Source organism: Streptomyces sp. NBC_01198 (genome assembly GCF_036010485.1).
Classification (GTDB): Bacteria; Actinomycetota; Actinomycetes; order Streptomycetales; family Streptomycetaceae; genus Actinacidiphila.
In genome coordinates this window covers 3,214,867-3,271,579 of the sequence record NZ_CP108568.1, presented here as the reverse complement: position 1 = coordinate 3,271,579, position 56,713 = coordinate 3,214,867, and the positions used below count along the sequence as shown (strand labels likewise).

The 56,713-nt window shown below is 71.7% G+C and carries 52 protein-coding genes, 1 tRNA gene and 1 pseudogene (1 of these 54 cut by a window edge); 38 read left to right on the top strand and 16 right to left on the bottom strand.

From position 1 onward, the window contains the following. Positions 1–516 precede the first annotated feature (516 nt). Genes OG702_RS14580 through nuoN form a run of 14 tightly spaced genes read left to right on the top strand, consistent with a single transcriptional unit; the run spans position 517 to position 16,559 of the window. Entirely contained in the window at positions 517–876 is a 360-nt protein-coding gene (locus OG702_RS14580) for an NADH-quinone oxidoreductase subunit A (protein WP_033177906.1), read from the top strand. 27 nt (positions 877–903) lie between these two features. After that, positions 904–1,458, top strand: a complete 555-nt coding sequence (locus OG702_RS14575) for a NuoB/complex I 20 kDa subunit family protein (protein WP_033177720.1) — start codon at positions 904–906, stop codon at positions 1,456–1,458. Then, positions 1,455–2,174, top strand: coding sequence for an NADH-quinone oxidoreductase subunit C (locus OG702_RS14570; RefSeq protein ID WP_327289304.1), 720 nt, complete (start codon positions 1,455–1,457; stop codon positions 2,172–2,174). The genes OG702_RS14575 and OG702_RS14570 overlap by 4 nt, the downstream gene beginning before the upstream one ends. Beyond that, on the top strand, positions 2,171–3,508 hold the full coding sequence (locus tag OG702_RS14565) for an NADH-quinone oxidoreductase subunit D (RefSeq protein ID WP_327289303.1): 1,338 nt from the start codon (positions 2,171–2,173) through the stop codon (positions 3,506–3,508). The genes OG702_RS14570 and OG702_RS14565 overlap by 4 nt, the downstream gene beginning before the upstream one ends. Continuing rightward, complete coding sequence (gene nuoE / locus OG702_RS14560) at positions 3,505–4,368, top strand: NADH-quinone oxidoreductase subunit NuoE (protein WP_327289302.1); 864 nt, start codon at positions 3,505–3,507, stop codon at positions 4,366–4,368. The genes OG702_RS14565 and nuoE overlap by 4 nt, the downstream gene beginning before the upstream one ends. Further along, positions 4,368–5,702 carry an NADH-quinone oxidoreductase subunit NuoF gene (nuoF, locus tag OG702_RS14555; protein ID WP_327289301.1) on the top strand — a complete coding sequence of 445 codons (1,335 nt, stop codon included), beginning with the start codon at positions 4,368–4,370 and terminating at the stop codon, positions 5,700–5,702. Before nuoE ends, nuoF begins: the two co-directional genes overlap by 1 nt. Then, the gene (locus OG702_RS14550; protein WP_327289300.1) at positions 5,699–8,179 is read left to right on the top strand and encodes an NADH-quinone oxidoreductase subunit G; all 2,481 of its coding nucleotides are present in this window, start codon (positions 5,699–5,701) and stop codon (positions 8,177–8,179) included. Before nuoF ends, OG702_RS14550 begins: the two co-directional genes overlap by 4 nt. Further along, positions 8,176–9,567 (top strand): NADH-quinone oxidoreductase subunit NuoH, encoded by a 1,392-nt coding sequence (nuoH, locus tag OG702_RS14545; RefSeq protein ID WP_327289299.1) that lies wholly within the window; start codon positions 8,176–8,178, stop codon positions 9,565–9,567. Before OG702_RS14550 ends, nuoH begins: the two co-directional genes overlap by 4 nt. Next, complete coding sequence (gene nuoI / locus OG702_RS14540; RefSeq protein ID WP_327289298.1) at positions 9,560–10,219, top strand: NADH-quinone oxidoreductase subunit NuoI; 660 nt, start codon at positions 9,560–9,562, stop codon at positions 10,217–10,219. The genes nuoH and nuoI overlap by 8 nt, the downstream gene beginning before the upstream one ends. Then, entirely contained in the window at positions 10,216–11,103 is an 888-nt protein-coding gene (locus tag OG702_RS14535) for an NADH-quinone oxidoreductase subunit J (protein ID WP_442814420.1), read from the top strand. Before nuoI ends, OG702_RS14535 begins: the two co-directional genes overlap by 4 nt. Continuing rightward, complete coding sequence (nuoK, locus tag OG702_RS14530) at positions 11,100–11,399, top strand: NADH-quinone oxidoreductase subunit NuoK (protein WP_033177728.1); 300 nt, start codon at positions 11,100–11,102, stop codon at positions 11,397–11,399. Before OG702_RS14535 ends, nuoK (OG702_RS14530) begins: the two co-directional genes overlap by 4 nt. Positions 11,400–11,413: 14 nt before the next feature. After that, positions 11,414–13,318, top strand: a complete 1,905-nt coding sequence (nuoL, locus tag OG702_RS14525; RefSeq protein ID WP_327289296.1) for an NADH-quinone oxidoreductase subunit L — start codon at positions 11,414–11,416, stop codon at positions 13,316–13,318. Between the two features lie 2 nt (positions 13,319–13,320). After that, positions 13,321–14,916, top strand: coding sequence for an NADH-quinone oxidoreductase subunit M (locus OG702_RS14520; RefSeq protein WP_327289295.1), 1,596 nt, complete (start codon positions 13,321–13,323; stop codon positions 14,914–14,916). Then, on the top strand, positions 14,913–16,559 hold the full coding sequence (nuoN, locus tag OG702_RS14515) for an NADH-quinone oxidoreductase subunit NuoN (RefSeq protein WP_327289294.1): 1,647 nt from the start codon (positions 14,913–14,915) through the stop codon (positions 16,557–16,559). Before OG702_RS14520 ends, nuoN begins: the two co-directional genes overlap by 4 nt. Positions 16,560–16,704: 145 nt before the next feature. Here nuoN and OG702_RS14510 read toward each other — a convergent pair whose 3' ends face one another. The 6 genes and pseudogenes from OG702_RS14510 to egtA all read right to left on the bottom strand — a co-directional run bounded on the left by OG702_RS14510 (position 16,705) and on the right by egtA (position 22,698). Further along, positions 16,705–17,175, bottom strand: coding sequence for a hypothetical protein (locus OG702_RS14510; RefSeq protein ID WP_327289293.1), 471 nt, complete (start codon positions 17,173–17,175; stop codon positions 16,705–16,707). Positions 17,176–17,298: 123 nt separating this feature from the next. Further along, the gene (locus OG702_RS14505) at positions 17,299–17,937 is read right to left on the bottom strand and encodes a flavin reductase family protein (protein WP_327289292.1); all 639 of its coding nucleotides are present in this window, start codon (positions 17,935–17,937) and stop codon (positions 17,299–17,301) included. Positions 17,938–18,103: 166 nt separating this feature from the next. Further along, positions 18,104–19,081 (bottom strand): L-histidine N(alpha)-methyltransferase, encoded by a 978-nt coding sequence (gene egtD / locus OG702_RS14500; RefSeq protein WP_327293230.1) that lies wholly within the window; start codon positions 19,079–19,081, stop codon positions 18,104–18,106. Positions 19,082–19,180: 99 nt separating this feature from the next. Next, positions 19,181–19,909, bottom strand: a pseudogene (egtC, locus tag OG702_RS14495) (ergothioneine biosynthesis protein EgtC); the annotation flags it as partial. Continuing rightward, positions 19,909–21,336, bottom strand: a complete 1,428-nt coding sequence (gene egtB, locus OG702_RS14490; RefSeq protein ID WP_442814418.1) for an ergothioneine biosynthesis protein EgtB — start codon at positions 21,334–21,336, stop codon at positions 19,909–19,911. The gene egtB and the pseudogene egtC, both read right to left, overlap by 1 nt. An 18-nt stretch (positions 21,337–21,354) precedes the next feature. After that, entirely contained in the window at positions 21,355–22,698 is a 1,344-nt protein-coding gene (gene egtA / locus OG702_RS14485) for an ergothioneine biosynthesis glutamate--cysteine ligase EgtA (protein ID WP_327289291.1), read from the bottom strand. Between the two features lie 513 nt (positions 22,699–23,211). Here egtA and OG702_RS14480 point away from each other — a divergent pair. The 5 genes from OG702_RS14480 to OG702_RS14460 all read left to right on the top strand — a co-directional run bounded on the left by OG702_RS14480 (position 23,212) and on the right by OG702_RS14460 (position 29,254). Then, a complete protein-coding gene (locus tag OG702_RS14480; RefSeq protein WP_327289290.1) occupies positions 23,212–24,234 on the top strand; it encodes a polyprenyl synthetase family protein in 1,023 nt (340 codons plus the stop codon). Positions 24,235–24,617: 383 nt separating this feature from the next. Beyond that, positions 24,618–25,844 carry a LolA family protein gene (locus tag OG702_RS14475; RefSeq protein ID WP_327289289.1) on the top strand — a complete coding sequence of 409 codons (1,227 nt, stop codon included), beginning with the start codon at positions 24,618–24,620 and terminating at the stop codon, positions 25,842–25,844. A gap of 110 nt (positions 25,845–25,954) precedes the next feature. Then, the gene (locus OG702_RS14470; RefSeq protein ID WP_327289288.1) at positions 25,955–26,929 is read left to right on the top strand and encodes an ABC transporter ATP-binding protein; all 975 of its coding nucleotides are present in this window, start codon (positions 25,955–25,957) and stop codon (positions 26,927–26,929) included. Beyond that, positions 26,916–27,878: an ABC transporter permease gene (locus OG702_RS14465; protein WP_327289287.1), complete on the top strand. Its 963-nt coding sequence runs from the start codon at positions 26,916–26,918 to the stop codon at positions 27,876–27,878. Before OG702_RS14470 ends, OG702_RS14465 begins: the two co-directional genes overlap by 14 nt. A 227-nt stretch (positions 27,879–28,105) precedes the next feature. Beyond that, on the top strand, positions 28,106–29,254 hold the full coding sequence (locus OG702_RS14460; RefSeq protein WP_327289283.1) for a lytic polysaccharide monooxygenase: 1,149 nt from the start codon (positions 28,106–28,108) through the stop codon (positions 29,252–29,254). An 86-nt stretch (positions 29,255–29,340) separates the two neighbouring features. Here OG702_RS14460 and OG702_RS14455 read toward each other — a convergent pair whose 3' ends face one another. The 3 genes from OG702_RS14455 to OG702_RS14445 all read right to left on the bottom strand — a co-directional run bounded on the left by OG702_RS14455 (position 29,341) and on the right by OG702_RS14445 (position 31,923). Then, positions 29,341–29,886: a GNAT family N-acetyltransferase gene (locus OG702_RS14455; RefSeq protein WP_327289282.1), complete on the bottom strand. Its 546-nt coding sequence runs from the start codon at positions 29,884–29,886 to the stop codon at positions 29,341–29,343. Positions 29,887–29,972: 86 nt separating this feature from the next. Beyond that, a complete protein-coding gene (rarD, locus tag OG702_RS14450; protein ID WP_327289281.1) occupies positions 29,973–30,935 on the bottom strand; it encodes an EamA family transporter RarD in 963 nt (320 codons plus the stop codon). Positions 30,936–31,053: 118 nt separating this feature from the next. Next, positions 31,054–31,923, bottom strand: a complete 870-nt coding sequence (locus OG702_RS14445; RefSeq protein ID WP_327289280.1) for an SDR family oxidoreductase — start codon at positions 31,921–31,923, stop codon at positions 31,054–31,056. A gap of 114 nt (positions 31,924–32,037) precedes the next feature. Between OG702_RS14445 and OG702_RS14440 the strand changes: the two genes are divergently transcribed. Continuing rightward, a complete protein-coding gene (locus tag OG702_RS14440; RefSeq protein ID WP_327289279.1) occupies positions 32,038–32,385 on the top strand; it encodes a winged helix-turn-helix transcriptional regulator in 348 nt (115 codons plus the stop codon). A 76-nt stretch (positions 32,386–32,461) separates the two neighbouring features. On the opposite strand, the gene OG702_RS14435 is transcribed toward OG702_RS14440, so the two are convergent. The 3 genes from OG702_RS14435 to OG702_RS14425 form a co-directional block, all read right to left on the bottom strand. Next, entirely contained in the window at positions 32,462–33,475 is a 1,014-nt protein-coding gene (locus tag OG702_RS14435; protein WP_327293228.1) for a 2-oxoacid:ferredoxin oxidoreductase subunit beta, read from the bottom strand. Between the two features lie 103 nt (positions 33,476–33,578). Further along, positions 33,579–35,546: a 2-oxoacid:acceptor oxidoreductase subunit alpha gene (locus tag OG702_RS14430; RefSeq protein ID WP_327289278.1), complete on the bottom strand. Its 1,968-nt coding sequence runs from the start codon at positions 35,544–35,546 to the stop codon at positions 33,579–33,581. A gap of 168 nt (positions 35,547–35,714) precedes the next feature. Continuing rightward, positions 35,715–36,374 (bottom strand): response regulator transcription factor, encoded by a 660-nt coding sequence (locus OG702_RS14425; protein ID WP_327293227.1) that lies wholly within the window; start codon positions 36,372–36,374, stop codon positions 35,715–35,717. Between the two features lie 158 nt (positions 36,375–36,532). On the opposite strand from OG702_RS14425, the gene OG702_RS14420 reads away from it, so the two are divergent. Next, positions 36,533–37,510, top strand: coding sequence for a quinone oxidoreductase family protein (locus OG702_RS14420; RefSeq protein WP_327289277.1), 978 nt, complete (start codon positions 36,533–36,535; stop codon positions 37,508–37,510). Between the two features lie 2 nt (positions 37,511–37,512). Here the strand turns inward: OG702_RS14420 and OG702_RS14415 are convergent, their stop codons facing one another. Both OG702_RS14415 and OG702_RS14410 read right to left on the bottom strand, forming a co-directional pair. After that, a complete protein-coding gene (locus tag OG702_RS14415) occupies positions 37,513–38,865 on the bottom strand; it encodes a sensor histidine kinase (RefSeq protein WP_442814416.1) in 1,353 nt (450 codons plus the stop codon). Between the two features lie 225 nt (positions 38,866–39,090). Beyond that, positions 39,091–40,311 (bottom strand): sensor histidine kinase, encoded by a 1,221-nt coding sequence (locus OG702_RS14410; protein ID WP_327289276.1) that lies wholly within the window; start codon positions 40,309–40,311, stop codon positions 39,091–39,093. A gap of 270 nt (positions 40,312–40,581) precedes the next feature. Here OG702_RS14410 and OG702_RS14405 point away from each other — a divergent pair, with 270 nt between their 5' ends. The 15 genes from OG702_RS14405 to OG702_RS14335 all read left to right on the top strand — a co-directional run bounded on the left by OG702_RS14405 (position 40,582) and on the right by OG702_RS14335 (position 54,147). Then, complete coding sequence (locus OG702_RS14405; protein WP_327289275.1) at positions 40,582–40,983, top strand: NADH-quinone oxidoreductase subunit A; 402 nt, start codon at positions 40,582–40,584, stop codon at positions 40,981–40,983. Then, positions 40,974–41,630: an NADH-quinone oxidoreductase subunit B gene (locus OG702_RS14400; protein WP_327289274.1), complete on the top strand. Its 657-nt coding sequence runs from the start codon at positions 40,974–40,976 to the stop codon at positions 41,628–41,630. Before OG702_RS14405 ends, OG702_RS14400 begins: the two co-directional genes overlap by 10 nt. Further along, positions 41,627–42,553, top strand: coding sequence for an NADH-quinone oxidoreductase subunit C (locus OG702_RS14395; protein ID WP_327289273.1), 927 nt, complete (start codon positions 41,627–41,629; stop codon positions 42,551–42,553). The genes OG702_RS14400 and OG702_RS14395 overlap by 4 nt, the downstream gene beginning before the upstream one ends. After that, positions 42,550–43,512, top strand: coding sequence for a complex I subunit 1/NuoH family protein (locus tag OG702_RS14390; RefSeq protein WP_327289272.1), 963 nt, complete (start codon positions 42,550–42,552; stop codon positions 43,510–43,512). The genes OG702_RS14395 and OG702_RS14390 overlap by 4 nt, the downstream gene beginning before the upstream one ends. A 2-nt stretch (positions 43,513–43,514) precedes the next feature. Further along, the gene (locus tag OG702_RS14385; protein WP_327289271.1) at positions 43,515–44,150 is read left to right on the top strand and encodes a NuoI/complex I 23 kDa subunit family protein; all 636 of its coding nucleotides are present in this window, start codon (positions 43,515–43,517) and stop codon (positions 44,148–44,150) included. Next, positions 44,147–44,773 (top strand): NADH-quinone oxidoreductase subunit J family protein, encoded by a 627-nt coding sequence (locus tag OG702_RS14380; RefSeq protein ID WP_327289270.1) that lies wholly within the window; start codon positions 44,147–44,149, stop codon positions 44,771–44,773. Before OG702_RS14385 ends, OG702_RS14380 begins: the two co-directional genes overlap by 4 nt. Further along, positions 44,773–45,162: an NADH-quinone oxidoreductase subunit NuoK gene (nuoK, locus tag OG702_RS14375; protein WP_327289269.1), complete on the top strand. Its 390-nt coding sequence runs from the start codon at positions 44,773–44,775 to the stop codon at positions 45,160–45,162. Before OG702_RS14380 ends, nuoK (OG702_RS14375) begins: the two co-directional genes overlap by 1 nt. Next, positions 45,159–47,147 (top strand): NADH-quinone oxidoreductase subunit 5 family protein, encoded by a 1,989-nt coding sequence (locus tag OG702_RS14370; RefSeq protein ID WP_327289268.1) that lies wholly within the window; start codon positions 45,159–45,161, stop codon positions 47,145–47,147. Before nuoK (OG702_RS14375) ends, OG702_RS14370 begins: the two co-directional genes overlap by 4 nt. Positions 47,148–47,168: 21 nt before the next feature. Further along, on the top strand, positions 47,169–48,719 hold the full coding sequence (locus OG702_RS14365) for a complex I subunit 4 family protein (RefSeq protein ID WP_442814709.1): 1,551 nt from the start codon (positions 47,169–47,171) through the stop codon (positions 48,717–48,719). Continuing rightward, positions 48,719–50,275, top strand: a complete 1,557-nt coding sequence (locus tag OG702_RS14360; RefSeq protein ID WP_327289266.1) for an NADH-quinone oxidoreductase subunit N — start codon at positions 48,719–48,721, stop codon at positions 50,273–50,275. The genes OG702_RS14365 and OG702_RS14360 overlap by 1 nt, the downstream gene beginning before the upstream one ends. Positions 50,276–50,435: 160 nt before the next feature. Continuing rightward, a complete protein-coding gene (gene htpX, locus OG702_RS14355) occupies positions 50,436–51,293 on the top strand; it encodes a zinc metalloprotease HtpX (protein ID WP_327289265.1) in 858 nt (285 codons plus the stop codon). After that, positions 51,293–51,694, top strand: a complete 402-nt coding sequence (locus tag OG702_RS14350; RefSeq protein ID WP_327289264.1) for a YccF domain-containing protein — start codon at positions 51,293–51,295, stop codon at positions 51,692–51,694. The genes htpX and OG702_RS14350 overlap by 1 nt, the downstream gene beginning before the upstream one ends. Before the next feature lie 192 nt (positions 51,695–51,886). After that, positions 51,887–52,774: a MarR family winged helix-turn-helix transcriptional regulator gene (locus OG702_RS14345; RefSeq protein WP_327289263.1), complete on the top strand. Its 888-nt coding sequence runs from the start codon at positions 51,887–51,889 to the stop codon at positions 52,772–52,774. A 110-nt stretch (positions 52,775–52,884) separates the two neighbouring features. Further along, on the top strand, positions 52,885–53,352 hold the full coding sequence (locus OG702_RS14340) for a peroxiredoxin (RefSeq protein ID WP_327289262.1): 468 nt from the start codon (positions 52,885–52,887) through the stop codon (positions 53,350–53,352). Positions 53,353–53,481: 129 nt separating this feature from the next. Next, entirely contained in the window at positions 53,482–54,147 is a 666-nt protein-coding gene (locus OG702_RS14335) for a hemerythrin domain-containing protein (RefSeq protein ID WP_327289261.1), read from the top strand. 121 nt (positions 54,148–54,268) lie between these two features. On the opposite strand, the gene OG702_RS14330 is transcribed toward OG702_RS14335, so the two are convergent. Further along, positions 54,269–54,757 carry a YajQ family cyclic di-GMP-binding protein gene (locus tag OG702_RS14330; RefSeq protein WP_327289260.1) on the bottom strand — a complete coding sequence of 163 codons (489 nt, stop codon included), beginning with the start codon at positions 54,755–54,757 and terminating at the stop codon, positions 54,269–54,271. Between the two features lie 213 nt (positions 54,758–54,970). On the opposite strand from OG702_RS14330, the gene OG702_RS14325 reads away from it, so the two are divergent. Continuing rightward, a tRNA-Tyr gene (locus tag OG702_RS14325) sits at positions 54,971–55,052 on the top strand. A 575-nt stretch (positions 55,053–55,627) separates the two neighbouring features. Here OG702_RS14325 and OG702_RS14320 read toward each other — a convergent pair. Beyond that, the gene (locus OG702_RS14320) at positions 55,628–55,759 is read right to left on the bottom strand and encodes a hypothetical protein (RefSeq protein ID WP_327289259.1); all 132 of its coding nucleotides are present in this window, start codon (positions 55,757–55,759) and stop codon (positions 55,628–55,630) included. A gap of 226 nt (positions 55,760–55,985) precedes the next feature. On the opposite strand from OG702_RS14320, the gene OG702_RS14315 reads away from it, so the two are divergent. Continuing rightward, positions 55,986–56,713: the 5' portion of a hypothetical protein gene (locus OG702_RS14315; protein ID WP_327289258.1), read on the top strand. 16 nt of this gene lie beyond the right edge of the window; the window shows 728 of its 744 coding nt (coding positions 1–728); it begins with the start codon at positions 55,986–55,988; its stop codon lies beyond the right edge, outside the window.

Here is a 56,713-nt window from a genome sequence, read left to right as displayed (position 1 = left end):
CCACAGTTGACGTGTTCACGGCTCAAATGCCCGTTTCATGATCGTGCGGATCGGGTGGTTTGAGGCCATTTCAGCGGGCCGGTCACCTATGCGCTCGTGCCCACATTCACGCGGCTGATTCCCGGGCGCCGAGGGGCTGTTGGCGGACCGGCCCGGCGCTATCACGCGGCCGTGTCCAACACCAATTTGCCCGCTGTCGCGGTCGCTTGATAATGAGCGCACGCCTCTGACCAGCAAGAATTAACACGGATGTGATGTGAAGTGATCGTTTGCCGATGATCCACCCCATGATCACCGCTCATCCGACTTCATGATCATTGGTCAGGTGGTGGAGATCACAAAGCTCTGCCCGTACCCCGTGTCGCAGATCACAGACCGGGAGGCATAGGATGCAGGCGACTTGGGCTTGTGAACTGCCTCACATGGACGCGATCTTCCTCGCGGAAGTGGCGCGGACCACACCACAGGTCACGGTCCGACATGTCAGTCACTGCCGACTGGAAGGAGCGGGGGACGGTGAACGCCTACGCGCCCATTTTCGTCCTGGGGGGCATCGCGGCCGGCTTCGCGATCTTCTCCGTTTTCATGGCCTCGATCATCGGGCCGAAACGGTACAACCGGGCCAAGTTGGAAGCGTACGAGTGCGGTATCGAGCCGACTCCGCAGCCGGCCGGCGGCGGACGCTTCCCGATCAAGTACTACCTGACGGCGATGCTGTTCATCGTCTTCGACATCGAGATCGTCTTCCTCTACCCCTGGGCCGTCACCTTCGACCGCCTGGGGATGTTCGGGCTCGTGGAGATGCTCCTCTTCGTGCTCACCGTCTTCGTCGCCTACGCGTACGTATGGCGGCGCGGCGGCCTGGAATGGGACTAGGGACCGAGGGGACCAGGGAGCCAACGCATGGGTATCGAAGAGAAACTGCCGAGCGGATTCCTGCTGACGACGGTGGAGACCGCGGCGGGCTGGGTACGTAAGGCGTCGGTCTTCCCGGCCACCTTCGGCCTGGCCTGCTGCGCCATCGAGATGATGACCACGGGTGCCGGGCGCTACGACATGGCCCGCTTCGGCATGGAGGTCTTCCGCGGCTCGCCGCGGCAGGCCGACCTGATGATCGTCGCGGGCCGGGTGAGCCAGAAGATGGCGCCGGTGCTGCGGCAGGTCTACGACCAGATGCCGAACCCCAAGTGGGTCATCTCGATGGGCGTCTGCGCGTCCAGCGGCGGGATGTTCAACAACTACGCGATCGTGCAGGGCGTCGACCACATCGTGCCGGTCGACATCTACCTGCCCGGCTGCCCGCCGCGCCCCGAGATGCTGCTCGACGCGATCCTCAAGCTGCACGAGAAGATCCAGGGCGGCAAGCTCGGCGTGAACCGCGAGGAGGCCGCCCGCGAGGCGGAGGAAGCCGCGCGCAAGGCGCTCCCCACGATCGAGATGAAGGGGCTGCTGCGATGAGCGACTCCACGGCCGGCGGCGTCCCGGCGCCGCGCGAGCAGGACCCCGGCGAGGTCATCGGCGTCCGCAAGGGCATGTTCGGCGCGAACAACGGCGGCGACACCTCCGGTTACGGCGGCCTGGTGCGTACCGTCCGGCTGCCCGGGGCCAGTTCACGGCCGTACGGCGGCCGGGACGGCGTCTTCGACGAGATCGCCGACGAGCTGGAGGGCGCCCTCGACGAGCAGGGCCTGCCGCCGGCCGAGGCGATCGAGAAGACCGTCGTGGACCGCGGCGAGCTGACCTTCCACATCGCCCGCGAGCACCTGGTGCGGGTCGCCCGCACGCTGCGCGACGACCCGGCGCTGCGCTTCGAGCTGTGCACCGGTGTCAGCGGGGTGCACTACCCCGACGACGAGGGCCGCGAGCTGCACGCCGTCTACCACCTGCGTTCGATCACCCACGGCCGGCTGATCCGGGTCGAGGTCGGCGTCCCCGACGCCGACCCGCACGTCCCGTCACTGGTGGGCGTCTACCCCACCAACGACTGGCACGAGCGGGAGACCTTCGACTTCTTCGGCATCGTCTTCGACGGCCACCCCGCGCTCACCCGCATCATGATGCCGGACGACTGGCCCGGCCACCCGCAGCGCAAGGACTACCCGCTCGGCGGCATCCCCGTCGAGTACAAGGGTGCCCAGATCCCGGCTCCCGACCAGCGGAGGTCGTACTCATGACGAACGGATACGCCTCCCCACAGCAGGCGGAGGAGCGCGAGACCACCGAGGGCCGGGTCTTCACCGTCACCGGCGGCGACTGGGACGAGCTCGCCGAGACCGTCGGCAAGTCCGACGACGAGCGGATCATCGTCAACATGGGTCCCCAGCACCCGTCCACCCACGGGGTGCTGCGGCTGATCCTGGAGATCGACGGCGAGACGGTCACCGAGGCGCGGTCCGGTATCGGCTACCTGCACACCGGTATCGAGAAGAACATGGAGTACCGCACCTGGGTGCAGGGCTCCACCTTCGTGACGCGGATGGACTACCTGACGCCGCTGTTCAACGAGACCGCGTACTGCATGGCCGTGGAGAAGCTGCTCGGCATCACCGACCAGGTGCCGGACCGGGCGACCATCATCCGGGTGCTGCTGATGGAGCTCAACCGGATCTCCTCGCACCTGGTGTGCATCGCCACCGGCGGCATGGAGCTGGGCGCCACCACGATCATGATCTACGGCTTCCGGGACCGCGAGATGATCCTGGACATCCTGGAGCTGATCACCGGCCTGCGGATGAACCACGCCTACGTCCGGGTCGGCGGCCTGGCGCAGGACCTGCCGCCCGGCGCGATCGACCAGGTGCGGGAGTTCGTCAAGACCTTCCGCAAGAACCTGCCCGAGTACGACAAGCTCGCCACCGGCAACCCGATCTTCAAGGGCCGGATGCAGGACGTCGGCTACCTGGACCTGACCGGCTGCATGGCGCTCGGCGCCACCGGCCCGATCCTGCGGGCCGCCGGCCTGCCGCACGACCTGCGCAAGTCCGACCCCTACTGCGGTTACGAGACCTACGAGTTCGACGTGCCGACCGCGGACACCTGCGACTCCTACGGGCGTTTCCTGGTCCGGCTGGCCGAGATGCACGAGAGCCTGCGGATCGTCGAGCAGTGCCTTGACCGGCTCGCGCCGGGCCCGGTCATGGTCGAGGACAAGAAGATCGCCTGGCCCGCGCAGCTCGCGCTCGGCCCGGACGGCATGGGCAACAGCCTGGACCACATCAAGAAGATCATGGGCACCTCGATGGAGGCCCTGATCCACCACTTCAAGCTGGTCACCGAGGGCTTCAGGGTGCCGCCGGGGCAGGCCTACTCGGCGGTGGAGTCCGCCAAGGGCGAGCTGGGCGTGCACGTCGTCAGCGACGGCGGCACCCGGCCCTACCGGGTGCACTTCCGCGACCCGTCGTTCACCAACCTGCAGTCCATGGCGGCGATGTGCGAGGGCGGCCAGGTCGCCGACGTCATCGTCGCGGTGGCGTCCATCGACCCCGTGATGGGAGGCGTCGACCGATGACCGACGTGTCACTGGGCATCCCGCAGATGCCCGCGCCCGACTACCCGGCCGACGTGCGCGCCCGGCTGGAGAGCGACGCCAGGGAGGTGATCGCCCGCTACCCCGGATCGCGCAGCGCCCTGCTTCCGCTGCTGCACCTGGTGCAGTCCGAGGAGGGCCACGTCACCCGGACCGGCATCCGCTTCTGCGCCGAGATGCTGGACCTGACCACCGCCGAGGTCACGGCGGTGTCGACCTTCTACACCATGTACCGCCGCAAGCCGAGCGGCGACTACCAGGTCGGGGTCTGCACCAACACGCTGTGCGCGGTGATGGGCGGCGACGCCATCTTCGACGAGCTCAAGCAGCACCTCGGGGTCGGCAACGACGAGACGACCGCGGACGGCAGGGTCACCCTCGAACACATCGAGTGCAACGCGGCCTGCGACTTCGCCCCGGTGGTGATGGTCAACTGGGAGTTCTTCGACAACCAGACCCCCGACTCCGCCCGGCAGCTGGTCGACGACCTCATCGCCGGCCGTGAGGTGCGCCCCACCCGGGGCGCGCCGCTGTGCACGTACAAGGAGACGGCCCGCATCCTGGCCGGCTTCCCCGACACCCGCGAGGGCGCCGTCGAGGCGAGCGGCGGCGCGGGTCCCGCGTCGCTGGCCGGCCTGCGGCTGCACCGCGGCGAGGCCCCGGCCCGGGTGGTCGGGCAGCGCGGCGAGTCGCCGGCCGAGGACACCGCCCCGCACTCCGACACCCCGTCGCCCGCCGAGCACGCCAGCTCGCACGACGCGCCCCAGCAGACCGCGGAGTCCGACCCGGCCCACCCGGCGGACCCGGTCGCGGACAACGCAGAACAGGAGGAGGGCGAGTGATGACCGTGGAACCGGCCGAGAAACTGCTCGCGCCCGTGCTCTCCGCCTTCTGGGACGACCCGCGGTCCTGGACGCTGGAGACCTACCGCAGGCACGACGGCTACCAGGCGCTGGCCAAGGCGTTCGCGATGGCGCCCGACGACGTGATCGCCTACGTCAAGGACTCCGGCCTGCGCGGCCGCGGCGGCGCGGGCTTCCCCACCGGCATGAAGTGGCAGTTCATCCCGCAGGGTGACGGCAAGCCGCACTACCTGGTGGTCAACGCCGACGAGTCGGAGCCGGGGACCTGCAAGGACATCCCACTGCTCTTCGCCAACCCGCACTCCCTCATCGAGGGCATGATCATCGCGTGTTACGCGATCCGCTCGCATCACGCCTTCATCTACCTCCGCGGTGAGACCGTCCCGGTGCTGCGCCGGCTGCACGAAGCCGTCCGCGAGGCCTACGAGGCCGGCTACCTGGGCACCGACATCCAGGGCAGCGGCTTCGACCTGGACATCACCGTGCACGCCGGCGCCGGGGCGTACATCTGCGGTGAGGAGACGGCGCTGCTGGACTCCCTGGAGGGACGCCGCGGCCAGCCGAGGCTGCGCCCGCCCTTCCCCGCCGTCGAGGGGCTCTACGCCTGCCCCACCGTGGTGAACAACGTCGAGTCCATCGCCTCGGTTCCCGCCATCGTGCAGCGCGGCAAGGACTGGTTCAAGTCGATGGGCAGCGAGAAGTCCCCCGGTTTCACGCTCTACTCGCTGTCCGGCCATGTCGCGCGCCCCGGGCAGTACGAGGGCCCGCTCGGCATCACCCTGCGCCAGCTGCTCGACATGGGCGGCGGGATGCGCCCGGGCCACCGGCTCAAGTTCTGGACCCCCGGCGGCTCGTCAACCCCGATGTTCACCGAGGAGCACCTCGACGTCCCGCTGGACTACGAGGGCGTCGGCGCCGCCGGATCGATGCTCGGCACCAAGGCGCTGCAGTGCTTCGACGAGACCACCTGCGTGGTGCGGGCGGTCACCCGGTGGACCGAGTTCTACGCCCACGAGTCGTGCGGCAAGTGCACGCCGTGCCGCGAGGGCACGTACTGGCTGGTGCAGCTGCTGCGGGACATCGAAGCTGGCAAGGGCCGGATCGAGGACCTGGACAAGCTGAACGACATCGCCGACAACATCAACGGCAAGTCCTTCTGCGCGCTCGGCGACGGCGCCGCCGCCCCGATCTTCTCCTCGCTCAAGTACTTCCGCGAGGAGTACGAGGAGCACATCGAGCACAAGGGCTGCCCCTTCGACCCGGCCCGCTCCACCGCCTGGGCCGACAAGTACCGTACGGAGGCCCACGCGTGACCGTCACCACAAGCAGTGCGTCCTCCGGCGCGGGGCAGCCCGCGGTGCCGCCGGAGGACCTGGTCTCCGTCACCGTGGACGGCATCCCCATCTCGGTGCCCAAGGGCACGCTGGTGATCAGGGCCGCCGAACTGCTCGGCATCGAGATCCCGCGGTTCTGCGACCACCCGCTGCTGGACCCGGCCGGTGCCTGCCGGCAGTGCATCGTCGAGGTCGAGGGCCAGCGCAAGCCGGTCGCGTCCTGCACCATCACCTGCACCGACGGCATGGTGGTGCGCACCCAGCTGACCTCGCCGGTCGCCGAGAAGGCGCAGCGCGGGGTGATGGAGCTGCTGCTGATCAACCACCCGCTGGACTGCCCGGTGTGCGACAAGGGTGGCGAATGCCCGCTGCAGAACCAGGCGATGCAGGTCGGCGACCCGGACACCCGCTTCGAGGGCAAGAAGCGCACCTTCGCCAAGCCGGTGCCGATCTCCGCCCAGGTGCTGCTCGACCGCGAGCGGTGCGTGCTGTGCGCCCGCTGCACCCGGTTCAGCAACCAGGTGGCCGGCGACCCGATGATCGAGCTGCTGGAGCGCGGGGCGCTGCAGCAGGTCGGCACCGGTGAGGGCGACCCCTTCGAGTCGTACTTCTCCGGCAACACCATCCAGATCTGCCCGGTCGGCGCGCTGACTTCGGCCGCGTACCGCTTCCGCTCCCGGCCCTTCGACCTGGTGTCGTCGCCGTCGGTGTGCGAGCACTGCGCGGGCGGCTGCGCCACCCGTACCGACCACCGGCGCGGCAAGGTCATGCGGCGGCTCGCCTCGAACGACCCCGAGGTCAACGAGGAGTGGCTGTGCGACAAGGGCCGCTTCGGCTTCCGCTACGCCCAGCGGCCCGAGCGGCTGACCCACCCGCTGGTGCGCGACGCCGCCGGTGAACTGGTCGCCGCGTCCTGGCCCGAGGCGCTGGCCGCCGCCGCGGCCGGGCTGACCGCGGCGCACGGCCGGGCCGCGGTGCTGCCCGGCGGGCGGCTCACCGTCGAGGACGCCTACGCCTACGCCAAGTTCGCCCGGGTCGTGCTCGGCACGAACGACGTGGACTTCCGGGCCCGCCCGCACTCCGCCGAGGAGGCCGACTTCCTGGCCGCCGCGGTCGCCGGGCGCGGACTGGACCTGGACACCAGCGGGATCACCAACACCGCGCTGGAGGCCGCCCCCGCGGTCCTGCTGGCCGGCCTCGAAGCCGAGGAGGAGGCCCCCGGGGTCTTCCTGCGGCTCCGCAAGGCCCACCGCAAGCGCAAGCAGCAGACGTACGCGCTGGCCACCCACACCACCCGCGGGCTGGAGAAGGCCGGCGGCATCCTGCTGCCCGCCGCACCCGGCACGGAACCGGAGTGGATGGACGCGCTGGCCGGCGAGATCGGCCTGGACGAGGCCGGACGGCAGGCAGCGGACGCGCTGCGTACCGCGGGCGCCGTCATCCTGGTCGGCGAGCGGCTGGCCGCCGTTCCCGGCGGGCTCACCGCGGCGATCCGGCTGGCCACCGCCACCGGCGCCGCCCTGGCGTGGATCCCGCGCCGGGCCGGTGAGCGCGGCGCGGTCGAGGCCGGCGCGCTGCCCGGGCTGCTGCCCGGCGGGCGCCCGGTCACCGACCCGCGGGCCCGCGACGAGGTCTCCCGGGTGTGGGGACTGCCCACGCTGCCCGGCCGGTTCGGGCGGGACACCGCCGAGATCCTGGAGGCTGCCGCCACCGGCGAGCTGGGCGCGCTGCTCGTCGGCGGGGTCGAGGTCGCCGACCTGCCGGACCCGGCCCGCGCCCGCGCGGCCCTGGACGCGGTCGGCTTCGTCGTCAGCCTGGAGCAGCGGCCGAGCGAGGTGACCGAGCGCGCCGACGTGGTGCTGCCGGTGGCCGCGGTCGCCGAGAAGGCCGGCACGTTCCTCAACTGGGAGGGCAGGGTGCGGATGTTCGAGGCCGCCATCAAGCCCGACCAGGCCGTCAACCGGCAGCAGCACCCCGACGCCCGGGTGCTGACCATGCTGGCCGACGCGCTCGACGTGAAGCTCGGCCTGTCCGACGTAAGGTCCGCGCGCGCCGAACTGGACGCCCTGTCCGGGTGGTCGGGCTCCTACGGCCCCGCGCCGCTGGAGTCCTCGGTGCCGCTGCCGCGGCCCGAGTCCGGTCAGGCGGTGCTCGCCGGACACCGGCTGCTGCTCGACCAGGGCAGGCTGCAGGACGGCGACGACGCGCTGGCCGCCACCCGGCACGCGGCGGTGGCCCGGCTGTCCGCCGCGACCGCCGCCGAGCTGGGCGCCGAGGACGGCGCACCGCTCACCGTCACCGGCCCGGCGGGCACCACCACGCTGCCGCTGGCCGTCACCCCGATGCCCGACCGGGTGGTCTGGCTCCCGCTCAACTCGATCGGCTCCGGCGTCGCCTCAGACGTGGGCGCCCGCCCCGGGCAGGTCGTCGCGATCTCCGCGGAGGTGTCCTCATGAGCGCCCAGATCGCCGGCGCCAGCCAGCTGGCCGCCACCACGGAGAATTTGTCGTTCTTCGGCAGCGACGTGTGGTGGCTGATCCTGCTCAAGGCCGTCTTCTGTTTCGCCTTCGCGATGCTGACCGTGCTGTTCTCCATCGTGTGGGAGCGCAAGGTCGTCGCCTGGATGCAGCTGCGTATCGGCCCCAACCGGCACGGGCCCTGGGGCATGCTCCAGTCGCTCGCCGACGGTGTGAAGTTGATGCTCAAGGAGGACGTCACCGTCAAGCGGGCCGACAAGGTGGTGTTCGTCCTCGCCCCGATCGTGGCGGCGATCCCCGCCTTCATGGCCTTCGCGGTGGTGCCCTTCGGCCCGGCCGACAACGAGGTGTCCATCTTCGGGCAGCGCACCGCGCTGCAGCTCACCGACCTGCCGATCGGCATCCTCTACATCCTGGCGACCGCCTCGGTCGGCATCTACGGCATCGTGCTGGCCGGCTGGTCGTCCGGCTCGACGTACCCGCTGCTCGGCGGGCTGCGCGCGTCGGCCCAGATGATCTCCTACGAGATCGCGATGGGCCTGTCCTTCGCCGCGGTCTTCCTCTACTCCGGCTCGATGTCGACCTCGACCATCGTCAGCGCCCAGCACGACCGCTGGTACGTGATCCTGCTGCCGGTGTCGTTCCTGGTCTACATCTGCACGATGATCGGCGAGACCAACCGCGCCCCCTTCGACATGCCCGAGTCCGAGGGCGACCTGGTCGGCGGGTTCAACACCGAGTACAGCTCGATCAAGTTCGCGCTGTTCATGCTGGCCGAGTACGTCAACATGGTGACGGTCTCCGCGGTCGCGACCACCCTCTTCCTCGGCGGCTGGCGGGCCCCCTGGCCGGTCAGCACCTTCTGGGAGGGCGCCAACCACGGCTGGTGGCCGATGCTCTGGTTCGTGGTCAAGGTCCAGCTGCTGCTGTTCTTCTTCATCTGGCTGCGCGGCACCCTGCCCCGGGTGCGCTACGACCAGCTGATGAAGCTCGGCTGGAAGGTGCTCATCCCGATCTCGATGGTCTGGCTGATGCTGGTGGCCGCGGTGCGCGCGATGCGCAACGAGAACTACGACTTCACCAAGATCGTGCTGTACGTCGCGGGCGCGGTGCTCGTGCTGCTGCTGATCTCGCTGCTCGCGGACATGTTCAGGGATCGCGAGGACAAGCAGAAGCCCGGCGAGGACGGTCCGCTGGCCCCACCGGACACGTTCGACCCGATGGCCGGCGGCTACCCCGTACCCCCGCTGCCAGGGCAGCAGGTGCAGCGGGTGCCGCGCCGCCCCAGCCGGGCGCAGCCCCAACTCGTCGGCGCATCCGGCCAGGACGCCCCGGAGCAGGAGAAGCAGGAGGACGGCGATGCCTGAGTTCCTCGGCCCGGTCGCAGGCTTCGGCGTGACCTTCAAGGCCATGTTCAAGAAGCGGCTCACCGAGCAGTACCCCGAGTACAAGAAGCCCACAGCGCCGCGCTTCCACGGCCGCCACCAGCTCAACCGTCACCCGGACGGCCTGGAGAAGTGCGTCGGCTGCGAGCTGTGCGCGTGGGCCTGCCCGGCGGACGCGATCTACGTGGAGGGCGCGGACAACACCGAGGAGGAGCGCTACTCCCCGGGTGAGCGCTACGGCCGCGTCTACCAGATCAACTACGCCCGCTGCATCCTGTGCGGGCTGTGCATCGAGGCGTGCCCGACCCGCGCGCTGACCATGACCAACGAGTACGAGCTCGCCGACCGGACCCGCGAGTCGCTGATCTTCACCAAGGAGCAGCTGCTGTCCGGCCTGGAGGAGGGCATGGTCGAGTCGCCGCACTCGATCTTCCCCGGCATGGACGAGGGCGACTACTACCGCGGCCTGGTCACCGAGGCCGCGCCCGGCACCGTACGGCAGGTCGCGGTCTCCAAGGGCGAGAAGCCCGACGAGACGGTGGCGCTGCCCGGCGAGCCGGCGGCGGGGACGGCCGACACCGAGATCACCGCCCCGGGCGGTTCCGCTCCGGCGGGAACGGGGGCCGAGGCATGATGCCGCTCGCGGCCGCCGCCGCCTCGCAGACCTCCACCGGTGAGGCCGTGCAGTTCTGGATCCTGGGCACGGTCGCCGTGCTCGGCGCCCTGGGCACGGTCCTGATGAAGAAGTCCATCCACAGCGCCCTGTCGCTGGCCGGCACGATGATCATCCTGGCGGTCTTCTACCTGGCGCAGGGCGCGTACTTCCTGGGCGTCGTCCAGATCGTCGTCTACACCGGCGCGATCATGATGCTGTTCCTCTTCGTGGTCATGCTGGTCGGCATCACCGCGGCGGACTCCCTGAAGGAGACGCTCAAGGGCCAGCGGGTGATGGCCGCGGTGTGCGGGCTCGGCTTCGGCATCCTGCTCATCGCCGGCATCGCCAACGCCTCGCTGCACACCTTCACCGGCCTCGGCCAGGCCAACACCGTGGACGGCGGCAACGTCCAGGGCCTGGCGCACCTGCTGTTCACCAAGTACGTGTGGGCCTTCGAGATCACCGGCGCCCTGCTGATCACCGCCGCCGTCGGCGCGATGGTGCTCACCCACCGGGAGCGCACCGAGGAGCGCCGCACCCAGCGCGAGCTGTCCGAGACCCGGGTCCGCGAGGGCCGCCAGGTCACCCCGCTGCCCGCGCCGGGCACCTACGCCCGGCACAACGCGGTGGACATCCCCGCCCTGCTGCCCGACGGCACGATCTCGGAGCTGTCGGTCAGCTCCACGCTCCGCGACCGCGGCCAGATCCGCGACGTGTCGGGGGACGCCATGCGGCGGCTCGCCGACCTGGAACTGACCTCCGAGCGGTGGCTCGGCCGCGAGGGCGACCGTCCCGCGGTCGGACCGGCCGGACCGGTCGAGCGGGCCGAGCACAACGACCGGGCCGAGGAGGGCGCCAAGTGAATCCGGCCAACTACCTGTACCTGTCCGCGCTGCTGTTCACCATCGGCGCCGCCGGGGTGCTCATCCGGCGCAACGCGATCGTCGTCTTCATGTGCGTCGAGCTGATGCTGAACGCCTGCAACCTGGCGTTCGTCACCTTCTCCCGGCTGCACGGCAACCTCGACGGGCAGGTCATCGCGTTCTTCACGATGGTCGTGGCCGCCGCCGAGGTCGTGGTCGGGCTCGCGATCATCGTGTCGATCTTCCGTTCCCGCCACTCGGCCTCGGTCGACGACGCCAATCTCATGAAGCTGTAGAGGGGCTGCGAGAAGTGGAAACCCTGATCGGACTGCTCGTCGCGGCGCCGCTGCTCGGCGCGGGCGTCCTGCTGACCGGCGGCAAGCGGCTCGACCGCGTCGGCCACTGGCTCGGCACGCTGCTCGCGCTGCTCTCCTTCGTCTTCGGCGCGGTCCTCTTCGCCGACATGCTGGGCAAGGACGCCGACGCCCGCGCCCTGCACTCGCACCTGTTCACCTGGGTGCCGGTGGACGGCTTCCAGGCCGACGTCGGCTTCCAGCTGGACCAGCTGTCGATGACGTTCGTGCTGCTGATCACCGGTGTGGGCACCCTGATCCACATCTACTCGATCGGCTACATGGCGCACGACGAGCGCCGCCGCCGCTTCTTCGGCTACCTCAACCTGTTCCTCGCGGCGATGCTGCTGCTGGTGGTGGCCGACAACTACTTCCTGCTGTACGCCGGCTGGGAGGGCGTCGGCCTGGCGTCGTATCTGCTGATCGGCTTCTGGCAGCACAAGCCGAGCGCGGCGACCGCGGCGAAGAAGGCCTTCATCGTCAACCGGGTCGGCGACATCGGCCTGTCGGTGGCGATCATGCTGATGTTCACCACCTTCGGCTCGTTCGCCTTCAGCCAGGTCCTGCCGCAGGCGCAGCAGGCGTCCGCCACCCAGCACGCGACCGTCACCGGCATCGGCTTCATGCTGCTGCTCGCCGCGTGCGGCAAGTCGGCGCAGGTGCCGCTGCAGTCCTGGCTCGGCGACGCGATGGAGGGCCCGACCCCGGTCTCGGCCCTCATCCACGCGGCGACCATGGTGACCGCCGGCGTCTACCTCATCACCCGCTCGGGCGCCATCTTCAACGCGGCGCCCGCCGCCCAGACCGCGGTGGTCACCGTCGGCGCGGTCACCCTGCTCTTCGGTGCGATCGTCGGTTGCGCGAAGGACGACATCAAGAAGGCGCTGGCCGGCTCGACGATGTCGCAGATCGGCTACATGATCATGGCTGCCGGGCTCGGCCCGATCGGCTACGTCTTCGCGATCATGCACCTGGTCACCCACGGCTTCTTCAAGGCCGGGCTCTTCCTGGGCGCAGGCTCGGTCATGCACGGCATGAACGACGAGGTCGACATGCGCCACTACGGCGGCCTGCGCAAGTACATGCCGATCACCTTCGTCACCTTCGGCCTCGGCTACCTGGCGATCATCGGCTTCCCCGGGCTGTCCGGCTTCTTCTCCAAGGACAAGATCATCGAGGCCGCCTTCGCCAAGGGCGGCACCGAGGGCTGGATCCTGGGCGGCGCGGGCCTGCTGGGCGCGGCGATCACCGCGTTCTACATGACCCGCGTGATGCTGATGACCTTCTTCGGCGAGAAGCGCTGGCAGCCGGACGCCGAGGGCCACGAGCCGCACCCGCACGAGTCCCCGTCCTCGATGACCATCCCGATGATCATCCTGGCCTTCGGCTCGGTCTTCGCCGGCGCCTTCTTCAGCCTCAACTCGCGCTTCGTGCACTGGCTCGAGCCGGTCACCGGCCACAGCGAGGGGGACTCGCCGGTCAGCGCCGGCACGGTCACCGCCGCCACCCTGGTGGTGCTGGTCGTCGGTGTCGCCCTCGCCTGGCTGATGTACGGGCGCAGGTCCGTCCCCGCGGTCGCCCCGCGCGGCTCGCTGCTGACCCGGGCGGCCCGCCGCGACCTGCTGCAGGACGACTTCAACCACGTCGTCCTGGTCCGCGGCGGTGAACACCTCACCCGCTCGCTGGTCTACCTCGACCACTCGCTGGTCGACGGTGTCGTCAACGGCACCGCCGCCTCCGTCGGCGGCCTGTCCGGCCGGCTCCGCAGGCTGCAGAACGGCTACGTCCGCTCGTACGCCGTCTCGATGCTCGGCGGCACCGCGGTGCTGGTCGCCGCGACCCTTCTCATGAGGGCGGTCTGATCATGTCCTTTCCTCTCCTCACCGTGACCGCCGTGGTCCCGGCCGCCGGTGCGGTCGTCACCGCCGCGGTGCCCGCGGCGCGGAAGGCCGCCGCCAAGTACACGGCTCTGCTCTTCGCGGTCGCGACACTGGTGCTCGCGGCCGTGGTCCTGGTCAGGTTCGACCCGGACGGCGCCCGCTACCAGCTGACCGAGTCGCACGCCTGGGTCAAGGACTTCGGGCTGCGCTACGAGCTGGGCGTCGACGGCATCGCCGCGGTGATGGTGGCGCTGACGGCGCTGCTCATCCCGTTCGTGATGCTGGCCGGCTGGCACGACGCCGACCCCCTCGAAGACGTCAACCCCAACCGGCGCTGGCGGCCCACCCAGGGCTTCTTCGCGCTGATCCTGCTGGTCGAGGCGATGGTGGTGCTGTCCTTCGAGGCCACCGACGTCTTCCTCTTCTACATCTTCTTCGAAGCGATGCTCATCCCGATGTACTTCCTCATCGGCGGCTTCGGCGACCGCGCCCACGCGGGCGGCGAGGAGGAGGCCGGGCGGCAGCGCTCGTACGCGGCGGTCAAGTTCCTGCTCTACAACCTGGCCGGCGGCCTGATCATGCTGGCCGCGGTCATCGGCCTCTACACCGTGACCGCCCACCAGCTGGGCACCGGCACCTTCTCGCTCCAGGAGATCCTGTCGGCCCGGGCGTCCGGCAAGCTGCACATCGAGACGTCCACCGAACGCTGGCTCTTCCTCGGCTTCTTCTTCGCCTTCGCGGTGAAGGCCCCGCTGTGGCCGCTGCACACCTGGCTGCCCAACGCGATGGGCGAGTCGACCGCGCCGGTCGCCGTCCTGATCACCGCGGTGGTCGACAAGGTCGGCACCTTCGCGATGCTGCGCTTCTGCCTCCAGCTCTTCCCTGAGGCGTCCAAGTGGGCGACCCCGGTGATCCTGGTGCTCGCGCTGATCAGCATCGTCTACGGCGCCCTGCTGGCCATAGGGCAGCGCGACATCAAGCGGCTCATCGCGTACGCGTCCGTGTCGCACTTCGGCTTCATCATCCTGGGCATCTTCGCCATGACCAGCCAGGGCCAGTCCGGCGCGACGCTCTACATGGTCAACCACGGCATCTCGACCGCCGCCCTGATGCTGGTGGCCGGCTTCCTGATCACCCGGCGCGGCTCGCGGCTCATCGCGGACTTCGGCGGCGTGCAGAAGGTCGCCCCGGTGCTGGCCGGCACCTTCCTGATCGGCGGCCTCGCCACCTTGTCGCTGCCGGGCCTGGCGCCCTTCGTCAGCGAATTCCTGGTCCTGGTCGGCACGTTCAGCCGCTACCCGGCGCTGGGCATCGTGGCGACGCTGGGCATCGTGCTGGCCGCGGTCTACGTTCTGGTGCTCTACCAGCGCACCATGACCGGCCCGGTCAAGGCCGGCATCGAGGGCATGTCCGACCTCAAGGTCCGCGAACTGGTGGTGGTCACCCCGCTGATCGCCCTGCTGATCTTCCTGGGCGTCTACCCCAAGCCGGTCACCGACATCGTCAACCCGTCGGTGCACCACACGCTCTCCGACGTGCACAAGACCGACCCCAAGCCCGCGCTGGAGGCGAAGAAGTGAGCGCATCCTCCGTCCACAGCTTGTGGACAACGGCGGCGCCAGTCGCCGACAAGATCCCCGCCCCGCACATCGAGTACGCCCAGCTCGCCCCGGTCCTGATCGTCTTCGGGGCCGCGGCGCTCGGCGTGCTGGTCGAGGCCTTCCTGCCGAGGAAGTCCCGCTACAGCGCGCAGACCGTGCTCGCCGTGGTCGGCCTCGCGGCGGGCTTCGCCGCGGTGGTCGCCCTCGCCGAGAAGGGCTACGGCACCACCAAGGCGCACATCGCGGCCATGGGGGCGGTGGCCGTGGACGGCCCGGCCCTCTTCCTGCAGGGCACCATCCTGCTGGTCGGCATCGTGGCGGTCTTCACCTTCGCCGAGCGCCGGCTCGACCCGCTCGCCCACGGCAACCAGGTCGACTCCTTCGCCGCGCAGGGCTCCGCCGTCCCCGGCAGCGACCAGGAGAAGGCCGCGGTGCGGGCCGGCTTCACCAGCACCGAGGTCTTCCCGCTGTTGATGTTCGCGGTCGGCGGCATGCTGATCTTCCCGGCCGCCAACGACCTGCTGACGCTGTTCGTCGCCCTTGAGGTCTTCTCGCTGCCGCTGTACATCCTGTGCGCGCTGGCCCGCCGCAACCGCCTGATGTCCCAGGAAGCCGCCGTCAAGTACTTCCTGCTCGGCGCCTTCTCCTCGGCCTTCCTGCTGTTCGGCATCGCGCTTCTCTACGGGTACGCGGGCACCGTCTCGTACTCCGGCATCTCCGCGGTCATCGACGGCACCGCCACCATGACGCCGGCGCTCGCCTCCACCACCGGCAACGACGCGCTGCTGCTGATCGGCCTGGCGATGGTCGCGATGGGCCTGCTGTTCAAGGTCGGCGCGGTGCCCTTCCACATGTGGACGCCCGACGTCTACCAGGGCGCGCCCACCCCGGTCACCGGCTTCATGGCCTCCGCCACCAAGGTCGCCGCCTTCGGCGCGCTGCTGCGGCTGCTCTACGTCGTCCTGCCGGGCATGCGGTGGGACTGGCGTCCCGTCATGTGGGGCGTCGCGATCCTCACGATGCTCGCCGGCGCCGTCATCGCGGTCACCCAGACCGACGTGAAGCGGTTGCTGGCCTACTCCTCCATCGCCCACGCCGGCTTCATCCTGGCCGGCGTCATCGCCACCACCCCGGACGGCATCTCGTCGGTCCTGTTCTACCTGGCCGCGTACTCCTTCGTGACCCTCGGCGCCTTCGCCGTCGTCACCCTGGTCCGCGACGCGGGCGGCGAGGCCACGCACCTGTCGCGCTGGGCGGGCCTGGGCCGCCGGTCGCCGCTGGTCGCGGCGGTCTTCGCGGTCTTCCTGCTGGCCTTCGCCGGCATCCCGCTGACCTCCGGCTTCGCCGGGAAGTTCGCGGTCTTCAAGGCGGCCTCCGAGGGCGGCGCGATGCCGCTGGTCATCATCGGCGTCATCTCGTCGGCGATCGCCGCGTTCTTCTACATCCGGGTGATCGTGCTGATGTTCTTCAGCGAGCCGAAGCCCGACGGCCCGACCGTCGCGATCCCGTCCGTGATGACCTCCACGGCCATCGCCCTGGGCGTCGCGGTCACCCTCGTCCTGGGCCTGGCACCGCAGTATTTCCTCGACCTGGCCGACAAGGCGGGCGTCTTCGTGCGGTAGCCCCGCCGGGCGCGCTTTTTCACGGACTGCGGGGTGCGGGCCTTCGGGCCGGCACCCCGCAGTGCGTCGGGGTGCGGGTCAGGCGGGGGCGCCGGGGGTGCGGGTCTGCACGTAGGCGAGTCCGCGTCCGGGAGTCCGGGTTCGCTCAGCCCTGGGTGGGCGAACCCGGTGGCCGAGGGTTTCCCAGCGTCACATCCCCCATCCGCAGCGCCGCCGCGGATCCGTTCTCGGCCCTGATGCCGACGTTCCCGCCGACCGCGATCCCGTCACCGGAGGCCACGGCCGAGGCCCCTGCCGCCTCCGCCGCGCGGGCGGCGGTGACCGCCTCTTCCAAGGCCTGGGCGAAGGCGGCGTCGCGGCCCGCCTCGTCCTCAAGGGCCAGCAGCAGGAACTGGCGGGTCTGCCGGGACAGTTCGACCGCGCCGGCCGCCGCCTCCTCCTCGACCCTTGCCAGCGCACGCTCGCCGCCGAGGTGGTCGGTCACCAGCCGGCTGACCCGCTCGACCCCGGCGTCCAGCGTCTGGTCCACCACCTCGTCGGCCGCGCCCGCCACCCGGCGCGCCTTGCGCACCGCCCACGCGAACACGTACCCGACCGCCAACTCCGCACCGAACATCCCAGCCCCCAGCCGCTGTTGCCCCGCTCACCAGAACGGTAGCCGGGCCACCACGCCCCCGGAGGCCGAACCGCGTACTCCGACGCCGTTCCGTCACCCGGCGATCACCCTGCGCGCCCGGCCTCAGGCGACGCCCGAGGGGAGCTGGTGCGGCATCTTCCAGCCCTGGGCCAGCCGCGACGGGTGGACGTTGTCCCCGCCTCCGAAGAACTCGCAGAACTTCATGATCAGCGGATCCCAGGCGAGCGGGTCCACGTAATGCGTGCCTGGGACGACCAACTCCTCCTCGACATGGGCCCGCAGCACTTCGACCTGGAACGCGGTCGCGTCCGTGTCGTCGTCGCCGAACGGGTGCACCGCGACGACCCGGCACTCCAGCTGGACCGGGCATTCCCCGACCCGGGGCGGTCCTACCAGCTCCGACGTCTGCTCGGTCAGCCGCGCCAGCGTGAACTTGTCGCGCTCGTGGCGGTAGCCCTGCCGGAGCCGGTATTCAGGGATGACCGGATTCCCCGTGGTGAGCGCGAGCCGGTCGACGGCGTCGACCATCGAGGCGGCGGGCAGGTTGAGTACGCACTCCCGCTCGCGGCGCAGATTGGCCGCCGTCCGGCTGTTGTTGCCGAGCCCGAGCATGCAGTGCTGATCGAGCCACCAAGCGGACGACATCGGGGCGAGGTTCGCGGAGCCGTCCTCGTTGCGGGAGCTGATCAGGACGACCGGAGTGCCGAAGTACAGCACCTTGAGGCCTGGGACCACATGCATCGACGTGCCTTTCGCGCGGACGTGCCCGCCGGAGTCGCGCGGGCCTGCCCCGACCCTCCCCGACTCCCGCGCGGGCCGCTGGCGGGGATCGGACATCACGCTCCGACCCGCCGGCCCCGCGGAAGGACCCCCGGCGCACCGGGGGTCGATCCAGCGACGGTGGTGGCTAGTTGGGCACCGCCAGCAGCAGGGCGAAGCGCTCGTCCGGGTCGGTCCACCACTGGCGGACGGTGAAGCCGCCCTCGTGCAGCTCCGCCGTCAGCGACTCCCGGCGGAACTTGCAGGACAGCTCGGTGCGCAGGTCCTCGCCCTCGGCGAGGTCCAGGCTCAGGTCGAGGTCCGGGATCTTGACGGTCTGCGCGATGCGGGAGCGCAGCCGCATCTCGATCCGCTCCTCGGCCGCGTTCCAGAGCGCGACATGCTCGAAGGCCTCCGGGTCGAAGTCGGCGTTCAGCTCCCGGTTGAGGACGTAGAGCACGTTCTTGTCGAACTCGGCGGTGACGCCCCGCTCGTCGTCGTAGGCGCGGACCAGGACGTCCGGGTCCTTGACCAGGTCCGCGCCCAGCAGCAGCACGTCGTCGCTGCTCAGGTCGAGCGCCAGGGTGCGGTAGAAGGCGCGGCGCTGGTCGGCGTCGAAGTTGCCGATGGTGCTGCCGAGGAAGGCCAGCAGCCGCGGACCCGGCTCGTCCGACAGCGGCAGGCCGCCCTCGAAGTCGGCGACGGTGGCGGTGACGGTGAGCCCCGGGTAGTCGCGGCAGATCGCCTCGCCCGCCTCCGCCAGCGCCGAGGCGCTGACGTCGAGCGGCGCGTAGCGCACGAGGCTGCCGCCGGCGGTGAGCGCGTCGAGCAGCAGGCGGGTCTTGCGCGACGAGCCGGACCCCAGCTCGACCAGGGTGCTCGCCCGGGTCAGGGCGGCGATCTCGGGAGCCCGGCGGGCCAGGATCTCCTGCTCGGCGCGCGTCGGGTAGTACTCGGGGAGCCGGGTGATCTCCTCGAAGAGGTCACTGCCGCGTTTGTCGTAGAACCACTTCGGCGGCAGCGTGCGGGGCGGTTCGCTCAGGCCCCTGCGGACGTCGTCGTGCAGCGTGTCGGTGAAGTAGCCGGCGGGCAGCCGGTCGTCGAGGGTGAAGCGGCTCTCGGGCATGCGATGGCGCTCCTTGCGGTCGGCGGCCCCTGGGGGGCGCAGCGGGATGATCCGTACTCCTGCGGTGGTGGCCAGCAGCAGCGAACGGTCGGGGACTTCCCGCCATTCGCCGAATCCGGGGCTCCGGCCGGCCGGGTGCGTACCGGCCGGCTCGTCGTCGGGCTCGGAGGCGACCAGTGCCGCTCCGGGGCCGGTGCGGTACCAGAGGGTGTCGCCCCAGGCGGTCGCGGCGATGGTGCGGCCGTCGGTGAGCAGCAGGTTGAGCCGCGCCTCCGGCCGGGCGGCGGCGACCTGCCGTACGACCGAGGCCAGCGCGCCGCCCGGCGGCTGGCCCTGCCGCAGCAGCGCGGTGAGCATCGCCCACAGCGCCGCCGAGTCGCTGCGGGCCTCAAGACCGAGCAACTCGGCGTCGGTCAGCCCGGTGGGCAGCCGCGTCCAGTCCCTGACGGCGCCGTTGTGGCTGAACAGCCAGCGGCCGTCCTTGAAAGGCGCGGCGGCCGACTCGTCCTGCGTGGTCCCCGCGGTCGCCGACCGCACCGCGGCGAGGACGGCGCCGCTGCGCACCGCGGCGGAGAGCTCGGCGAAGTTGGCGTCCGCCCATACGGGGACGGCCCGCCGGTAGCGCGCCGGCCGGCCGGGACCGCCCTCGCCGCCGTCCTCCTCCGCGGTGTCCTGCGGATACCAGCCGACGCCGAAGCCGTCGGCGTTCACCGTGCCGTGGCGCTGCCGCCGGGGCTGCCACGACTGCTCGTACAGGCCGTGTGCGGGCCGCACCAGCAGCCGGTCCAGGGAGACCGGCGGCCCCACGTAGGCGAGATGGCGGCACATCAGCCGCGCCCGTCCCCAGCTGCCGCGCCGGCGCCGTCGTCGTCCCGCGCGGTGCGGAAGCCCGCGAAGATCTGCCGGCGGATCGGGTAGTCCCAGTTGCGGAAGGTGCCGCGGGCCACCACCGGGGAGACACCGAAGGCGCCACCGCGCAGCACCTTGTAGTCGGGGCCGAAGAAGACGTCGGAGTATTCCTTGTAGGGAAAGGCCACGAAGCCCGGATAGGGGGAGAAGTCGGACGCCGTCCACTCCCACACGTCGCCGATGAGCTGCCGGGCGCCGCTGGGCGCGGCGCCGGCGGGGTAGCTGCCGGCGGGGGCGGGGCGCAGGTGGCGCTGGCCCAGGTTGGCGTGCTCGGGTCCGGGGTCCTCGTCGCCCCAGGGGTAACGGCGGGAGCGGCCGGTGGCCGGGTCGTGCCGGGCCGCCTTCTCCCACTCCGCCTCGGTGGGCAGCCTGCGGCCGGCCCAGCGGGCGTAGGCGTCCGCCTCGTACCAGCACACGTGCAACACCGGCTCGTCGGCCGGTACGGGCTCGGTGCGGCCGAAGTGGCGGCGGGTCCAGCCGTCGCCGTCCCGCTCCCAGAACTGCGGCGCGACCAGGCCCTCCTCGCGGACGTGCCGCCAGCCCTCCGGCGTCCACCAGGCCGGGTCGTCGTAGCCGCCCGCGGCGATGAACTCCGCGTAGGCGCCGTTGGTGACCGGCACGGTGTCCAGCCAGAAGCCGGGCACGTCGACGGTGTGCGCGGGCAGTTCGTTGTCCAGCGCCCACGGTTCGGTGCTGGTGCCCATGGTGAAGGGGCCGCCGGGTATGCGGACCTCGCGCGGCAGCAGCGCCGCGTCGGAGGGCGCGGGCGGCGGCTCCGGCGCGTCGAGGACCGGCGCGCCGGTGCGCAGCTGGTGGGTGGCGAGCATCGTCTCGCCGTGCTGCTGCTCGTGCTGGGCCAGCATGCCGAAGACGAAGGCGTCGGCGAGCAGGCGTTCCGGCTGGTCGGGGCCGGTGTCGACGCTTTCGAGGACCTCGGCGGTCTGGTCGCGGACCGCGGCGAGGTAGGCGCGGGCCTCAGCCGGGCCGAGCAGCGGCAGGGCGGGGCGGTCGGCGCGCGGCGTCCGGAACGCGTCATAGACGTGGTCGAGGTCCGGGCGCAGGCCGGGGCGCCCGCCGGCCTCACGGACCAGCCACAGCTCCTCCTGGTTGCCGATGTGGGCGAGGTCCCACACCAGCGGCGACATCAGGGGGGAGTGCTGGGCGGTCAGGTCCTGCTCGTCGACACTGTCGGTGAGGATCTCGGTACGCCGCCGGGCGGCCTCCAGGGCGGCGAGCGCCCTGGCCGCCGGGGCCTGAGGGGCCGCTGCGGCGGAAGTGCCCGGAGCGGCGGGAGTGGCCGCGGCGGGGGGCGTACTGCTGGTACCGGTGGTGCGAGAGTTTGTCACGACATACCTTCCGGGAGGTCAGACGCGTGACAGCGCGTCCAACTGGTCGTGTGCGGGACAGCGGCCACGCTCGGCGTAGCGCTCGGCGAATCCGGCGACCGCCGCACGCAGCGCCGCGGGACTGTCCGAGCGCGCCAGCGCGCTCTCCGCGGCGGTGAAGCAGGCGCGGACGGCCTTGCCGAGGTCCGGATCGGCGGGGCCGATCCGGGCGGCACGCCGCCAGACGTCGTCCGGGGGGAGTGGCTGCCCGTCGGGGCACAGTGTTTCCGTGGCCGCGAGTGCGGCGTCGGCGGCGACCGGGTCGTCCAGCAGCACCGCCGTGAGCACGGTGGGGACCACCCACGCGTCGGCGTCCTGGGCGTCGATCATCCGCAGCTCCAGCCAGCCGCGCGGTCTGACCGGGGGGAAGAGCGTACTGAGGTGGTAGTCGAGGTCGTCGGCGGTCGGGCGGCGCAGCCCGGGCACCGAGCCGCGCAGCCAGTCGCGGAACGTCAGGCCCGGGGGTGCGCTCCAGTCGGCGGTCCCGCCGCCGGGCACGACCGCGCCCCCGGCGCCGGTTGCGCCCCTGGCCCCGGCCGCGTCATGCCTGCCGGTCTGCTGGGCGTCGGTTTCCTGGGCGTCGGTGCCGCGGATGCACAGCACCCGCGCGTCCAGCGCGTAGCGTGCCCAGGCGGCACGCGGCTCGGGGTCGTGGGCGGGCTGGCGGGTGCGGCCGGGGTCCATCGCCGCCCAGGTCGCCTGACGGGTGGAGACCCACCCGGTGGGGCGCCCGTCACGCAGCGGCGAATTCGCGAAGGCCGCCACCAGGACGGGGCCGATCCGGTGGGCCAGTTCCCAGCGCCGCCGGTAGCCGGTGATCCCGCAGGAGTCGTCCCCGCTGTCCAGGTTGACCTGCAAGGACGCGGTGCGGCGCATCATGGTGCGGCCCCAGGGCCCGTCCTGGTCGAAGAAGCCCTCCATCGCGCGGTAACGCGGCCCGTCGAGGACCCGGGGCGGGGCACGGTGGGGGTCGAGGCCGCGACCGACCAGGACCAAGCCCGCCCGGTCCATGGCCAGGCGCAGGGCCGCGAGATCGGCGGCCATCGCCTCGACACATTGGGTGAGCGAACCGGCGGGCGGGGAGCTCAGCTCCACCTGGCCACCCGGTTCGCGGGTGATTTTACTGCCCCGTGGCATTGCGCCGGGCACTTCGACCGGCGCGAGTGCCGCGTCCAGCCGGTCGGCGGTTATCAGCTTCCTGGGATCGGAGCGGTCATGCACCAACCACTCAAGCTCGACCCCGGTCCGTGTGGGCGGCCCGGTCTTGAAACAGACACCGCGCACATGGGCCTCTGCCTCGTCCACCAGCAGTTCGGCTGCCATCGATCCACCTCCTCATCGATTTCCGGCGGAGATTCCCGCGGGATTTTTTTTCCCGTTGAGGTCTACCCCGATGCGAGGACATTTCACATGTTGCAGCCGCGATCTTAGTTGGCCGTGTGACGAGATGGTCTTACGGATCGGTGAACCTTCGCCGGTCGGACGAACGGCACCCGACGTCCAGGTGACCGGTGGGACATAGCACCCTGAAACGCCGTAATCAGGATTATACGTGGAGTCATGTCGGCCGGCCTCCCGTACGCCTCGCCCCGCCTCCCGGCGCGGGGTCCGCCGCCGTCCGGGGCGCCGCTCCCGCCGCTGCCGCACCGGTCATCCGCCGCCGCCTCCCCGAGGCTTGGCATAGGGCGATGCCCCGGCGGTGATCCACAGCCGACCGGCTACGCTGCCCGTGTACGCAATACGAGCCGAGCACCACGTCAGCGCCAGCGGAGCCGCCCGCGAGGCGCCGTCCCAAGAACCCCGCCAGAAGCCAGATCAGCGACAGGAGCACCCCTCGTGAACGTCGTCGGGCCACCCTTCGGGCTGAGCGTGTGGGACCCCGCTCTGGACGCCGACATCGGCGCCGGACTCGCGGCGGTGGAAGAGGGCCTGCTTGAGGCCACCAAGAGCGACGTCCCCTTCATCACGGACGCCGCTCGGCACCTGCTGCAGGCCGGCGGAAAGCGCTTCCGGCCACTCCTGGTGATGCTCGGCGCCCAGTTCGGCGACCCCTTCGCGCCCGGCGTGGTGCCGGCCGCGGTGGTGGTGGAACTGACCCACCTGGCCACGCTCTACCACGACGACGTCATGGACGAGGCGGAGGCCCGCCGCGGTGTACCCAGCGCCAACACCCGCTGGGACAACTCGGTCGCCGTACTCACCGGCGACTTCCTTTTCTCGCGCGCCTCGCACATCCTGGCCGACCTCGGCCCCGAGGCGGTCCGCGTGCAGGCCGAGTCCTTCGAGCGGCTGGTGACCGGGCAGATCCTGGAGACGGTCGGCCCGCGCGACGGCCGCGACCCGCTGGACCACTACCTGGAGGTGCTGGCCGGCAAGACCAGCTCGCTGATGGCGGTCTCCGGGCGGTTCGGCGCGATGATGTCGGGCGCGGGCGAGCCGGTGGTGCACACCCTGACGCAGTACGGCGAACGCATCGGCATCGCCTTCCAGCTCGCCGACGACGTCCTCGACATCGCCAGCGACAGCCACGAGTCGGGCAAGACCCCGGGCACCGACCTGCGCGAGGGCATCCCGACGCTGCCGGTGCTGCATGTGCGCAAGCAGTACGCGCAGGCCGGCGGCGTGGTCTCGGCCGAGGACCGGCGGCTGATCGAACTGCTCGACGGCGACCTCACCGACGACGGCCTGCACGCCGAGGCGCTGAGCCTGCTGCGGGCCCACCCGGCGCTGGAGCAGGCCCGCCGCGACTCGCTGCGGTACGCGGAGGAGGCCAGGGCCGCGCTGGCGCCGCTGCCCGAGGGGCCCGCCAAGCAGGCGCTGGCCGGGCTGTGCGACGCCGTGGTGCACCGGGCGGGCTGATCCCGCCGGCCGGGTCGCCCGGTCCGCGGGCGCGTCTGCCGCCGCCGGACCGCTGGTCGGCCGGTGCTCGGCCGCTGCCCCGCCGCCGCTCGGCCGTGGCTTCGCCGTCGCCCCGCTGCTGCTCCATCGCTGCCCCGCCACTGCCCCGCCGCCGGTGCCTGACCCTGAGAGGGGGTCAGGGGTCCTTACTCCAGGACGTGTACGGGACCCGGGACAGTCATCCCGCTGGTGTATACGGAGTTGGCCCTGGGGGCTGATGTGTCGGGACGACCGATTTGGTGAGATGGATACAGACCACTTCGGGGCGGACCGGGCGACAATGGCCTGGGGAGTGGACGAGTGCAGTACAGCGAACCGCCGCTGACGACGGAGGTAAAGACGTAATGGCACTGATCCAACCGGCACAGCCGGAGGCGCGAGAGCCCGAAGGCGGGTGGCGGGGGCGCAAGACCCTGCGCTACGCCGTCCCGGCAGCGGTCGTGGGCCTGACCGCGGCGACCATCGGATTGGTCCCCGCGCTCGCCGACAGCGGCGACCCGTCCCTGCCGTCACTCACCGCCGAGCAGCTCATCACCAAGATCGCCGCCTCCGACACCCAGACCGTGGACGGCACGGTCAAGATCACCACCGACCTGGGACTGCCCGCCGCACTGTCCGGCGGCACCGCGAGCAGCCTGTTCGGCGGTGCCGCGGCCCCGCCGGCGTTCGGCTCGCGCGACGGCTCGCGGGCCGATCCGCAGCGGCAGTTCCCCCAGCTCCTCCTGGGCACCCACACCCTGCACGTGGCAGCGGACGGCCAGGACCGGCAGAAGGTCTCGATCATCGAGCCCGCCGCCGAATACAGCGTCATTCACAACGGCTCCCAGGTGTGGGCGTACGACAGCTCGTCCAACGAGGCGTATCACTCCACGCTGCCCGCCAAGCAGACCAGGCCCGGTGCGCAGAAGCAGCCGCGCCCGGAGGACTTCCCGGCGACCCCGCAGGCCGCCGCCCAGCAGATCCTCAAGGCCTCGCAGGGCACGGCCTCGATCACCTCCGACGGCACGGCGAGGGTGGCCGGGCACAGCGCGTACGAGCTGCTGATCCAGCCGAAGCACGCGCCGGATACGACGATCGACTCGATAAGGATCGCGGTCGACTCCAACACCGGGGTGCCGCTGAAGGTGACGCTGCAGCCCAAGGGCAAGGGCAAGGCGGCCGTCGACATCGCCTTCACCAAGGTGAGCTTCGGCAAGCCGGCCGCGAGCACCTTCACCTTCACCCCGCCCAAGGGGACCAGGGTGACCGAAGCCCAGGGCGCGGCCCGTAAGGAGAAGTCGCCCGACGCGATGTCCGGTCTCGCCCGGCCCGGCCACCTCGGCTCCGGCTGGGACACCATCGCGGTGTTCAGGACCAAGGGCGGGCTGCCCTCCGGTGCGGAGCACAACGGCAAGGGCGGCGCGGGCCCGCTGCTCAGCGGCTTCGGCACGCAGGTCACCGGTTCCTTCGGGTCCGGCACCCTCTTCCACACCCGGCTGGTCAATGTCCTGCTGACCCAGGACGGCACGATATACGCCGGTGCGGTCGACCAGTCCGCGCTGACCGCGGCCGCGAACGGCGCCGCGCGATGACCCCGGTGGCCCCGCCGCCCGGCGGGGCCACCACCCCGGCAGGCGGCTCGCCCGGTCGTGCGGCCCGGCGTGCGATCCGCCGGCCGCCCGGCCACTGACGAAGGAGTGCGATGGACCAGCCGCCCGCCGCGGACGGCCCGGCGCCCGACGTGGTGATCGAGACCCGCGGCCTGGCCAAGCAGTATCGGGGCACCCTCGCCGTGGACGGCCTGGACCTGCGGGTGCCACGCGGCAGCGTGTTCGGCTTCCTCGGGCCGAACGGCTCGGGCAAGACCACCACGATCCGGATGCTGATGGGCCTGATCGAGCCGACCGCGGGCAGCGCCCGGGTCCTCGGCCGCCCCATGCCGCGCTCCTCCCGGAGCGTGCTGCCCAAGGTTGGCGCCCTCATCGAAGGCCCCGCGCTCTACGGCTTCCTGTCCGGCCAGGACAATCTGGTCCGCTACGACAGCGCCGACCCGACCGCGGACCCGCGGACCCGGAAGGCCAGGGTGAGCTCCGCGCTGGACCGGGTCGGGCTGACCGCGGCGGCGGGCAAGAAGGCCAAGGCCTATTCGCTGGGCATGAAGCAGCGGCTCGGGCTGGCGTCCGCGCTGCTCCAGCCGCGCGAGCTGCTGGTGCTCGACGAGCCGACCAACGGCCTTGACCCGCAGGGTATGCGGGAGATCAGGGCCCTGGTCAGGGAGCTGGCGGACGACGGCACCACCGTCTTCCTGTCCTCCCATCTGCTGGACGAGATCGAGCAGGTCTGCACCCATGCGGCCGTGATGGCCCGCGGCCGGCTGATCACCCAGGGGCCGGTCGCCGAGCTGTCCGCGGGCACCCGCGGCCGGCTCGCGGTCACCACCCCCGACCCGGCCGAGGCCACCGGGGTGCTGGCCGAGCACGGCGTGACGGACCTGGCCACCGACCCGCACACCGGCCTGGTCACCGGCGAGCTGCCCGCCGACCCGCCCGACCTGGCGGAGCTGAATGCCGCGCTGGTCGCGGCCGGGGTGCGGGTGCGCGGCTTCGGGGTGCAGCGGGCGTCGCTGGAAGATGCCTTCGTGGCACTGACGGGGGAGGGTTTCGATGTCGCGGGCTGAGACCACCGCAGGCCCCGGCCTGCAGGACAGCGGCCACCAGCGCCTCTCGGGGGAGCCGGCGGGGCACGGCGCCGGGCGCGTTCCGGCACCACCGGAGTCCCGGCCGACGCGGGCGGTGTGGTCGCTGGGGCTGTTCGGCTCCGAGCTGCTCATCGTCTTCCGCCGGGCTCGGACGCTGGCGCTGCTGGGCGTGCTGGCCGGAGTGCCGATCCTGGTCGGCATCGCGGTCAGGATCGAGACCCGGGGCGGCCGCTCGGTCGCGGGCGACGACGGCGGCGGCCCGGCGTTCCTCGAACAGATCAGCAACAACGGCCTCTTCCTCGCCTTCGCCTCCCTCGCCGCGACCCTGCCCTTCTTCCTCCCGATGGCCATCGGCGTGGTGGCCGGCGACTCCGTCGCTGGTGAGGCCAGCACGGGCACCCTGCGCTATCTGCTGGTCGCCCCGGCCGGCCGTACTCGCCTGCTGCTCGCCAAATACGCCTCGGTGCTGACCTTCTGCGTCGCCGCGACCCTGGTGGTGGTGCTGTCCGCCGTGATCGTCGGCTTCAGCCTCTTCCCGGTCGGCGACGTCACGCTGCTGTCCGGCAACACCGTCCCGCTGTCCGACGGCATCCTGCGCGGGCTGCTGATCGCGCTGCTCGTCGCGTCCTCGCTGGTCGGACTGGGCGCGCTGGGCCTGTTCATCTCGACCCTCACCGACAGCGGCATCGGCGCCATGGCCGCCACGGTCGGCCTGCTGATCACCATCCAGATCGTCAACAACATCCCGCAGCTGCACGCGCTGCAGCCCTACCTCTTCCCGCACTACTGGCTGAGTTTCGCCGACGTGATGCGCGCCCCGGTCATATGGACCGGCATCCTCAAGAATCTGGCCCTCCAGGCCGTCTACGCGGCCGTCTTCGGCTCCGCCGCCTGGGCCCGCTTCACCACCCGCGACGTCACGGCGTAGGCCGCACCCCACCGGCGTCCCGCCCCGGGAGTCCCGCAGCGCCCGGGTCGGCGGCGCGGTTGGCAGGTACGGGTGGCGGAGCTGTTTACACGCTCCTGATCTGCTGTTAGCTTCACACGCATGGGAGCGCTCCCACGCTGCCACGGCACATCTCCCCCCACTCCGCCCTCGAGGACCGGCTGCGGTGGACCCACGGCCTCGGGGACGTCGCCGGAAAGGTCACCACCTTGAAGAGAAACAGACAGCTCTCCTTAATTGCCGTCCTCGCCACGCTGCTCTCGGCGCTCGGCATCGTCCTGATCACCCAGGGCTCCGCCCAGGCGCACGGCGTCGCCATGTCGCCGGGCTCGCGCACCTACCTGTGCTACCAGGACGCCCGGACGTCCACCGGCGCGCTCATACCCACCAACCCGGCCTGCGCGGCGGCGGTGGCGCAGAGCGGTACGACACCGCTCTACAACTGGTTCGCGGTGCTCGACTCCAACGCGGGCGGCCGCACCTCCGGCTACGTGCCCGACGGGACGCTGTGCAGCGCGGGCAACAAGTCGCCCTACGACTTCTCCTCCTACAACGCGGCCCGGGACGACTGGCCCAGGACCCACCTGACGTCCGGTTCCTCGATCCAGCTGCAGTACAGCAACTGGGCCGCGCACCCCGGCACCTTCCACGTCTACATCACCCGGCAGGGCTGGTCCCCGACCACCCCGCTGGCCTGGGCCGACCTGGACTCGATCGGCAGCAGCACCAACCCGCCCGCGGTGGGTTCGCCGGGCACTGACGGCGGCCACTACTACTGGGACCAGGCGCTGCCCTCGGGCCGCACCGGCAACGCGCTGATCTTCATCCAGTGGGTCCGCTCGGACAGCAACGAGAACTTCTTCTCCTGCTCCGACATCGCCTTCGACGGCGGCCACGGCGAGGTCACCGGTATCCACAACGGCGCCACGACTTCCCCGACCTCGCAGACCCCGACGTCCACGCCCCCCACTTCGCAGACCCCGACGTCCACGCCCCCGACCTCGCAGACCCCGACGTCCACGCCTCCCACATCCATGCCGCCGGTGGACGGTGCCTGCATGGCGCTGTATTCGGTGACCACGTCCTGGAGCGGCGGCTTCCAGGCCTCGGTGGAGGTCATGAACCACGGCAGCACACCGACGAGCCACTGGAAGGTGACCTGGAAGCCAGGCGACGGAACGCAGATATCGAGTCTGTGGAACGGCGTGCTGTCCAGTAGCGGCGGCGTGGCGAACGTGGCCAACGCCGCCTACAACGGCACGATCCCGCCGGACGGCACGACGACGTTCGGCTTCACCGCGAACTCCTCGTCCGGCATCAACCTGCCCAACGGCTCAATCACCTGCACGTTCTCCTGACGTGCCGTGACCGGCGCCCGCCCCGTACGGCCCCGTGGCCGTGCGGGACGGACGCCGGGGCGCACGCGTACAGGCCGGGGCGCGGGTCAGTTCGAGCGGGGCCGCGGCTGCCAGTCCCGGGCGAGCAGGCCGAGCAGCGCCTCGTCCAGGAACTCGCCCAACACCCAGGCCGAGGAGCGCAGCACGCCCTCGCGGACGAAGCCGTTGCGCTCGGCGGAGCGCAGCATCGCGGTGTTGTCCGCCAGCGTCTCGATCTGCAGCCGGTGCAGACCGCGCACCACGAAGCCGTAGTGGCACAGTGTCGCGACCACGTCGGTGCCGTAGCCCTTGCCGCGGCTGGCCGCCAGCAGCCCGATGCCGATATGCGCGGACCGGTGGTGGGTGTCGATGTTCCACAGTTCCGCGATGCCGATCAGCGCGCCGCCGTCCAGCTCCACCACGGAGAACGGGACGTGCCTCGGGTCCTCGGCGTCCACCGCGACCCGCGGATCCTTCGACCCGGGGGGCAGCGGCCGCCACGGCCGGCCGTCGGCCCGCGAGGAGTAGACCACGTCGTCGTAGAGCTCGGTCCGCAGGATCGGGATGTCGTCCTCGTGCCGGGCTCTGAGCCCGATCGTGCCGCCTTTTAGCATGCAGGCTTCCTATCCGACCGGAAGCGGGGACGGCAATCGAATAAGGCGGCCGGGGAGACCCGGGGAGCCGGGCTTCCGCCCGGTCTTTAGGCGGCACCCGCCGGGGCGCCGGGGGTGGTTGCCGGGTCGGCGGCGTCGGGCGCGGGGACGGGGTGGGCGATGGCGGTCGCGCGGGTGCGGCGGGCGTTGCGGAGGGCGTCGACGGTCAGCAGGACCAGGGCCGACCAGACCAGCAGGAAGCCGATCCACTGCTCCGTCGACATCGTCTCGTGGAAGTGCAGGATGCCGATCAGGAACTGGAAGACCGGGGCCAGATACTGCAGCAGGCCGAGGGTGGACAGCGGCAGCCGATTCGCCGACATGCCGAAGCAGACCAGCGGCACCGCGGTGACCACCCCGGACAGCGCCAGCAGCCCGGCGTGGCCGGGGCCGTGGTGGGTGAAGGTCGAGTCGCCGCGGGAGCCGAGCACCATCAGGAAGACGATGGCGGGCAGGAACTGCACGGAGGTCTCGGCGGCCAGCGACTCCAGGCCGCCCATGGCGATCTTCTTCTTGACCAGGCTGTAGGTGCCGAAGGAGAAGGCCAGCGTCAGCGCGATCCACGGCAGCCGGCCGTAGCCGACCGCGAGCACGGCGACGGCCGCGCCGCCGATGCCGACCGCCGCCCACTGCACGGGCCGCAGCCGCTCGTGCAGGACGAGGACGGCGAGGGCGATGGTGACCAGCGGGTTGATGAAGTAGCCGAGCGAGGTCTCCACGACGTGCCCGGCGTTGACCGCCCAGATGTACATGCCCCAGTTCACCGACACCACGGTCGCGGCGACCGCGATCAGGGCGAGGCGGCGGGGCCGGCGTATCAGGTCCGCGATCCAGGTCCACCGGCGCAGCGCCAGCAGCAGGACGCCGACCACCACCAGCGACCACACCATCCGGTGGGCCAGGATCTCGCCGGCCCCCGCGGGTTCCAGCAGCGGCCAGTAGAGCGGGAACAGGCCCCACATGCCGTAGGCCGCGAAGCCGTACACCAGCCCTGCGCGCTTGTCGCCCATCGTCCGATCCTCCCCACGCCGCCGTACGCGGAGCGGGTACGGGCGGCAGTCCGAAGGTAGCGGTCGGCCGACCGCACTGCCAGGCCCGTATCGCGGATTGGTCCTGACGGAGCGGTGCTCAGGCGTCCAGCGCGCGCAGCTCGACCGCGACCGTCTCGCGCAGTGGCGTCGTCGGCCGGCCGATCAGCCGGGACAGCTCCCCGCCGGTGCCGGCCAGCAGGCCGCGCTCGATGGCCCGGTCCACGTCCACCAGCACCGCCGCGAAGTCGGCCGGCACCCCCACGCCGGTGAGGATCTCCTGCCTCTCGGCCGCGGTCACGTCGCGGTAGACGACCTCCCGGCCGGACAGCTCCGCGACGGTGGCCGCGTAGTCGGGGAAGCTCCAGGCGGTGTCGCCGCTCAGGTCGTAGGCCCGGTTCTCGTGCCCCTCGCCGGTCAGTACGGCGGCGGCCGCCGCCGCGTAGTCCGCGCGCGCGGCCGACGCGACCCGCCCCTCGCCCGCGTTGCCGATCACGACGCCGTGTTCGAGCACCGCCGGCAGATTCGCGGTGTAGACCTCGGTGTACCAGCCGTTGCGCAGGAAGACGTACGGCAGCCCCGAGGCCAGGATGTGCTCCTCGGTCGCCTTGTGCTCGTCGGCGAGGACGAAGTCGGCGGCCGGGCCGCCCAGCACGCCGGTGTACACCAGCAGTGCCACGCCGGCCTCGGCAGCCGCGTCGACCACCGCGATGTGCTGCGGGATGCGCCGGCCGACCTCGTTCGCCGAGACCATCAGGACGCGGTCGCCCGCGGCGAAGGCGCCCTTGAGGCTCGCGGGCGTGTCGTAGTCGGCGACCCGTACCTCCACACCGCCCGCCGCGAGGTCGGCCGCCTTGTCCGCGTCCCGCACGACGGCGGCGATCCCGCCGGGCGCCACCCCGCGCTCCAGCAGGTCTGCGATGACGAGGCGGCCCAGCTGGCCGGTGGCGCCGGTGACGACGATGCTCACGGTGGATCTCCCGGGGGGTGGCGGTTCTTGCGGTCCGGACGTTCTTCCGGCCGGGATCACCGTAACCGGCACGCTAACTTAAGGACAGTACCCACCTTTGGGTACGGTACGTACATGAAGGTGAGCTGCCCTGAGCGGGCCATTCTCGAACACGTCACCAGCCGGTGGGGCGTCCTGGTGCTCGCCGCCCTGCTCGACGCCGGCACTTTGCGCTTCAGCGAGCTGCGGGACGGCATCGGGGACGTGAGCGAGAAGATGCTGACGCAGACGCTGCGGACGCTGGAGCGGGACGGCTTCGTTCGCCGCACCGCCCGCCCCGTCATCCCGCCCCACGTCGACTACGACCTCACCGCCCTCGGCCACGAGGCGGCCCGCAAGGTCCGCGCGCTCGCCACCTGGACCGAGTCCCACGTCGCCGCCGTCGCGGCGGCCCAGTCCGCCTACGACGCCGCCCACGCGTGAGGCCACGGCGGCCGGCGGCTCCCCGCAGGGGGGCGCTTCCCCCGGGTGCGGGGGAAGCGGTTCCTCTTCTGCTGGGTCAGGAGACGGTCCAGGTGTCGGGGCCGGCGAGGAGGGTGGCGAGGTTGCCTGGGCCGTATTGGGTGGTGGCCTGGTCGAGTTGGTCGGCCATGCCGGTGTCGTAGACGGGTCGTCGGGTGTCGCGCAGGACGCCGATGGGGGTGTGGTGGAGGGTGTCGGGGTCGGCGAGGCGGGACAGGGCGAAGGCGGTGGCGGGGTTGGGGGTGTGGGCGTCGTGGATGAGGATGTGGTCGGTGGTGGTGTCGGTGACGTCCACGACGGTCAGGTCGCCGGTGTGGGGGTCGCGGATGACGCCCCTGGAGCCCAGGCCGTCGGGGGCGGGGGTGCCGAAGCGGATGGGCTGGCCGTGTTCGAGGCGGACGACGGCCTCGGTGGCGGTCGCGGTGTCCTTGAGGGCGTCGAAGGCGCCGTCGTTGAAGATGTTGCAGTTCTGGTAGATCTCGACCAGCGCGGTGCCGGGGTGGTCGGCTGCCGCCCGCAGGACGGACTGCAGGTGTTTGCGGTCGGAGTCGATGGTGCGGGCCACGAAGGAGGCCTCCGCGCCGATCGCCAGCGAGACCGGGTTGAAGGGGGCGTCCAGCGATCCCATCGGCGTGGACTTGGTGATCTTCCCGGTCTCCGACGTCGGCGAGTACTGCCCCTTGGTCAGCCCGTAGATCCGGTTGTTGAACAGCAGGATCTTCAGGTTCACGTTCCGCCGCAGCGCGTGGATCAGGTGGTTCCCGCCGATGGACAGCGCGTCGCCGTCCCCGGTGACGACCCATACCGACAGGTCCCGCCGGGAGGTCGCAAGACCGGTGGCGATGGCGGGGGCGCGGCCGTGGATGGAGTGCATGCCGTAGGTGTTCATGTAGTAGGGGAAGCGGGAGGAGCAGCCGATCCCGGAGATGAACACCACGTTCTCCCGGGCCAGTCCCAGTTCCGGCATGAAGGACTGCACCGCGGCCAGGACCGCGTAGTCCCCGCAGCCGGGGCACCAGCGGACCTCCTGGTCGGATTTGAAGTCCTTCATCGACTGCCGGCCGGCCGCCTTGGGCACCAGCGAGAGCGCCTCGGAGACCCCAGTCACCCCGGTCGCCCCGGTCGCCCCCAGTGCCCCGGACACTCCAGTGACCTCAGGCATGGTCTGCCTCCTGCGTCGTGATCGCGGTGATGGAGTCGGCGAGCTGTTCGGCCTTGAAGGGCAGCCCGGTGACCTGTGTCAGGGAGGTGGCGTCGACCAGGTAGCGGGCGCGCAGCAGGTGGGCGAGCTGGCCGAGGTTCATCTCCGGCACCACCACCCGCTCATAGGAGCCCAGGATGTGTTCCAGGTTCGCGGGGAAGGGGTTGAGGTGGCGCAGGTGGACCTGCGCGACCTCCTGGCCGGTGCCGCGGATCCGCCGCACCGCGGCGGTCACCGGCCCATACGTCGAGCCCCACCCCACGACGAGGGTGCGGGCCCGGCCGGTGGGGTCGTCGACCGCCGCGTGGGGCACGGTGATGTTGTCGATCTTGGCCTGGCGGGTGCGGACCATCAGGTCGTGGTTGGCCGGGTCGTAGGAGATGTTGCCGGTGCCGTCCTGCTTCTCGATCCCGCCGATCCGGTGCTCCAGGCCCGCCGTGCCGGGCACCGCCCACGGGCGGGCCAGCGTGACCGGGTCCCGCAGATACGGCCAGAACGACTCCACCCCCTCGGCGTCGGTGTGGTTGGGGCCGGCCGCGAACTCCACCCGCAGATCCGGCAGCTCCTCCACGTCGGGGATCCGCCAGGGCTCGGAGCCGTTGGCGAGGTAGCCGTCGGAGAGCAGGAAGACCGGGGTGCGGTAGGTCACCGCGATCCGGGCGGCCTCCAGCGCCATCGCGAAGCAGTCACCGGCGGTTGCCGGGGCCAGCACCGGGACCGGGGCCTCCCCGTTGCGGCCGAACATCGCCTGCAACAGGTCGGCCTGCTCGGTCTTGGTCGGCAGCCCCGTCGAGGGCCCGCCGCGCTGGATGTCGACCACCAGCAGCGGCAGCTCCAGCGACACCGCCAAACCGATCGTCTCCGACTTCAGCGCCACCCCCGGCCCCGACGTCGTCGTCACCGCGAGGGACCCGCCGAACGCGGCCCCCAGCGCCGCACCGATCGCGGCGATCTCGTCCTCGGCCTGGAACGTCCGCACCCCGAAATTCTTGTGCCGGGACAGCTCGTGCAGAATGTCGGAGGCCGGCGTGATCGGATACGACCCCAGGAACAACGGCAGCCCCGACTGCCGGCCCGCCGCGATCAACCCGTACGACAGCGCCAGATTCCCGGAAATGTTCCGGTAGGTTCCCGCGGGAAACGCCGACGACGCAGGAGCGACCTCGTAGGAGACCGCGAAATCCTCCGTCGTCTCCCCGAAGTTCCACCCCGCACGGAACGCCGCCACGTTCGCCGCCGCGATATCCGGCTTCCCCGCGAACTTCCGCAGCAAGAACGCCTCGGTACCCTCCGTCGGCCGGTGATACATCCACGACAGCAACCCCAGAGCGAACATGTTCTTCGCCCGCTCCGCGTCCTTCCGCGCCAGCCCCGAATCCTTCAACGCCTCCAGCGTCAGCGTCGTCAACGGCACCTCATGCACCGCGAACCCCGCCAGCGACCCGTCCAGCAGCGGACTCACCGGCCAGCCCACCTTGCCCAGCGCACGCCCGGTGAACTCATCGGTGTTCACGATGACCTCCGCACCCCGCGGCAGATCACCCAGATTCGCCTTCAACGCCGCCGGATTCATCGCCACCAGCACATCCGGCGCATCCCCCGGCGTCAGAATGTCATGATCCGCGAAATGCAACTGGAACGACGACACCCCCGGCAACGTCCCCGCAGGCGCCCGAATCTCCGCCGGAAAATTCGGCAACGTCGACAGATCATTACCGAACGACGCCGTCTCCGACGTGAAACGATCACCCGTGAGCTGCATACCATCACCCGAATCACCCGCAAAACGAATGATCACACGGTCGAGGCGCCGGGTCTCCTTCGCCGGTTTGCGGTTCTCGTCGGGAGCGTCGGTGTCGACAACGGCGGACGGCTCTTTTGCGGTGCCCGCGGTAATGGGGCTGCTGACCTGGCTGGTCACGGAAACGGACCTCCTTCGAGGCGGCGGCTCACCGGTCATCGTACGGCGGTAAGGGTCGCCTTCCCCGGACGTCCGGTCATCTGGGCGGCGCGCCGACCGTCCGGCGTCCCGCATGGTGAAACGACGTCTCGCCTGTCGAGACAGAATGGCGCGCGGAGCCCGTGTACCTCAGGAGTTGAGGTAGGTGAGCACGGCCAGCACCCGACGGTGATCCCCGTCACTCGGGGCCAGGCCCAGCTTGAGGAAGATGTTGCTGACGTGCTTCTCCACCGCTCCGTCGCTCACCACCAGCTGCCTGGCCACGGCCGAGTTCGTACGCCCCTCGGCCATCAGGCCGAGTACCTCGCGTTCTCGCGGAGTGAGATTGGCAAGAACATGCTGCTTGCGGCTGCGGCCGAGCAGCTGGGCGACCACCTCGGGGTCCAGGGCCGTACCGCCCTCGGCCACCCTGACCACGGCATCCACGAATTCCCGTACGTCCGCGACCCGGTCCTTGAGCAGGTAGCCGACGCCGCGGCTGCTGCCGGCGATCAGCTCGGTGGCGTACTGCTCCTCCACATACTGAGACAGCACGAGCACTCCGACCTCGGGATGGTCCCGGCGCAGCTGCACCGCCGCGCGCACGCCCTCGTCCGTATGGGTGGGGGGCATCCGCACGTCGGCGACGACCACGTCGGGTGCCGCCCCCTGTGCCGCGAGCTCGTCGACCGCCTTGATCAGGCCCACGGCGTCGCCGACGCCGGCCACCACGTCGTGGCCGCGGTCGGTCAGCAGCCGCGTCAGGCCATCCCGCAGCAGTACCGAATCCTCGGCGATGACCACTCGCACCTTGTCCTCCACCGTTCGAGCTCCCCCGTGTCCGACTGACCCGCCCAGCATTCCAGCATCGGCGGGTGAATGGGGAATACGGTTGCCATGGGCAAGGTTGCGCCCGGCAGCCGGGTGGGCGCCGCGATCCGTCGCGGCGGCCAGGGAGAGGAGTGCGCGTGCACGCGGTCGGATTCGACGTCAACGGCGGCCCCGAGGTCCTGCGGCAGGTGGAACTGCCCACCCCCGTGCCGGGATCCGGGCAGGTGCTCGTCCGGGTCGCCTACGCCGGCGTCAATTACGGCGAACTCCAGCACGTGCTCGGGGACTTCGGGCGGCCGCAGGGAGCGCGCGGATTCGACGTGCCCGGGCTCGAGGTCTCCGGTGAGATCGCCGCGCTCGGCCCGGGGGTCGGCGGGCTCGCGGTCGGCGACCCGGTCGCCGCCTACCTGCCGGACGGCGGCGGTTACGCCGAATACGCCGTCGCGCCCGCCGAGTTCGTCTTCCCCCTGGACGGGATATCGCCGCGGGACGGCGGCGGCGCCGCCCTTGTGCTGACCACCGCCTACGGCGTCCTGGTCGGCGCGGCCCGGCTGTCGGCCGGCGACACCGTCCTGATCCACGCGGCGGCCGGCGGAGTCGGCTCCGCGGCCGCGCAGATCGCCCGCGCGCTGGGCGCCGCCGCCGTCTACGGGACGGTGGGGTCGGCGGAGAAGGCCGCGTACGCCAAGCGCTTCGGTTACGACGCGATCCACCTCAGGGACGCCTTCGCCGAGCGGATGCGCGACCTCGATGTCGTCCTGGACCCCATCGGAGGGGCGACCCGGCTCGCCAGCCTGGCCCTGCTGGCGCCCTTCGGACGGCTGGCGGTCTACGGGGAGGCGGCGCGGGAGCCGGACCTGACGCTGCCCGTCCTGCCGTTCTGGAAGAGCAACCGCTCCCTGACCGGCTACAACATCGGCGACCTCGCCCGCCGCGCCCCCCGTACGGTCCGCGGCCACGCGCTGTCCGCCTTCGCCCTGCTGGCGTCGGGCGCGATCCGGCTGGACGTCTCGGCGGAACTGCCGCTCGCGGAGGCGGCCGACGCGCTGACCGCGATGCGGGCCGGGCGCAACGTCGGCAAGACGCTGCTGGCGGTGGACCCGAAGCTCGGCTGAGCTCAGGACCGCCAGGGGAGTTCGGCCGTCACGCGGGTCGGGCCGCCCGACGGGGAGTCGACGGCCAGGACGCCGTCCACGGAGTCGAGCCGTTCGGCGAGGCCGGCCAGGCCGGAGCCGGCAGACAGGGACGCGCCGCCCCGCCCGTTGTCGGACACGTAGAGCATCAGCCGGTCCTCGACCTGCCACACGTCGACCGAGGCGCGCGCGGCGCCACTGTGCTTGCTGACGTTCTGCAACAGCTCGGAGACCGTGAAGTAGGCGATGCCCTCGATCGCCGGCACCGGCCGGGCCGGCAGGTCGACCGTGACCGAGACCGGGACCGTGCAGCGGGCCGCCACCGCGGACAGCGCCGCGCCGAGGCCTCGGTCGGTGAGGATCGCCGGGTGGATGCCGCGGGCCAGGTCGCGCAGCTCCTGGAGGGCGATCTTGACCTCGCCGTGGGCCTCCTCCACCATGACCGCGCCGACAGCCGGGTCCTCCAGCAGCTTCTCCTTGGCCATGCCGAGGTCCATCGCCAGCGCGACGAGGCGGGCCTGCGCCCCGTCGTGCAGGTCGCGCTCGATCCGGCGCAGGTCGGCCGCGGCCGTGTCGACCACGACACCGCGGTCGGACTCCAGCTCGGTGACCCGGTCGTCGAGGCGGGACGGCCCGAGCAGCCCGAGGACCATCACCCGGTCCACGTGCGCCATCCCGCGGATCGCCCACGGCGTGGCCAGCACCAGCAGCCCGCCGACCAGCACGCTCAGCGTCATGTCCAGCGGGGTGTGCAGCCACCAGCCGTGCCGGCCGTCGTCGCTGCTGTACATCTGCAGGCCGTCCTGCCCGAAGTAGACCGGGAAGACCCAGCGCCACAGCGGGTACGTCAGCAGGCCCCACCCGTAGGTGAAGAGGCTGACGGAGACGGAGAAGGTGATGATGCCCCACGGGAAGTGCAGCAGCGTGTAGATGACGTGCCGCCAGTTCACGCCGCTGCCGAGCTGCGCGCCCATCCGGGCAAGGAAGCCGCGGCCCTTGGCGCGTGCCCGGCCGGGCTCGTCCACGTCGAGCCGCAGTAGCGAGCGCGCCCGCCCGCGCTCGACCCGGCCGATCGCCCGGCAGCCGCCGAGGCTCAGCACCAGCAGGGGCAGGCCCACGAAGGTGATGAGCAGGCCCGCGCTGAGCGAGAGCATCGTGACGGTCCACACGAAGCCGGTGATCGCCATCGGGAGGTTGAGCAGCGCGTAGCCGAACTCGCGCCAGGTCCTCGCCTCGAAGGGTGCGCGCAGCGCGGCGGGGGCGCGGTGTCGCGCCCGCTCCTCTGGCTGGTAGCCGTACGCCATGGTCGGGACCGTCCTTTCCGTGCTGCTCGTCATACCTCCACGGTGGCCTTTCGCAGGCGGCGACCCCATGGTGTGCATCGGTCTCTTCGGGGTGGGGCTATCCCCACCCGGCCCCTGCGGGGAGCTCGTTGGGGGGTGCCACTCGCGGTGGCGTGCGCCCGTTTCCCGCCGTCGTGGCTGGTGCCGCAGGGTGATTGCCACTTGCGGCAGCCCCCCGGGGGGGCGTGGGCCGGGGAAAGGGCGGCAGGCGCCCCAAGGCTAGGGGCGGCGGAAGTCGCGGTCGCGCCAGGGGAGTTCGGCGGTGACGACCGTGGGGCCGCCCGGCGGGGAGGCGACGACGAAGAGGCCGTCGACGGAGTCGAGCCGTTCCGCCAGGCCGGCCAGGCCGGAGCCCGCCCCCACGTCGGCCCCCCCGCGCCCGTCGTCCCGCACCTGGATCATCAGCCGGTCGGAGCTGCGCCACACGTCCACCGAGGCGCGCGCGGCGCCACTGTGCTTGCTGACGTTCTGCAGCAGCTCGGAGACCGTGAAGTAGGCGATGCCCTCGATCGCCTCCGCCGGCCGGGCCGGCAGGTCGACGGTGACGGAGACCGGGACCGTGCAGCGGGTGGCCACGGACGACAGGGCCGCGTCCAGGCCGCGGTCGGTGAGGATCGCCGGGTGGATGCCGCGGGCCAGGTCGCGCAGCTCCTGGAGGGCGATCTTGACCTCGCCGTGCGCCTCGCCGACCATGCGGGCCGCGGCCTCGGGGTCTTCGAGCAGCTTCTCCTTGGCCAGGCCCAGGTCCATCGCCAGCGCCACGAGGCGCGCCTGCGCCCCGTCGTGCAGGTCGCGCTCGATGCGCCGCAGGTCGGCCGCGGCGGTGTCGACGACGACACCGCGGTCGGACTCCAGCTCGGCGATCCGCTGCTCCAGCTCGTCGGACGGCTGGAGCAGCCCGCGGACGAGCGCCCGGTCCACCGCCGACATCCCGCGGGACAGGAACGGCAGCACCGGCCAGGCGACGAAGAGCGAGGTCAGCGTCACGGTGAAGGTGACGATGCCCCACGGCAGCCGGATGGCCAGATACAGCGCGTGCCGCCAGGCCACCGGGTCCTTCAGCGTCATCCACAGCCAGGGAAAGAAGCCGAAGGTGCCGGGCCGCAGCGGGCGCGGGTCGTCCACCCGCACCCCGAGCAGCGCCCGTGCCCTGGCGCGCTCCACCGTGCCGAGCAGCCGGCAGCCGAGCAGGCTGAAGGCGAGCAGCGGCAGCCCGATCACGGTGACGGAGAGCCCCGCACCGATCGACAGCGTCGTGACGACGTAGACGAAGCCGATGATCCCCATCGGGAGATTCAGCAGCAGGTTGAGGATCTCCTTCCACGTCACGGCGTCGAAGGCGAAGCGCGGCGGCGGGAGGGCGGCACCGTCGGACCGGTCGGCCGGGTGGGCCTCCGCGGCCGTGGCGGTGCGGTGTGCGGGTGGCGGCGAGGCGTTCATGCCCCCAGCCTGCCGGGGAACCGGCGCCCCGCGCCATGGGGTGAGTGGGCGGGAGCCGGGTGGGGTTATCCCCAGGTCGCCCGCCCGCGGGCGGCGCCCGGGCCCCGTCGCTGCTCCGGAACGCCTCAGGAAGGGCCCCGCGCGCCCCGCCCCGCACCGGTCCCGTCCACCTGACGGGATACGGCGGACAGTGGCGATCAGGCCAGGGCCTAGACTCCCTCCGTATAGATCGGCTAAAGATCCAACCGGTTCACTGGACACCACCGATCGATGAGTGAACGAGTCAACGAGGGGCGGACGGACGTGGACTACTTCCACGGCTACTCGGTCGTCGGCCTGGTCGCGGTCGTCGGTGTGCTCTTCGTTTCCGTCGCCTTCGCCTCCGGCCGCCTGCTGCGGCCGGTCGTGCCGACGCCGGAGAAGATGCTCACCTACGAGTGCGGGGTCGACCCGGTCGGCGGGGACTGGGCACACACCCAGATCCGCTACTACGTGTACTCCTACCTGTACGTGATCTTCGCGGTCGACGCGATCTTCCTCTTCCCCTGGGCGACGGTCTTCGCCGCGCCCGGCTTCGGGGGCGCGACGCTGGTGGAGATGTTCGTCTTCATCGGCTTCCTCGCGGTCGGGCTGCTCTACGCCTGGAAGAAGGGCGTCCTGGAATGGATCTGACCCCGGCCGGCACCCCCGCCGCGGGCTCCACGGGCGGCGCCTCCGTCGCGCCGCCGGAACTGCTTCCCGAGCCGCGCCGGCTCGGCCCGCTGTCCCGGCTGGCTCCCGAGCCGATGAAGGTGGTCCTGAACTGGGGCCGCCGCTACAGCCTGTGGGTCTTCAACTTCGGGCTCGCCTGCTGCGCGATCGAGTTCATCGCCGCGTCGATGTCCCGGCACGACTTCATCCGGCTCGGCGTGATCCCCTTCGCGCCGGGTCCGCGGCAGGCCGACCTGATGATCGTGTCGGGCACGGTGACCGACAAGATGGCGCCGGCCGTGAAGCGGCTCTACGAGCAGATGCCCGAGCCGAAGTACGTCATCTCCTTCGGCGCCTGCTCGAACTGCGGCGGCCCGTACTGGGACTCGTACTCCGTGACCAAGGGCGTCGACCAGATCATCCCGGTCGACGTCTACGTGCCCGGCTGCCCGCCGCGGCCCGAGGCGCTGCTGCAGGGCATCCTCAAGCTCCAGGAGAAGATCGCCCGCGAGTCGCTGGGCGAGCGGTACGGCACCGCGGCGCCCGCCAAGCCCTCCGTGCGGGCGCTGACCAGCGGGCTCGTCACCCCGCCTGCCGCGCCCGCCGGTGATCCCGGGGACACGCCGTGACCGGATGGCTGCCGCGCGAGGCCGCGGAGATCTTCGGCGCGGGCGCCACCGCCGAGGAGGCGTACGACCTGCTGACCGTCGACGTGCCGGCCGAGTCGTGGGTGCCCGCGCTGACCACCGCACGCGACGAGCTGGGCTGCACCTTCTTCGACTGGCTGAGCGCGGTCGACGAGCCGGGCACCGGTTTCCGGGTCTGCGCACACGTGGTGGCGCTGGGCGGCGCCGGCGGCGTACGGCGGCTGCTGCTGCGTACGACAGTCGGCCACGACGAGCCCGCGCTGGCCAGCGCGACCGGCGTGCACCCGGGTGCGGCCTGGCACGAGCGGGAGACGTACGAGATGTTCGGCGTCGCCTTCACCGGGCACCCCGGGCTGTCGCCGCTGCTGCTGCCCGAGGAGTTCGAGGGGCACCCGCTGCGCAAGGACTTCGTGCTCGCCGCCCGGGTCGCGAAGGCCTGGCCGGGCGCGAAGGAGCCGGGGGAGTCCCACGACGGCGGCCCCAAGCGGCGGCAGATGCAGCCGCCCGGGGTGCCGGACCCGAACGAGTGGGGCCCGCTCAAGGGCCAGCTCGCGCCGGCCCCCGCCCGCCCGGCACGCGCCGCCCGCGGTGCCGCCGCCGGCGGCGAACGCCCGGCCCGCCGCACCCGCAGCGTGACCGAGGGCTCGACGGGCCAGACCCCGGACGCCCCCTGGCACCGCCCGACGCCGGCCCCGAAGCAGCCCCCGGCCCCCGAGCCCCCGGCCACGGACCCGCCCGCCGCCGCCGAGCCGCCTGTTGCCGAGCCGCCCGCCGTCGCCGAGCCGCCGTCGCCTGAGCCGCCTGCCGCCGAACCCCCGGCGGCCGAGCCGCCCGCCCCGAAAGACCCGGCCCCGAAAGACCCCGCCCCGAAGGAACCCCCGGCAGAAGGAGGCGACCCCACATGAACGACGCGCTCGACGTCGTCCTGCGGCTGGTCGCCGTCCTGGTCGCCTTCCTGGTCCTCCCGCTGCTGGTCGGGCAGACCGAGCACAAGGTCATGGCGCACATGCAGGGCCGACTCGGCCCGATGTACGCCGGCGGCTTCCACGGCTGGGCCCAGCTCGTCGCCGACGGCGTGAAGTTCGCGCAGAAGGAGGACATCGTCCCGGCCGAGGCCGACCGCCGGGTCTTCCAGATCGCGCCGGCCGTGGCCCTGCTGCCGTATCTGCTGGTGCTCGTCGCCATCCCGGTCGGCCCGGACGGTTTCGTCGGTGAGGCCGTGGACGCCGGGCTGATCTTCGTGCTGGCCGTGATGGGCGTCGGCGTGCTCGGGTCGCTGATGGCCGGCTGGGCGTCCGCGAACAAGTACTCGCTGCTCGGCGGCCTGCGTACGGCCGCCCAGCTGATGGCGTACGAGCTGCCGATGCTGCTGGCCGCCGCCTCGGTGGCGATGGCGGCAGGCACCCTGTCGCTGCCCGGCATCCTCGACGGCTACCACTGGTGGTGGACGCCCTGGCAGCTGGTCGGCGGCGTGGTGTTCTTCACCGCGGGACTCGCCGAGCTGCAACGCCCGCCGTTCGACATGCCGGTGGCCGACTCCGAGATCATCTTCGGCGCCTACACCGAATACACCGGGCTGCGCTTCGCGCTGTTCCTGCTCGCCGAATACGCCGGCATCGTCGTGCTCTGCGCGCTGACCACGGTGCTCTTCCTCGGCGGCTGGCACGGGCCGTGGTCGGGCAGCGCCGGGTGGGTGTGGACGCTGGTCAAGACCGGGCTGCTGGCCTTCGTCGTGATCTGGCTGCGGGTCAGCTACCCGCGGCTGCGCGAGGACCAGCTGCAGAAGCTCGCCTGGACCGTGCTCATCCCGCTGTCCCTCGCCCAGATCGCCCTGACCGGCGTCGTGAAGGTGGTGATCTCCTAGCCATGCCCCCCATTCCCGGTTCCGGTCTCGCCAAGGGCCTGGCGGTCACCCTGCGGACCATGACCAAGCGCACCGTCACCGCGCAGTATCCGGACGCGCTCCCCGAACTGCCGCCGCGCAGCCGCGGGGTGATCGCGCTGTTCGAGGAGAACTGCACGGTGTGCATGCTGTGCGCGCGCGAGTGCCCCGACTGGTGCATCTACATCGACTCCCACAAGGAGACGGCCCCGCCGGCCGCCCCCGGCGGTCGGGAGCGCAGCAGGAACGTCCTGGACCGTTTCGCCATCGACTTCTCCCTGTGCATGTACTGCGGTATCTGTATCGAGGTGTGCCCCTTCGACGCGCTGTTCTGGTCACCGGAGTTCGAGTACGCGGAGACGGACATCCTCGACCTCACCCACGAACGCGACAAGCTGCGGGACTGGATGTGGACGGTGCCCGCCCCTCCCGCGCTCGACCCCGCCGCGGAGGAGCCGAAGGAGATCGCCGCCGCCCGCAAGGCCACCGAGAAGGCCGCCGCCGCCTCGGCCGCGGCGGCCCGCGCCGCCGAGCAGGGCACCGGCGGCGGCCAGGCCGGTGCGCAGGACAGTGATGAGGCCATAGGCCGGGGCGACGACCAGGGGAAGGGTGACGCGTGAACGTCAGCGCCGCCGCCCACCACCCCGGCTTCCTGTCCCCGACCGGTGTCGAGATCACCTTCGTGCTGATCGGCCTCGCCACCCTCGGCGCGGCCCTGCTGACCGTCACCACCCGGCAGCTGGTGCACGCCGCCCTGTGGCTGGTCGTAGCGCTCGGCGGCCTGGCCGTCGAATACCTGCTGCTCACCGCCGAATTCATCGCCTGGGTCCAGGTGCTGATCTACGTGGGCTCCGTCGTCGTCCTCCTGTTGTTCGGCCTGATGCTGACCAGAGCGCCCATCGGCCGCTCCCCGGACGCCGATTCGGAGAACCGGCTGGTCGCCCTCGGAGTCGCGATCGCCGCGGCGGCCGCGCTGGTGTGGGTGGTCGTGGACGCCTTCCGCACCACCTGGATCGATCTGCACGGGGTCGTGCAGGGCTCCTCCCGGGCCACCGGCGAGAGCCTCTTCCGGCACTGGGTCCTGCCCTTCGAGGCGCTGTCGGTGCTGCTGCTCGCCGCGCTGGTCGGCGCGATCGTGCTGTCCCGCCGCGACCCGGACACCCCGCCCGGCGGCACCCCGGGCGCGCCGGCGGCCGGCGGCCCCCCCGCCGACGTGCCCGCAGCCGGCAAGGAGCGCAGCTGATGCACCTCGCCTATCCGGCCGTCCTGGCGGTCCTCCTCTTCTGCGTCGGCCTCTACGGGGTGCTGGCCCGCCGCAACGCGATCCTCGTCCTGATGTCCGTCGAGCTGATGCTCAACGCCGTCAACCTCAACCTGGTCGCCTTCGACGTCTGGCTGCGCGACTCCCTGCACGCCGGCCAGGCGCTGACCCTCTTCACCATCACCATCGCCGCCGCCGAGATCGGCCTCGGCCTGGCGATCGTGCTGCTGGTCTTCCGCAACCGCGGCAGCTCCGACATCGACCGGCTCACCGGTCTCGCGGATCCGCACGGCCCGCAGGCACCCGACGCACCTGACGACGCCACGCCCGCGGCGGCGGCCGACGACGAGAAGGCCGAGGCCACCGCGTGACCCTGACCGCCCTTGCCGCGCTCGTACCCCTCCTGCCCTTCCTGGGCGCGGCCGCCGGACTGCTGCTCGGCCGGCGCGCACCCGGCTTCGTACGCCCGCTGGCCGTGCTGCCCACCGCGGCCGCCTTCGTGCTCGCCGCGGTCACCGCCGCCCGGCAGGGCACCGGCGACCCCACCGACGCCGCGCACCGGCTGACCGTCACCGGCTCGGTGCCGATCGACCTGGCCCTGCACCTGGACGGCTTCTCCGTCCTGGTCGCCGTGCTGGTCGGCCTGGTCGCGACCTGCGTGCAGCTCTACTCCGTCTCCTATCTGCGCGACGACCCGCGCTACCCCTCGTACGCCGCCCTGGTCTCGCTCTTCACCTCCGCGATGCTGCTGGTCGTCTACACCGGCGACCTGATGGTGCTGCTCGTCGGCTGGGAGGTGATGGGCATCTGCTCCTACTTCCTGGTCGGGCACTACTGGGAGAGCGAGACCGCCCGGGCCGCCTCGATCAAGGCCTTCCTGGTCACCAAGCTCGGCGACGTCCCCTTCCTGATCGGGGTGTTCGCGCTGGCCGCCGACGCGCACACCTTCCGTATCACCGGCATCCTCGACGCCGCCGCCCACGGGCGGCTGCACCACCCGACCGTGATCGCGCTGCTGCTGCTCGCCGGGGTCGCCGGCAAGTCCGCGCAGTTCCCGCTGCACACCTGGCTGCCTGACGCCATGGCCGGACCCACCCCGGTGTCCGCGCTGATCCACGCGGCCACCATGGTCGCGGCCGGTATCTACCTGGTGGCCAGGCTGCTGCCGGTCTTCACCGCGTCGGCCGCCGCGCTCGCCGTGCTGGCCGCGATGGCCGCCGTGACGATGATCGGCTCCGCGCTCGCCGCCCTCGCGCAGGACGACATCAAACGCGTGCTGGCCTACTCCACGATCGGCCAGCTCGGCTACATGGCCGGCGCGCTGGCCGTCGGCAACCGCGACGCCGCCGTCTTCCACCTCCTGTCGCACGGTGCCTTCAAGGCCCTGCTCTTCCTGGGCGCGGGCGTCGTCATCCACGCCGCCGGCACCAACTCGCTCACTGCGATGTCCCGGATGGGCTCGCTCGGCAAGCGCGTCCCCGACGCCATGTGGACCATGGGCCTGGCCCTCGCGGCACTGGCCGCCCTCCCTCCGCTGTCCGGCTTCTTCTCCAAGGAGTCGGTCCTGCGCGCCGCCGAGCACGCCGCCGCCGGCGACACCCCGCACGTGCCCTCCGCGGTCGGCTGGACCGTCTTCGTCGCAGGCCTGGCGGCCGCGCTGCTGACCGCCGGCTACGCGACCCGGCTGTTCCTGCTGGCCTTCCGCGGCAGCGGCCCCGACGCCCCCGACCACGGCAGGCAGCCGGTCGTGATGACCACCGTGCTGTGGGTGCTCGCCATCCCCACGCTGGCCTTCGGCGGCCTCGCCTACCGCGAGCTGCCCGACTGGTTCGGCGGCGCCCCGCTCGGCCCGACCCTGGTCACCTCCGTCCTCGGTACCGGTCTCGCCCTGGTCGGCGTCCTCGTCACCTACGGCGCCTGGTCCGCGTCCACCGCGACCCGCGGCGCCGTACCCGCCGGCGCGGTGGTCACCGCCGACCCCGACGCGGAACCCGCGCTCGTCGAGGCCGAGGCGATCGCCACCCACGAGGAGATCTACGGCGACATCGCGGCCGCCGACGACCCCGGCGACCCGGGCCGGCTGCTGCTCGGCCCGCTGCACCCGCTGGCCTCCCACGGCTTCCGGCTGGACGCCGTCTACACCGCCCTCTTCGTCGGCCCGGTGCTGGCCGCCGCGAACCTGGTCCGCTTCCTGGACCGGGAGGTCATCGAGACCTACGTCCGCGCCGCCGGCGGCACCCCGCGACTGCTGGGCGCGGCCGTGCGCAGGGCCCAGAACGGAAACGTCCAGACCTACCTCAGCGCGCTGCTGGCCGGCGCCGTGGTGCTCGCCGTCCTCGTCGCCGTCGGAGGCTGAGAACCAGTGAACGACACCGCCCTGCAGTACGTCCTCGCGGCGATCGTGGTGCTGCCGCTGCTCGGCGCGGTCGGCGCCCTGCTCCCGCCGCCCCCCGGTCTGCGCGGCCGGCACCCCGACCAGGCCGTGCTGCGGCACGGCGTAACCGTCACCGGCGCCGTCCTGATCCTCGCCGTCGTGCTCGCGGCCGGCTTCGACCACGACCACCCGGCGACGATGCAGGCGAGCACCGATCTCAACTGGATCCCCGCGCTGAGGATCCACCTCCACCTCGGCGTCGACGGCATCTCGCTCCCCCTTCTCGTCCTGACCGCGCTGCTGACCTTCCTGTGCGCGCTCTACTCCTACTTCCACCTGCCGCCCGGCGGGTCGGCCAAGGCCTTCGTCGCGCTGCTGCTCCTGCTGGAAGCAGGCACGCTGGCCACCTTCTCCGTACTCGACCTGATGCTGTTCTTCCTGGCCTTCGAGACGGTCCTCATCCCGATGTACTTCCTGATCGCCCGCTGGGGCGGCGGCGACCGGGAACGGTCGGCCCTGCGCTTCATCGTCTACACCCTCCTCGGCTCCGTGATCATGCTGCTCGGCCTGCTGCTCATCGGCATCAAAGCGGGCACATTCGACATGGTGGCACTCGCCACTGACAACGGGTCACATCTCAGTCACTCCACGCAGCTGATCGCGGTCCTCGCCATCGGCCTCGGCCTGGCGATCAAGGCCCCGATGTGGCCGCTGCACAGCTGGCTCCCGGACGCCCACACCGCCGCCCCGACCGTCGGCTCGGTGCTGCTGGCCGGGGTGCTGCTGAAGATGGGCACCTACGGCCTGGTGCGGATCGTGCTGCCCGACACGCCGGGCGGCATCCAGACCTTCGCGCCCTACCTGGCCGCCTTCGCCGTCGTCGGCATCATCTACGGCTCGCTGGCCTGCCTGGCCCTGGCCCGGCAGGGCAACGGCGGCGACCTCAAGCGGCTCATCGCCTACTCCTCCGTCGGCCACATGGGCTTCGTGCTGCTGGGCATCGCCTCGCTGAACCCGACCGGCGTCAACGGCGCGCTGTTCGCGAACATCGCCCACGGCCTGATCACCGGCCTGCTGTTCTTCCTGGTCGGCGCGGTGAAGGACCGTTACGGCTCCAGCGACCTCGACCACCTCGCCGGCCGCACCGGCGCTGCCCTCTACGGCCGCGCCCCCCGGCTCGGCGGCCTGCTCGCCTTCGCCGCGGTCGCCTCGCTCGGGCTGCCGGGCCTGGCCGGGTTCTGGGGCGAGATGCTCGCGATGTTCGGCGCGTTCAAGCCCGGCGCGGGCCTGAGCCGCCCCGCCTACCTCACCTTCACCGCACTCGCCGCCTTCGGCACCTTGCTGACCGCCGGCTACCTGCTGACAGTGGTCCGCCGGGTCTGCATGGGCGACCGGGAGACCGCGGAGCTGCGGCCCGCCCTCGCCGACGTCAAGGCGTACGAGTTCGCCGCGTGGACGCCGCTGGCCGCCCTCACCGTCCTGGCCGGCCTGTGGCCCGCCGCCCTGCTCGGACTCACCGACCCGGCCGTACGCTCCCTGCTCGGAGGCCACTGATGCCGTCCCTCGTGCAGTCCGTCGACTGGACGGCGCTCACCCCCGTGGTCATCCCGGCCGCGCTCGCCGTGGCCGTCCTGGTCGCCGACCTCTTCCTGCCGCAGGACCGCAAGCCGCTGCTCGGCTGGATCACCGCCGCCGGGCTGCTGGCCGCCGCGCTCACCCTGATCCCGCTGCGTGACGGCCAACGGACCACCTTCTGCCAGAGCGGCACGGGCACCGGCGGCTGCTCCTACGCCGCCGACCACTTCGCCCTGGTGATCCAGGCCCTGGTGCTGGGCGGCGCGCTGCTGACCGCGCTGCTCTCGATCGGCACGACGGAGCGGATCCCCACGGGTGAATACTGGTTCCTGCTGCTGTCCTCCGCCGCCGGCGCCGCCCTGCTGCCCGCCTCCCGCGACCTGGCCACGCTGATCGTCGCCCTCGAAGTGACGACGCTGCCCGCCTTCGCGCTGGTGGGCCTGCGCCGCGACGACCGGCTGTCCAGCGAGGCCGCGCTGAAGTTCTTCCTGACCTCGGTGACCGCCACCGCCGTGTCGCTGCTCGGCATCAGCTTCGTCTACGCGGCCACCGGCACCCTGCACCTGGCCGAGGTCGCCGGCGGCCTCACCCACACCCCCGGCCAGCTGCACACCCTGGCCAGGGCGGGCGTGGCCCTGACCCTGGTCGGCTTCGCCTTCAAGCTGGCCGTGGCGCCCTTCCACTTCTGGGTGCCCGACAGCTACGCGGGCGCGCCGCTGCCGGTCGCCGCGTATCTGTCGGTGGTGGGCAAGGCGGCCGGCTTCTCCGGGCTGATCCTGGTCACCGTCGTCGCCTTCCGCCCGTACACCAGCGTGTGGGGCCCGGCGATCGGTGTGCTGGCCGCCCTGACCATGACCGTGGGCAATGTCGGCGCCCTGCGGCAGCGGCCCGACGTGCCGCGCAGCGCGGTGCGGCTGCTGGCCTGGTCCTCGATCGGGCAGGCGGGCTACCTGCTGGTCCCGCTCGCCGCCGCCGCGTCCGCCGATGACCCGGCGCACGAGATCGGCACCACCGTCGCGTACGCGCTGATGTACGGCGTGGTGAACCTCGGCGCCTTCGCGGTCGTCGCCCTGGTCGAGCGCACGGCGCCGCACAGCCGCCTGAGCGATTACCGCGGCCTCTACGCCTCCCGCCCGGCGGCCGCCCTCGCGCTCGCCTTCTTCCTGCTCTGCCTGGCCGGACTGCCGCCCGGCGTGATCGGGCTGTTCGCGAAGGTCGCCGTCTTCTCCTCGGCGGTCGGCGCCCAGCACGGCTGGCTCGCGGTGATCATGGCGGTGAACGTCGCCATCGCCCTCGTGTACTACCTGCGCTGGACCGCCCTGCTCTTCACCGCCGCACCCGACACCGCGGCGGCCCGGTCACGTGACGGCGCGCCGACCGGCGCACGTACCGCAGAGGTGCCCGTCGCGGTCCTCGCCGAGGAGCGGGTGCCGGCCGGGCTCACCCTGGCCGTCGCGCTGACCGCGGTGGCCGCGATCGCCCTGTCGGGAGCACCGCAGCTGGTCCTCAGGTACGCCCAGGGCACCCTGCTCTGACCCTCCCGCGCCCGGCCTCCCCGCGCTGGTCCTGGCTGGTAGCTGTCCGTGCGCGCGGGTACGCGCAAGGGAACTGGCGCCGCCCCGGTGGCGTTGGACAGAACAGGAGGTTCTCCTTGGGAGAGCCTCCCCGGTACACCGCAGAATCTGGAGGGCGCACGTGCACCGCCGGCACAACGGGTTGAAGACCGCCGTTCTTCTCGGCGTCCTGTCCGCACTCATCCTGGCCATCGGCAGCATCTTCGGCCGGACCGGGCTCATCGTGGCGCTCGTCATCGCCCTGGGCACCAACGCTTACGCGTACTGGAACAGCGACAAGCTCGCGCTACGCGCGATGCGCGCCCGCCCGGTCAGCGAGTTCGAGGCGCCCGCGCTGTACCGGATCGTGCGTGAACTGTCGACGGCCGCCCGGCAGCCCATGCCGCGGCTGTACATCTCGCCGACCGAGGCGCCCAACGCGTTCGCCACCGGCCGCAACCCGCGCAATGCCGCGGTCTGCTGCACCGAGGGCATCATGCGCATCCTCGACGAGCGCGAACTGCGCGGCGTCATCGGCCACGAGCTGAGCCACGTCTACAACCGCGACATCCTCATCTCCTCGGTGGCCGGCACCCTCGCCTCCGTCGTGGTCTTCCTGGTCAATTTCGCCTGGCTCATCCCGGTGGGCCGCTCGGACGACGACGACGGGCCCGGCATCGTCGGCCTGCTGCTGATGATGCTCCTCGGCCCGATCGCCGCCTCGCTGATCCAGCTCGCCGTCTCCCGCTCCCGGGAGTACGAGGCCGACGCCTCCGGCGCCCGCCTCACCGGCGACCCGCTGGCCCTGGCCTCCGCCCTGCGCAAGCTCGACGCCGGGACGAGGCAGCTGCCGCTGCCTCCCGAGCCGCGCTTGGAGACCGCCAGTCATATGATGATCGCAAACCCTTTCCGCCCGGGCGACGCGTCCAAGCTGTTCTCGACCCACCCCCCGATGGCTGAGCGCATCACCCGCCTCGAACGGATGGCAGGGCGACCCTGATGAGAACTGTTCTGAACGTCATCTGGCTGGTGCTGTGCGGTCTGTGGCTGTGCCTCGGCTACTTCCTGGCCGGACTCATCCTGTGCATCACCATCATCGGCATCCCCTTCGGCATCGCGGCGTTCCGCATCGGCATCTACGCGCTGTGGCCCTTCGGCTACACCACGGTGGAACGCCGGGACGCGGGCACCGGCTCGCTGGTCGGCAACGTGCTGTGGCTGGTCCTGGCCGGCTGGTGGCTGGCCCTGGGGCACATCGTCACGGGCATCGCGCTGGCGATCACCATCATCGGCATCCCGCTGGCGATCCCGAACTTCAAGCTGATCCCGCTCTCGCTGATGCCGCTGGGCCGGGAGATCGTGCCCAGCGACGAGCCCTTCGGCGCCCGCCGGGTCCGCTGACCCGCCTCCCCGGGTTAGGTGCGCCGCCCGAGACCCGCGGTGTACGCGACCCCGGGAGCCGGCTCGCCCACCCGCCCCGCCTCCCGCGTCACAGCGGTGACGCGGGGCCCGCCCCCACGACCCGGTCCGACCCGTCGGGCCCCTGGTCAGACGGCTGCGCCCTGCTAGTCTCGGCTGCGGAGGTGCACGGCTGTGGACGTCGACGCGCTCAGCACGCAGGCCGCGGGCGCGGAAGTGCCCCCCGGCCTCGCCGGCTACGCCGCGTATCTGCTGCGTCGCGCCTACGCCCTCGCCAACCGCCTCGCCCCGGACTTCACCGGGACCACGGAGGGCGCGGGCAGCGCCCGCGACTTCCAGGTCCTCGACGCCCTCGGCGAGCCCGGCGCCGCCTACTCCCAGCAGGACCTCGGCGACCGGCTCGGCATCAACCGCACCACCATGGTCAAGCTGATCGACCGCTTCGAGGCCGCGGGACAGGTCACCCGGGCGCGCAATCCCGACGACCGGCGCTCGTACGTCCTGGCGCTCACCGAGGACGGCAGGGCGGCGGTCAAAGCGATGGACCCGGCCGTGGCCGCCGCCGACGACAAGCTCACCGCGGGCCTGACCGCCGCCGAGCGCGACCGCCTCGACGCCCTGCTGGCCGAACTGCTCTCCCGCCCCCAGGGGGGCCCGCACCGCACCGGTTCGCTGATCACCCAGGCGCACCACTTCGTACGCCACCGCATCGAGGCCGCGCTGGCCGACAGCGCCCTGCAGGCCAGGCACTTCGGCGCGCTGACCGTGCTGGCAGGCGCGGCCTGCTCGCAGCAGCAGCTCGCCCGGCGGCTGGCCATCAGCGAGCAGGCGGTGCTCCAGGTGGTGGACGACCTGGAGCGGGCCGGCCGGGTGGCACGTGACCGCGACCCGCAGGACCGCCGCCGCTACGCCCTGCGCATCACCGAGGCCGGCCGGGTCGCGCTGCGCGGTGCCCGCGGGGTCGTCGAGGCCGCGGAGGCGGAGATGGGCACGGCGCTCGGCGCGGACGGCAGGGCCGAACTGGCGGCGCTGCTGGCCGCACTGCTGCGCGCCGACAGCTGACCTCGCCCCCCGCCCGCGGTCCGCGCAAACCCGGAGCCCCGCCGCGCCCCCGGTTGCGCGAGGATGGGAGCCGAACGGGCAACGCTGCCCCGATGTCGAGGAGATGACCCATGGGCACCCTGCAGGTCGGCGACAAGGCACCTGACTTCACGCTTCCCAACCAGGCGGGGGAGCCGGTGACGCTCAGCGACTTCCTGGGCGAGAAGGTCGTGGTGCTCTACTTCTACCCCAAGGACAACACCCGCGGGTGCACCGCGGAGGCGTGCAGCTTCCGCGACAGCTACGAGAGCTTCACCGACGCCGGCGCCGAGGTGATCGGCGTCAGCTCCGACTCGGTGGCCTCGCACGAGAAGTTCGCCGGGCAGCACGAGCTGCCCTTCACCCTGCTGTCGGACGCGGGCCGCGCGGTGCGCAAGCAGTACGGCGCCGCGACGCTGGGCGGTGTGGTCCCCGGACGCATCACCTTCGTCATCGACCGCGACGGCGTCATCCGGCACGCGTTCTCCTCGATGATGAACATCGGCGGTCACATAGACGACGCGCTCGTGGTGGTCAAGGAGTTGCAGGCGGCGCAGTAGCCGCCGGAGCCCGGCGGCTGAGGGTTGCGGGAGACAACGCATATGAATATTGACGGTTCAGGTAGCTGACGATATCGTCGTGGGCGATGGTCCAGTGCCGGTTCACTGCCTGCTCCGAGGAGAGTTGTGATGACCACAGCGCGTCAGCCGGGCGAGAGCGGCGATCTCCTGATGATGTACGCCTTCCACGACGGGCTGCGCCGCGACGTGGCGGCCGTCGCCAAGTCCGCCGCCGTCACCGGTGACGACCCGGCGCGGCTCACCGCCACCCACTTCGGGTGGGACCTGCTCAAGCGCTTCCTGATCATCCATCACTCGGCCGAGGACGAGATCCTCTGGCCCCGGATGCGGGAGATCCTGGTCGACCGCCCCGACGAGGTCGAACTCCTCGACGCGATGGAGGAGGAGCACGAGACGATCGACCCGCTGATCGCCGCGATCGACGCGGCGCTCGCCGACCAGGAAGGCGGCCACGCCGCCCTCGGTGACGCCGCCGACGCCTTCGCCACCGCGCTCAACGCCCACCTCACGCACGAGGAGGGCGACGCTCTTCCGCTGATGTCACGTGAACTGCCCACCGCCGACTGGGTCAGGTTCGCCGACTCCCAGCGCAATGGTGTCGGCCAGGGCCTCGCACCGCGCTACGTCCCATGGCTGCTGGACGGCGCCACCCCGGAGCGGGCGGACCAGATCCTCGCGATCTTCCCCCCGCCGGTGGTCGCGCAGTACCGCCGCGCATGGCGACAGCAGTACGCGGAGCTGAACCCCTGGGCGACCGGCTACGGCAGGGCGTAGCCCCCTGCCGTCCGCCCGGACGCGAGAGGGCCGGCGGGGCGCCTGCACGCCCCGACGGCCCTCTCGTGTGACCACCGTCCCTTGCCCCGGCCGGACGCCGAGCGCCCGCCGCGGCCACGGCTCAGCGGTAGTTGACGAACTGCAGCGCGAAGTCCAGGTCCTTGCCCTTGAGCAGCGCCTGCACCGCCTGCAGATCGTCCCGGCTCTTCGAGCTGACCCGCAGCTCGTCCCCCTGCACCTGGGCCTTGACGCCCTTCGGCCCCTCGTCGCGGATGATCTTCGCGACCTTCTTCGCGTTGTCCTGCGAGATGCCTTCCTCGATCGAGGCGAAGATCTTGTACTCCTTGCCGGACAGCTGCGGCTCACCCGCGTCCAGCGCCTTGAGCGAGATCCCGCGCTTGACCAGCTTCGTCTCGAAGACGTCCAGGATCGCCTTGACGCGCTCCTCGGAATTCGCCTCCATCAGGATCTTCTCGCCCGACCACGCGATCGACGCCCCGACGTTCTTGAAGTCGTAGCGCTGCGAGATCTCCTTCGCGGCCTGGTTGAGGGCGTTGTCGACCTCCTGCCGCTCGACCTTCGAGACGATGTCGAAACTGGAGTCGGCCATCTTCAGTGGGCTCCTTGACTGTGTTCCATCGGCGTTCCATCGATCCATCTGTCGCACGGCCCGTCGCCGGCCCGTCACCCACCACCCTAGCCACCGCGCACCCCCAGCGCGCTGATCAATCCGGTGGCGGACCACCCCTGCGCATCGGGTATCGTTTACGTCGTCGCCACGGACCTCCGCGAACAGCGGACCAGTCCCACGGCGTCATCCCATGGCGGTATGCCCGAGCGGCCAATGGGAGCGGACTGTAAATCCGTCGGCTTAGCCTACCGTGGTTCGAATCCACGTGCCGCCACATGGAAGAGGTCCCTGACCTGCAGCGATGCAGGCCAGGGACCTTTGTTTTGCCCCACCTCGGGGCACCCGGGTCCCCCCGGACCCGCCCCGGCCCGCCGTCCACCGGCTTTCGTGGACGGGACGTGGACGGGATCCGGGCGCGGGATCGCCGAGTCACCGCTGTCGAGGGACCGGGCGAGGAGGCGGCAGCCCCCCCAGCACCCAGCGCTGCACGCTCGCCCGAGCCACGCGAGTCCGCTACTCCCCCCCACCCGCCTCGTCGCACCGCACTTCGGGGACACCCACCCCGATCGCAACTTCCTCCATCTGCCCGGCTCTTGGGGCGGGCGCCCCGTAACGTGCAGGGAAGGCGCTTCAGCGCGACCTGGCGTCCACGGAGGGCAGGTTGACCGAAATGCCCGAGTCTCGCAGGGTAAGTAGAATCCCCTGCGCCACGTCCTGGAACGCCTGGTCAGCCCCTGTGCTCCCCGCGCCCGCGGGGCTGGTGCACCGCGTCCCGCGGACGGATGTCATCGTCCGGAGTGCGACGCCGGGCACGGGCCGTGACAGCCCGTCAGCGTTCCTCGTGGGGGCTCATGCTCGCCAGAGCCAGGCGAAGATGGCGGCGAACGTCCCCATCGTGATCAGGATCGCGATCAGCCGGGCGGTTTTCTCGGGAGATTCGATCGCCCGCTGAACCGTCTGCCACATCCCGTCGAAGACCATGGCACACCTCCCACCACGCCGGGGATGTCCCACCTGAAATGGCAGACCACCCGCCTGATTCTCACCGTGCGGGTACCGCGGCGGCGGGAGCGGCGACACGCCGGGCGGATCACCCGAATGTGTGTCCGTCCGGGGCCGGGTTGGCGTGTTCGGCGTGGGGCAGACGGGCCTTATGGAAACCGTTGCCGCTGCTTCCCGACCTTCCGGACGGCCTCTTCGCCGTGCTATGTACGTCGGCGTCTGCGTGGTCGCCCTCGGGCTGACGCTCGGCGCGTGCGACAGCGGGGGCTTCCCGGTGGCGCACCGGGACAGCGTCAGCCCGGACAGCGGCCTGCACGGCGGCGGCCTGCACGACGGCGACTTCCGGGTGGGCGACCTCGTCATGGGCGACGCCGACACGGTCGTGCTGGACGGCGTCTCCGGCCGGATAAGTGTCAGCGCCGACACCGCCACGCACACGGCCAGCGGCGTCTTCCGCGGCTCCGACGGCAAGGGCCTGCGGGTGCGGACCCGCGACGCGGGCCACGGCGCCGTGGCCGTGGAGTGCGCCGACGACGCGGGCCTCGCCGTACCGTGCGCCGGGGATCTGTCGCTGCGTCTGCCGGCCCGCACCGGGCTGCGGTTGCGCCAGACGTCGGGGGAGACCGACCTGTCCGGGATCGGCGGGCCGCTGGAGGTCACGGCCGCGTCCGACCGGCTCACCGCCGTGGCCCTGCACTCCGCCAGCGCCAGCCTCCACGTCACCTCGGGCAGCGCCGACGTAGGCTTCTCCGGCGCCCCCGGCGCGCTGTCCGTGCAGGCCACGTCGGCCTCGATGACGGTGCGGCTGCCGGGCGGCAGCACCGGCTACGCGGTCACCTCGGCCGTCACCTCCGCCGACGTCAGCGTCCAGGTGCCGCGGGACGACGCCGCCGCGCACCGCGTCTCGCTCCAGGTGGTGTCCTCCTCGCTCGC

What these genes read in the sequence shown, in the direction of transcription:
- OG702_RS14575 (WP_033177720.1), top strand. Translation starts at nt 904, where the DNA reads ATGGGTATCGAAGAGAAACTGCCGAGCGGATTCCTGCTGACGACGGTG.
- OG702_RS14570 (WP_327289304.1), top strand. Translation starts at nt 1,455, where the DNA reads ATGAGCGACTCCACGGCCGGCGGCGTCCCGGCGCCGCGCGAGCAGGAC.
- OG702_RS14565 (WP_327289303.1), top strand. Translation starts at nt 2,171, where the DNA reads ATGACGAACGGATACGCCTCCCCACAGCAGGCGGAGGAGCGCGAGACC.
- nuoE (WP_327289302.1), top strand. Translation starts at nt 3,505, where the DNA reads ATGACCGACGTGTCACTGGGCATCCCGCAGATGCCCGCGCCCGACTAC.
- nuoF (WP_327289301.1), top strand. Translation starts at nt 4,368, where the DNA reads ATGACCGTGGAACCGGCCGAGAAACTGCTCGCGCCCGTGCTCTCCGCC.
- nuoH (WP_327289299.1), top strand. Translation starts at nt 8,176, where the DNA reads ATGAGCGCCCAGATCGCCGGCGCCAGCCAGCTGGCCGCCACCACGGAG.
- nuoI (WP_327289298.1), top strand. Translation starts at nt 9,560, where the DNA reads ATGCCTGAGTTCCTCGGCCCGGTCGCAGGCTTCGGCGTGACCTTCAAG.
- OG702_RS14535 (WP_442814420.1), top strand. Translation starts at nt 10,216, where the DNA reads ATGATGCCGCTCGCGGCCGCCGCCGCCTCGCAGACCTCCACCGGTGAG.
- OG702_RS14520 (WP_327289295.1), top strand. Translation starts at nt 13,321, where the DNA reads ATGTCCTTTCCTCTCCTCACCGTGACCGCCGTGGTCCCGGCCGCCGGT.
- OG702_RS14510 (WP_327289293.1), bottom strand. Translation starts at nt 17,175, where the DNA reads ATGTTCGGTGCGGAGTTGGCGGTCGGGTACGTGTTCGCGTGGGCGGTG.
- OG702_RS14505 (WP_327289292.1), bottom strand. Translation starts at nt 17,937, where the DNA reads ATGCATGTGGTCCCAGGCCTCAAGGTGCTGTACTTCGGCACTCCGGTC.
- egtD (WP_327293230.1), bottom strand. Translation starts at nt 19,081, where the DNA reads ATGCCCGAGAGCCGCTTCACCCTCGACGACCGGCTGCCCGCCGGCTAC.
- egtA (WP_327289291.1), bottom strand. Translation starts at nt 22,698, where the DNA reads ATGGCAGCCGAACTGCTGGTGGACGAGGCAGAGGCCCATGTGCGCGGT.
- OG702_RS14475 (WP_327289289.1), top strand. Translation starts at nt 24,618, where the DNA reads ATGGCACTGATCCAACCGGCACAGCCGGAGGCGCGAGAGCCCGAAGGC.
- OG702_RS14470 (WP_327289288.1), top strand. Translation starts at nt 25,955, where the DNA reads ATGGACCAGCCGCCCGCCGCGGACGGCCCGGCGCCCGACGTGGTGATC.
- OG702_RS14465 (WP_327289287.1), top strand. Translation starts at nt 26,916, where the DNA reads ATGTCGCGGGCTGAGACCACCGCAGGCCCCGGCCTGCAGGACAGCGGC.
- OG702_RS14455 (WP_327289282.1), bottom strand. Translation starts at nt 29,886, where the DNA reads ATGCTAAAAGGCGGCACGATCGGGCTCAGAGCCCGGCACGAGGACGAC.
- rarD (WP_327289281.1), bottom strand. Translation starts at nt 30,935, where the DNA reads ATGGGCGACAAGCGCGCAGGGCTGGTGTACGGCTTCGCGGCCTACGGC.
- OG702_RS14440 (WP_327289279.1), top strand. Translation starts at nt 32,038, where the DNA reads ATGAAGGTGAGCTGCCCTGAGCGGGCCATTCTCGAACACGTCACCAGC.
- OG702_RS14435 (WP_327293228.1), bottom strand. Translation starts at nt 33,475, where the DNA reads ATGAAGGACTTCAAATCCGACCAGGAGGTCCGCTGGTGCCCCGGCTGC.
- OG702_RS14415 (WP_442814416.1), bottom strand. Translation starts at nt 38,865, where the DNA reads ATGACGAGCAGCACGGAAAGGACGGTCCCGACCATGGCGTACGGCTAC.
- OG702_RS14410 (WP_327289276.1), bottom strand. Translation starts at nt 40,311, where the DNA reads ATGAACGCCTCGCCGCCACCCGCACACCGCACCGCCACGGCCGCGGAG.
- OG702_RS14405 (WP_327289275.1), top strand. Translation starts at nt 40,582, where the DNA reads ATGAGTGAACGAGTCAACGAGGGGCGGACGGACGTGGACTACTTCCAC.
- OG702_RS14400 (WP_327289274.1), top strand. Translation starts at nt 40,974, where the DNA reads ATGGATCTGACCCCGGCCGGCACCCCCGCCGCGGGCTCCACGGGCGGC.
- OG702_RS14390 (WP_327289272.1), top strand. Translation starts at nt 42,550, where the DNA reads ATGAACGACGCGCTCGACGTCGTCCTGCGGCTGGTCGCCGTCCTGGTC.
- OG702_RS14385 (WP_327289271.1), top strand. Translation starts at nt 43,515, where the DNA reads ATGCCCCCCATTCCCGGTTCCGGTCTCGCCAAGGGCCTGGCGGTCACC.
- nuoK (WP_327289269.1), top strand. Translation starts at nt 44,773, where the DNA reads ATGCACCTCGCCTATCCGGCCGTCCTGGCGGTCCTCCTCTTCTGCGTC.
- OG702_RS14360 (WP_327289266.1), top strand. Translation starts at nt 48,719, where the DNA reads ATGCCGTCCCTCGTGCAGTCCGTCGACTGGACGGCGCTCACCCCCGTG.
- OG702_RS14350 (WP_327289264.1), top strand. Translation starts at nt 51,293, where the DNA reads ATGAGAACTGTTCTGAACGTCATCTGGCTGGTGCTGTGCGGTCTGTGG.
- OG702_RS14340 (WP_327289262.1), top strand. Translation starts at nt 52,885, where the DNA reads ATGGGCACCCTGCAGGTCGGCGACAAGGCACCTGACTTCACGCTTCCC.
- OG702_RS14335 (WP_327289261.1), top strand. Translation starts at nt 53,482, where the DNA reads ATGACCACAGCGCGTCAGCCGGGCGAGAGCGGCGATCTCCTGATGATG.
- OG702_RS14330 (WP_327289260.1), bottom strand. Translation starts at nt 54,757, where the DNA reads ATGGCCGACTCCAGTTTCGACATCGTCTCGAAGGTCGAGCGGCAGGAG.
- OG702_RS14320 (WP_327289259.1), bottom strand. Translation starts at nt 55,759, where the DNA reads ATGGTCTTCGACGGGATGTGGCAGACGGTTCAGCGGGCGATCGAATCT.